53 protein-coding genes (2 of these 53 running past the window's edge) are annotated in these 56,601 nt (G+C 72.0%); 34 read left to right on the top strand and 19 right to left on the bottom strand.

What is annotated here, in order from left to right; all coding sequences use genetic code 11:
* A protein-coding gene (locus ACFVYA_RS03190) for a substrate-binding domain-containing protein (RefSeq protein ID WP_387041794.1) crosses the window boundary here: on the top strand, positions 1-8 show its final stretch. 1,636 nt of this gene lie to the left of the window's left edge; only the last 8 of its 1,644 coding nucleotides appear in the window; the start codon falls outside the window, past its left edge; its stop codon occupies positions 6-8.
* Positions 9-109: 101 nt separating this feature from the next.
* Positions 110-1,834 carry a hypothetical protein gene (locus ACFVYA_RS03185; RefSeq protein WP_387041791.1) on the top strand — a complete coding sequence of 575 codons (1,725 nt, stop codon included), beginning with the start codon at positions 110-112 and terminating at the stop codon, positions 1,832-1,834.
* A gap of 9 nt (positions 1,835-1,843) precedes the next feature.
* Here ACFVYA_RS03185 and ACFVYA_RS03180 read toward each other — a convergent pair whose 3' ends face one another.
* Both ACFVYA_RS03180 and ACFVYA_RS03175 read right to left on the bottom strand, forming a co-directional pair.
* Positions 1,844-3,220 (bottom strand): amino acid permease, encoded by a 1,377-nt coding sequence (locus ACFVYA_RS03180; protein ID WP_387041789.1) that lies wholly within the window; start codon positions 3,218-3,220, stop codon positions 1,844-1,846.
* Positions 3,221-3,320: 100 nt separating this feature from the next.
* The gene (locus ACFVYA_RS03175) at positions 3,321-4,268 is read right to left on the bottom strand and encodes a DMT family transporter (RefSeq protein WP_387041786.1); all 948 of its coding nucleotides are present in this window, start codon (positions 4,266-4,268) and stop codon (positions 3,321-3,323) included.
* Between the two features lie 253 nt (positions 4,269-4,521).
* On the opposite strand from ACFVYA_RS03175, the gene ACFVYA_RS03170 reads away from it, so the two are divergent.
* Entirely contained in the window at positions 4,522-5,067 is a 546-nt protein-coding gene (locus ACFVYA_RS03170) for a hypothetical protein (RefSeq protein ID WP_387041783.1), read from the top strand.
* 40 nt (positions 5,068-5,107) lie between these two features.
* Here the strand turns inward: ACFVYA_RS03170 and wrbA are convergent, their stop codons facing one another.
* Positions 5,108-5,722, bottom strand: a complete 615-nt coding sequence (gene wrbA, locus ACFVYA_RS03165) for an NAD(P)H:quinone oxidoreductase (RefSeq protein ID WP_387041780.1) — start codon at positions 5,720-5,722, stop codon at positions 5,108-5,110.
* A 33-nt stretch (positions 5,723-5,755) separates the two neighbouring features.
* On the bottom strand, positions 5,756-6,571 hold the full coding sequence (locus ACFVYA_RS03160) for a lysophospholipid acyltransferase family protein (protein WP_387041777.1): 816 nt from the start codon (positions 6,569-6,571) through the stop codon (positions 5,756-5,758).
* A 155-nt stretch (positions 6,572-6,726) separates the two neighbouring features.
* On the opposite strand from ACFVYA_RS03160, the gene ACFVYA_RS03155 reads away from it, so the two are divergent.
* A complete protein-coding gene (locus ACFVYA_RS03155) occupies positions 6,727-9,219 on the top strand; it encodes a DNA translocase FtsK (RefSeq protein WP_387041775.1) in 2,493 nt (830 codons plus the stop codon).
* Positions 9,220-9,258: 39 nt separating this feature from the next.
* Positions 9,259-9,690, top strand: a complete 432-nt coding sequence (locus tag ACFVYA_RS03150; protein ID WP_387041772.1) for a hypothetical protein — start codon at positions 9,259-9,261, stop codon at positions 9,688-9,690.
* Here ACFVYA_RS03150 and ACFVYA_RS03145 read toward each other — a convergent pair.
* The 3 genes from ACFVYA_RS03145 to ACFVYA_RS03135 all read right to left on the bottom strand — a co-directional run bounded on the left by ACFVYA_RS03145 (position 9,683) and on the right by ACFVYA_RS03135 (position 11,377).
* On the bottom strand, positions 9,683-10,294 hold the full coding sequence (locus tag ACFVYA_RS03145) for a nitroreductase family protein (RefSeq protein WP_285993511.1): 612 nt from the start codon (positions 10,292-10,294) through the stop codon (positions 9,683-9,685). The genes ACFVYA_RS03150 and ACFVYA_RS03145 overlap by 8 nt on opposite strands.
* A gap of 51 nt (positions 10,295-10,345) precedes the next feature.
* Positions 10,346-10,780: a phospholipase gene (locus ACFVYA_RS03140; RefSeq protein WP_387041769.1), complete on the bottom strand. Its 435-nt coding sequence runs from the start codon at positions 10,778-10,780 to the stop codon at positions 10,346-10,348.
* 87 nt (positions 10,781-10,867) lie between these two features.
* Positions 10,868-11,377: an amino-acid N-acetyltransferase gene (locus ACFVYA_RS03135; protein ID WP_387041765.1), complete on the bottom strand. Its 510-nt coding sequence runs from the start codon at positions 11,375-11,377 to the stop codon at positions 10,868-10,870.
* 157 nt (positions 11,378-11,534) lie between these two features.
* Here ACFVYA_RS03135 and rimO point away from each other — a divergent pair, with 157 nt between their 5' ends.
* The 7 genes from rimO to ACFVYA_RS03100 all read left to right on the top strand — a co-directional run bounded on the left by rimO (position 11,535) and on the right by ACFVYA_RS03100 (position 18,850).
* Positions 11,535-12,971 carry a 30S ribosomal protein S12 methylthiotransferase RimO gene (gene rimO, locus ACFVYA_RS03130; RefSeq protein WP_387041762.1) on the top strand — a complete coding sequence of 479 codons (1,437 nt, stop codon included), beginning with the start codon at positions 11,535-11,537 and terminating at the stop codon, positions 12,969-12,971.
* Positions 12,968-13,609, top strand: a complete 642-nt coding sequence (gene pgsA, locus ACFVYA_RS03125) for a CDP-diacylglycerol--glycerol-3-phosphate 3-phosphatidyltransferase (protein ID WP_285993507.1) — start codon at positions 12,968-12,970, stop codon at positions 13,607-13,609. Before rimO ends, pgsA begins: the two co-directional genes overlap by 4 nt.
* Positions 13,610-13,718: 109 nt before the next feature.
* Positions 13,719-14,258: a CinA family protein gene (locus tag ACFVYA_RS03120; RefSeq protein ID WP_387041760.1), complete on the top strand. Its 540-nt coding sequence runs from the start codon at positions 13,719-13,721 to the stop codon at positions 14,256-14,258.
* Between the two features lie 99 nt (positions 14,259-14,357).
* A complete protein-coding gene (locus ACFVYA_RS03115) occupies positions 14,358-14,816 on the top strand; it encodes a helix-turn-helix domain-containing protein (protein WP_285993505.1) in 459 nt (152 codons plus the stop codon).
* Positions 14,817-15,102: 286 nt separating this feature from the next.
* Entirely contained in the window at positions 15,103-15,942 is an 840-nt protein-coding gene (locus ACFVYA_RS03110) for a PspA/IM30 family protein (RefSeq protein WP_285993504.1), read from the top strand.
* A gap of 23 nt (positions 15,943-15,965) precedes the next feature.
* Complete coding sequence (locus ACFVYA_RS03105) at positions 15,966-16,952, top strand: hypothetical protein (RefSeq protein WP_387041756.1); 987 nt, start codon at positions 15,966-15,968, stop codon at positions 16,950-16,952.
* A 488-nt stretch (positions 16,953-17,440) separates the two neighbouring features.
* Entirely contained in the window at positions 17,441-18,850 is a 1,410-nt protein-coding gene (locus tag ACFVYA_RS03100) for an amidase family protein (protein ID WP_387041754.1), read from the top strand.
* Here ACFVYA_RS03100 and ACFVYA_RS03095 read toward each other — a convergent pair.
* The 5 genes from ACFVYA_RS03095 to ACFVYA_RS03075 form a co-directional block, all read right to left on the bottom strand.
* Entirely contained in the window at positions 18,822-19,859 is a 1,038-nt protein-coding gene (locus ACFVYA_RS03095; protein WP_387041751.1) for a quinone-dependent dihydroorotate dehydrogenase, read from the bottom strand. The two genes, ACFVYA_RS03100 and ACFVYA_RS03095, sit on opposite strands and share 29 nt — an antisense overlap.
* A gap of 65 nt (positions 19,860-19,924) precedes the next feature.
* Positions 19,925-20,485: a GNAT family N-acetyltransferase gene (locus ACFVYA_RS03090; RefSeq protein ID WP_387041748.1), complete on the bottom strand. Its 561-nt coding sequence runs from the start codon at positions 20,483-20,485 to the stop codon at positions 19,925-19,927.
* 366 nt (positions 20,486-20,851) lie between these two features.
* Positions 20,852-21,898 (bottom strand): adenosine deaminase, encoded by a 1,047-nt coding sequence (add, locus tag ACFVYA_RS03085; protein ID WP_387041745.1) that lies wholly within the window; start codon positions 21,896-21,898, stop codon positions 20,852-20,854.
* A gap of 126 nt (positions 21,899-22,024) precedes the next feature.
* Complete coding sequence (locus ACFVYA_RS03080; RefSeq protein WP_387041742.1) at positions 22,025-22,834, bottom strand: DNA-formamidopyrimidine glycosylase family protein; 810 nt, start codon at positions 22,832-22,834, stop codon at positions 22,025-22,027.
* Between the two features lie 3 nt (positions 22,835-22,837).
* The gene (locus ACFVYA_RS03075) at positions 22,838-23,731 is read right to left on the bottom strand and encodes a ParA family protein (protein ID WP_387041740.1); all 894 of its coding nucleotides are present in this window, start codon (positions 23,729-23,731) and stop codon (positions 22,838-22,840) included.
* 106 nt (positions 23,732-23,837) lie between these two features.
* Here ACFVYA_RS03075 and ACFVYA_RS03070 point away from each other — a divergent pair, with 106 nt between their 5' ends.
* From ACFVYA_RS03070 to ACFVYA_RS03060, 3 genes are all read left to right on the top strand, one after another.
* Positions 23,838-24,563, top strand: a complete 726-nt coding sequence (locus ACFVYA_RS03070; protein WP_387041737.1) for a methyltransferase domain-containing protein — start codon at positions 23,838-23,840, stop codon at positions 24,561-24,563.
* A 213-nt stretch (positions 24,564-24,776) separates the two neighbouring features.
* On the top strand, positions 24,777-25,991 hold the full coding sequence (dinB, locus tag ACFVYA_RS03065) for a DNA polymerase IV (protein ID WP_387041934.1): 1,215 nt from the start codon (positions 24,777-24,779) through the stop codon (positions 25,989-25,991).
* 265 nt (positions 25,992-26,256) lie between these two features.
* On the top strand, positions 26,257-26,661 hold the full coding sequence (locus ACFVYA_RS03060) for a DUF3040 domain-containing protein (RefSeq protein WP_103335157.1): 405 nt from the start codon (positions 26,257-26,259) through the stop codon (positions 26,659-26,661).
* Between the two features lie 251 nt (positions 26,662-26,912).
* On the opposite strand, the gene ACFVYA_RS03055 is transcribed toward ACFVYA_RS03060, so the two are convergent.
* From ACFVYA_RS03055 to ACFVYA_RS03045, 3 genes are all read right to left on the bottom strand, one after another.
* Positions 26,913-29,477, bottom strand: coding sequence for a transglutaminaseTgpA domain-containing protein (locus ACFVYA_RS03055; RefSeq protein ID WP_387041734.1), 2,565 nt, complete (start codon positions 29,475-29,477; stop codon positions 26,913-26,915).
* 109 nt (positions 29,478-29,586) lie between these two features.
* Complete coding sequence (locus ACFVYA_RS03050) at positions 29,587-30,861, bottom strand: DUF58 domain-containing protein (RefSeq protein WP_285993494.1); 1,275 nt, start codon at positions 30,859-30,861, stop codon at positions 29,587-29,589.
* 30 nt (positions 30,862-30,891) lie between these two features.
* Positions 30,892-31,959 carry a MoxR family ATPase gene (locus tag ACFVYA_RS03045; protein ID WP_285993493.1) on the bottom strand — a complete coding sequence of 356 codons (1,068 nt, stop codon included), beginning with the start codon at positions 31,957-31,959 and terminating at the stop codon, positions 30,892-30,894.
* 272 nt (positions 31,960-32,231) lie between these two features.
* Between ACFVYA_RS03045 and ACFVYA_RS03040 the strand changes: the two genes are divergently transcribed.
* The 18 genes from ACFVYA_RS03040 (at position 32,232) to ACFVYA_RS02955 (ending at position 52,516) form a co-directional block, all read left to right on the top strand.
* Positions 32,232-32,582 (top strand): hypothetical protein, encoded by a 351-nt coding sequence (locus ACFVYA_RS03040; RefSeq protein ID WP_103335164.1) that lies wholly within the window; start codon positions 32,232-32,234, stop codon positions 32,580-32,582.
* Entirely contained in the window at positions 32,575-33,147 is a 573-nt protein-coding gene (locus ACFVYA_RS03035) for a DUF3558 family protein (protein WP_387041729.1), read from the top strand. Before ACFVYA_RS03040 ends, ACFVYA_RS03035 begins: the two co-directional genes overlap by 8 nt.
* Positions 33,148-33,161: 14 nt before the next feature.
* Positions 33,162-33,719, top strand: a complete 558-nt coding sequence (locus ACFVYA_RS03030; RefSeq protein ID WP_285993491.1) for a PPE domain-containing protein — start codon at positions 33,162-33,164, stop codon at positions 33,717-33,719.
* On the top strand, positions 33,716-34,447 hold the full coding sequence (locus tag ACFVYA_RS03025) for an ESX secretion-associated protein EspG (RefSeq protein ID WP_387041726.1): 732 nt from the start codon (positions 33,716-33,718) through the stop codon (positions 34,445-34,447). Before ACFVYA_RS03030 ends, ACFVYA_RS03025 begins: the two co-directional genes overlap by 4 nt.
* 575 nt (positions 34,448-35,022) lie before the next feature.
* Positions 35,023-35,454: a division/cell wall cluster transcriptional repressor MraZ gene (mraZ, locus tag ACFVYA_RS03020; protein WP_014467434.1), complete on the top strand. Its 432-nt coding sequence runs from the start codon at positions 35,023-35,025 to the stop codon at positions 35,452-35,454.
* Positions 35,455-35,670: 216 nt separating this feature from the next.
* The gene (gene rsmH / locus ACFVYA_RS03015; RefSeq protein WP_285993489.1) at positions 35,671-36,624 is read left to right on the top strand and encodes a 16S rRNA (cytosine(1402)-N(4))-methyltransferase RsmH; all 954 of its coding nucleotides are present in this window, start codon (positions 35,671-35,673) and stop codon (positions 36,622-36,624) included.
* Positions 36,621-37,379, top strand: coding sequence for a hypothetical protein (locus ACFVYA_RS03010; RefSeq protein ID WP_285993488.1), 759 nt, complete (start codon positions 36,621-36,623; stop codon positions 37,377-37,379). Before rsmH ends, ACFVYA_RS03010 begins: the two co-directional genes overlap by 4 nt.
* A complete protein-coding gene (locus ACFVYA_RS03005) occupies positions 37,379-39,304 on the top strand; it encodes a peptidoglycan D,D-transpeptidase FtsI family protein (RefSeq protein ID WP_387041721.1) in 1,926 nt (641 codons plus the stop codon). Before ACFVYA_RS03010 ends, ACFVYA_RS03005 begins: the two co-directional genes overlap by 1 nt.
* A 242-nt stretch (positions 39,305-39,546) precedes the next feature.
* Positions 39,547-41,091, top strand: a complete 1,545-nt coding sequence (locus tag ACFVYA_RS03000) for a UDP-N-acetylmuramoyl-L-alanyl-D-glutamate--2,6-diaminopimelate ligase (RefSeq protein WP_387041931.1) — start codon at positions 39,547-39,549, stop codon at positions 41,089-41,091.
* Positions 41,088-42,590, top strand: a complete 1,503-nt coding sequence (gene murF, locus ACFVYA_RS02995) for a UDP-N-acetylmuramoyl-tripeptide--D-alanyl-D-alanine ligase (protein ID WP_387041718.1) — start codon at positions 41,088-41,090, stop codon at positions 42,588-42,590. Before ACFVYA_RS03000 ends, murF begins: the two co-directional genes overlap by 4 nt.
* A complete protein-coding gene (mraY, locus tag ACFVYA_RS02990) occupies positions 42,587-43,669 on the top strand; it encodes a phospho-N-acetylmuramoyl-pentapeptide-transferase (protein WP_013228040.1) in 1,083 nt (360 codons plus the stop codon). The genes murF and mraY overlap by 4 nt, the downstream gene beginning before the upstream one ends.
* 1 nt (position 43,670) lies before the next feature.
* On the top strand, positions 43,671-45,080 hold the full coding sequence (murD, locus tag ACFVYA_RS02985) for a UDP-N-acetylmuramoyl-L-alanine--D-glutamate ligase (RefSeq protein WP_387041714.1): 1,410 nt from the start codon (positions 43,671-43,673) through the stop codon (positions 45,078-45,080).
* A complete protein-coding gene (gene ftsW, locus ACFVYA_RS02980) occupies positions 45,067-46,569 on the top strand; it encodes a putative lipid II flippase FtsW (RefSeq protein ID WP_285993484.1) in 1,503 nt (500 codons plus the stop codon). The genes murD and ftsW overlap by 14 nt, the downstream gene beginning before the upstream one ends.
* Positions 46,566-47,690: an undecaprenyldiphospho-muramoylpentapeptide beta-N-acetylglucosaminyltransferase gene (gene murG, locus ACFVYA_RS02975; protein WP_387041711.1), complete on the top strand. Its 1,125-nt coding sequence runs from the start codon at positions 46,566-46,568 to the stop codon at positions 47,688-47,690. The genes ftsW and murG overlap by 4 nt, the downstream gene beginning before the upstream one ends.
* Complete coding sequence (gene murC, locus ACFVYA_RS02970) at positions 47,683-49,080, top strand: UDP-N-acetylmuramate--L-alanine ligase (protein WP_387041708.1); 1,398 nt, start codon at positions 47,683-47,685, stop codon at positions 49,078-49,080. The genes murG and murC overlap by 8 nt, the downstream gene beginning before the upstream one ends.
* 4 nt (positions 49,081-49,084) lie before the next feature.
* A complete protein-coding gene (locus tag ACFVYA_RS02965; protein WP_387041706.1) occupies positions 49,085-49,921 on the top strand; it encodes a cell division protein FtsQ/DivIB in 837 nt (278 codons plus the stop codon).
* 80 nt (positions 49,922-50,001) lie between these two features.
* Entirely contained in the window at positions 50,002-50,832 is an 831-nt protein-coding gene (locus ACFVYA_RS02960) for an NAD(P)H-binding protein (RefSeq protein ID WP_387041703.1), read from the top strand.
* 322 nt (positions 50,833-51,154) lie between these two features.
* Positions 51,155-52,516 (top strand): beta-1,3-glucanase family protein, encoded by a 1,362-nt coding sequence (locus ACFVYA_RS02955; protein WP_387041700.1) that lies wholly within the window; start codon positions 51,155-51,157, stop codon positions 52,514-52,516.
* A gap of 56 nt (positions 52,517-52,572) precedes the next feature.
* On the opposite strand, the gene ACFVYA_RS02950 is transcribed toward ACFVYA_RS02955, so the two are convergent.
* On the bottom strand, positions 52,573-53,742 hold the full coding sequence (locus ACFVYA_RS02950) for an MFS transporter (RefSeq protein ID WP_387041697.1): 1,170 nt from the start codon (positions 53,740-53,742) through the stop codon (positions 52,573-52,575).
* A gap of 77 nt (positions 53,743-53,819) precedes the next feature.
* On the opposite strand from ACFVYA_RS02950, the gene ACFVYA_RS02945 reads away from it, so the two are divergent.
* Entirely contained in the window at positions 53,820-54,380 is a 561-nt protein-coding gene (locus ACFVYA_RS02945; protein WP_387041695.1) for a CGNR zinc finger domain-containing protein, read from the top strand.
* Between the two features lie 20 nt (positions 54,381-54,400).
* Here the strand turns inward: ACFVYA_RS02945 and ACFVYA_RS02940 are convergent, their stop codons facing one another.
* The 3 genes from ACFVYA_RS02940 to ACFVYA_RS02930 form a co-directional block, all read right to left on the bottom strand.
* Positions 54,401-54,742: a VOC family protein gene (locus tag ACFVYA_RS02940; protein WP_387041692.1), complete on the bottom strand. Its 342-nt coding sequence runs from the start codon at positions 54,740-54,742 to the stop codon at positions 54,401-54,403.
* A 71-nt stretch (positions 54,743-54,813) separates the two neighbouring features.
* Positions 54,814-55,620 (bottom strand): hypothetical protein, encoded by an 807-nt coding sequence (locus ACFVYA_RS02935; protein ID WP_387041690.1) that lies wholly within the window; start codon positions 55,618-55,620, stop codon positions 54,814-54,816.
* A protein-coding gene (locus ACFVYA_RS02930) for an RNA polymerase sigma factor (protein ID WP_387041687.1) crosses the window boundary here: on the bottom strand, positions 55,617-56,601 show its 3' portion. 251 nt of this gene lie beyond the right edge of the window; the window shows 985 of its 1,236 coding nt (coding positions 252-1,236); its start codon lies beyond the right edge, outside the window; the stop codon is at positions 55,617-55,619. The genes ACFVYA_RS02935 and ACFVYA_RS02930 overlap by 4 nt, the downstream gene beginning before the upstream one ends.

Raw genomic sequence — 56,601 nt, 5'->3', positions numbered from 1 at the left:
GCGGATGAGGGCGGTGAAAATGCACAGTCGGCCGTCGGCGACCTCCGAGCTATCTTCGCTGAAGGACGACACGTGTAGCGCAATGCCATCCTGTGCCGACTTGGTACAGGTGACCGACTTCTCGCCGCTGCCTGTGTTGAATGATCTTACGGATTGCGAAAAAAAGGTCGTGGATGCGGCCCGGTGCGGCGCCGAGTTGAGACTCAGTGCGCTTGCTCTCGGCCAATTGGCTGCCGGCGAAGACACAGCGCACGAGGTGCGTGCGGAGCTGTTGCGGGAACTGCTGCTCGGAAGGCGAGGTCCGCTCGATCCGCAAGGTATTCGACTGATCGGTCTGAGAATCATCGGTAGGCTACGGCTCGACCAGATCACGGCGAGCGCTGGTATCTCTCTGAGAAGATGTGTTGTCGCCGAATCGATCGCCCTCACGGGAAGCCATTTCCCTTGGGTCAGCCTGCAGAGCAGCCGGCTCCGGCGTTTGCTTGCCGACGGCCTACAAGTCGACGGAGATCTGAAGCTGCAACGAACTCGGATCTCCGGTGTCGGCGAGGCCGGCGCAGTTCGACTTCGCGGCGCCTGTGTTGGTGGGTACGTCGACCTGGACGGCGCGGAGGTGGTCAACGACAGTGGTCCAGCCGTTTATGCAGACCGTCTGACGGTCGGTGGTGGACTCTACCTTCGGGAGTTTCAGGCTTCGGGTGCCGGCGAAACTGGCGCGCTTCGGTTGATCAGTGCTCAGCTCGGCAGTCAAATTGCGCTCACCAACGCGAAGATTACCAATCAGAGCGGCCCCGGAGTGTATGCCGATCGGTTGCACGTCGGGGGAACGATGTACCTCCGAGGCCTCCGTGTTTCGGGCGCAGGTGAGGCCGGTGCCGTCCGCCTTCTCAGTGCTCAGGCTGGCGCCCATGTCGACCTCGGTGCCGCCGAGATCGTCAACGACAGTGGACCTGCGTTGCAAGCCGACCGCTTACAGGCCGGGGGCGATGTGCAGCTGCGAGGTGTGCGACTCCTCGGCTCCGGTAAGTCCGGTGTGGTCCGTCTCATCAACGCGCAAGTCAAAGGCCATATCGATCTTGATTTCGCGGAAGCGGCGAACGCCGATGGCGATCTGCTGGTGGATATCAGGGATGCGGACGTCGCGACTGTCGCAATGCCGGTCTCTTCGGTGTGCGCGGTACGGCAGCCCGGCGTTCTTTGCGCGGGCGGCAATCATGTCGACCTCGACCGGTTCACGTTCGGCGGACTCGACGCGCCAGGCTGGCGGGAGTGGCTGCACCTGATCCGCTTCCACACGAAAGCCTACCGCCCTGGGCCGTACCAACAGTTGGCAGCAGTGGAGCGCGCTGCCGGCCACGACGGCAATGCCCGCCGGATTCTGATCCGCCAGCAACAGGATCTCTATCAACGCGCGCCTGAGGCGATCGGCAACTGGTGGGCCAGGCGGTTTCACCGCCTGTGGGGGGTTCTGGCTGGATACGGCTACCTTGCGCGCCGCACAGCGGGAGCACTTTTGATGGCACTGCTGGTAGCCGGAGGGCTCGGTTTGTGGGCTGGTCATGTCAGTGACGGGAAGCACCATGCCGTGGAACGCACGACCTCGTTCGCGAACGGCGTAGGAGTGCCTTGCTCGACGATCGAGCTCATCGGTGTCGGCCTCGACAGGGGTTTGCCACTTTCCTCGACGGGCGTTCGCGGTCGCTGTGATTTCAACGCCGATGCTCACTGGGGAGCAGCGTTCACTGCCGCCGCGTGGCTGGTGCAGGCCACGGTCTGGGCGTTGGCGACACTTGCCCTTGCCGGTTACACCGGACTCGTTCGCAAGACCGGTTGAAGGGCGGGTTCAGTCGGCCCCGACGCCGTCCCGAGCCCGGCCGGCTCGCCGGCGGATGAGGGCGTAAACGCCCAGGATCACCGCCAAGCTGATCAAGCTCAAGTACAGCTGCGCCCGCGCGTCGGAGTCCACGAAGAGCATCGATGCCACCACCACGAGCGTCAGCGCCAGCGTCACCCAGCTCAGCCACGGGTATCCCCACATCCGCAGCTTCAACGTCTCCGGTGCCGTTTCCTCCAGCCGCCGCCGCATGCGGATCTGTGAGCCGCAGATGATCGCGTACACGAACAGGGCCACCGCGCCCGCCGAATTGATGATGAAGTAGAAGATCTTGTCCGGGGACACGTAGCTCATCACCACCGCCACGTACCCGACCGACGTCGAGGCCAGGATCGCCTTCCACGGCACACCCCGCCGGTTCGTGTCCGACACCCACGCCGGGGCCCAGCCGTGGCGCCGCAGCGCGAACAGCATCCGGGATGCCGTGTACAGCCCCGAATTCAGCACCGACAACGCCGCCGTCAGCACCACCGCCGACACGATCGTCGTCGCCGCCGGGACGCCGAAGCGGCCGAACGCCGCCGCGAACGGGCTCGTTTCGCTCGGGATCTCGCGCCACGGCGTGATCATCACCAGCAACGCCACCGAACCCACGTAGAACACGATCACCCGCCAGACGATCGTCGAGGTCGCCTTGCGGACCGCCGTCTCCGGCTGGTCGGACTCCGCCGCCGCGATCGTGACGATCTCCGCCCCGAAGTACGAGAAGATCACGATGACCACGCCGTGCACGACCGAAAACGGCCCGTTCGCGATGAAGCCGTCGAGGCCGATGTTGCCTGCCGAGAAGTGCGCGTCCGGCCAGAGCCCGAGCACGAACAGCGTTCCGAGCAGCAGGAAGACGACGATGGTGGCGACCTTGATCGACGCCAGCCAGAACTCCGTCTCGCCGAAGGACCGCGCCGACGCCAGGTTCGTCGCCGTCAGCAGCAGCATCAGCGCCAGCGAAAACACCCACTGCGGCACGCCGGGGATCCAGCCCTGGAGGATCTTCGCGCCCGCGACGGCTTCGAACGCGACCACGCCGACCCAGAAGTACCAGTACAGCCAGCCGATCGTGAAGCCCGCCCAGCCGCCGAGCGAGTCGCGCGCGTACTCCATGAACGAGCCCAGCGCCGGCGACGCGGTCGCCATCTCGCCGAGCATCCGCATCACGAGCACGACGAGCAGGCCGCCGATGGCGTAGGACAGCACGGCGGCCGGGCCCACGGTGTGGATCACCGCGCCGCTGCCGATGAACAGGCTCGCGCCGATGATGCCGCCGAGGGCGATCATCCGGACGTGCCGCTGCCGCAGGTCGGGCCGCAGCCCGGACTCGGTCGTCAAGGTGCTTCCTCCCCGGGGGAACGTGGATCGCGGAATTTTCGCACCCACGGCCCGCCCGGTGCAGAATTTGCGCAAGCGGTGACGACCCCCGGCAGGCGGCTCAGCGGGCGAGGATTTCCGAGTTCCGCTGCACGACGTACGCCCCGCCCAGCAGGATCGCCGACCCGAGCAGCTGCGGCCAGGCGAGCTGCTCACCGAGCAGCACCCACGCCGCGACCGTCGTGATCACCGGTTCGACCAGCCCGAGCACGCTCGCCACCGACGCGGGCAGGTGCCGCAGCGCCGAAATGCCGCAGACGTAGGCGAGGACCGTCGCGACCAGCACCAGCAGGGTCAGCAGCAGCCACACCGGGGGGTGCCAGGCCCCGAACTCGACTGCCGAGCCGAGCAGCCCGGCCGGCCACGTCCACGGCGGCGCGACGAAGCTGATCGCGACCGCGCCGATCACCATGCCCCAGGTGACCAGGCCCAGCGGGTCGATGTCGGCCACCGCGCGTTCGCCGAGCAGGAAGTACCCGGCCGAGCACAGCGCCGCGCCGAAGCCGGCCAGCAGGCCGAGCCCGTCGAGGGTGACGCCTTCCCAGACCTGGGCGACCAGGGCGAGCCCGGCCATGGCCAGCGCGATGCCGCCCCAGACCGCCCGCGGCAGCCGGTGCCGCCGCACGAACCGCACCCACAAGGCGATGAGCACCGGCGAGACGAACTCCAGCAGGATGGCGATCCCGACCGGGATCCGGCCCGCGGCGACGAAGTAGAGCAGCTGCACGCCGGCCACGCCGAGCAGGCCGTACCCGGCCAGGACGGGCAGCTCCGCCCGGCGCACCCGCAGCTTCCGCGGCGCCACCAGCGCCACCCCGGCGAGCAGCACGACGCCGGCCAGCGCGATCCGCGCCGCGGCCACCTGCTCCGGGGCGATCCCGGCGGACATCACGGACTTGCCGAGGGTGCCGGACGTGCTGAAGAACAGGGCGGCGAGGAGGACGTAGGTGGTCCCGCGGCCCCGGTGGGCGACCCGGGGTGGCGCGAGGACGGGGAGTTCGGTGGTCACCACCGCGACTGTAGGTGGCCCGGTGTCACCGTCGAAACGATTATCCCGGTTACCCGGGTCAGGGGTCGCCGAGTCCGTTTCGTTACGCCCGGGTCGCAACCGGGCGTCGGGGCAGACGTCTTCCGGATGTCGCAAGAAACAGGGGACCCCGCGATTGATCTGGCGGGGAGTGAGTTTCTTTTTTTGATTCGCACACGTATTCGTCGTGCGAAGAATCCTGGAGGGGAAAATGATGGGGAGAATTTCTGCTGCCGTGGGTGTGGCCGCCGGTTTCGTGCTGTTGTCGCCGGTCGTGGCGTCGGCCGCGGAAGCGCCGACGGGCAACCCGACCTCCATGAAGGTCGAGGTGGACGAGGCGGACAACGTGACCATCGAGGGGACGTGCGTCAACAGTGCCGTCGAGGCCGAAGCTGGTTACCGTGTGCCCGGCGGGCACCAGCCGATCTTGTACAGCGACCTGATCACGGGCGGGAAAACGGGTTACGTCGTGTTCAAACACGTGCCGCCGGGAAAGTACGAAGCCTACATTTACTGCCACGAGGGCGGACCCGGCGATCACCGAGGCCCCGTGCGGACCTTCACCGTCGGGAAGCCCGCCAAGCCGGCTCCGTCGGCCAAGCCGGCGGCCAAGCCCGCACCGCAGGTCGGGGTGAAGCCGCAGGGTGCGCCGCAGACCGGTGGTGGCCCGGCCGATGACGAATCCGCCGCCACGCCGCTGCTCGCGGGCGGCGCGATCGCCCTCGTGGGTGCGGCCGGCGCCGGTGCCCTGGTGCTGCGCCGCCGCGCGGCCCGGCGCTGACCCGACGTCCGGGTGCCGCCGCTGCGGTGGCACCCGGACGTCACTCCGCGCGCTTCAGCCCGGTCGCGACGTGCGTGGTGATGGTGGCCAGCCGCCGGCCCTGCAGGCGCAGGGCGTCGAGCGCGACGTCGTCCGGCGCCGCGGACTTCCGGGACACGAACGAGCCGCCGTACGGGTTGCCGGATTCCTTCAGGTGCGGGTCGGTGTAGCCGAGCGGGACGACGATCGCGCCCCAGTGGTAGAAGACGTTGTTGATTGCCAGCAGCGTCGACTCGAGGCCGCCGTGCGCCGTGGACGCCGTCGTGAACGACGTCGCCACCTTGTCCGCCAGCTTTCCCTGCGCCCACAGGCCACCCGTGCTGTCCAAATAGGACTTGAGCTGGGCGGCCGGGCCGCCGAAGCGGGTCGGGCTGCCGACGGCCAGCCCGTCGGCCCACTCGAGGTCCCCGAGGGTGACGAGCTCGTGGTGCGGGCCGGCGTCGACCCAGGCCTGCCAGCGCGGGTTCCGCGCGATGGCCTCGGCGGGCACGGTTTCCGGCACGGTCCGCACCCGCACGTCGGCCCCGGTCTCGCGCGCGCCCGTGGCGAGGGATTCGGCCAGGGCGGCGGTGTTCCCGGTCGAGCTGTAGTAGACGACGAGTATCCGTGTGCTCACGTCGCCGACTCTAAGGGCGCCGCCCGGGGTGTCTCACAGTACGGACGGCGGCTTCCAGGGGCTGACCGTGTCGGTCGGCCGGGTGGGGTCGTGGAACTTCGGCCGGTCGAGCTCGTCGCGGCGCAGCGGGACGAGGCCGTCGGTGATGGCCTGCATGATCTTCGCGTGCGCGCGCACCCCGGCGCCCGGCCGCTGCGTGTCGATGTCCGAGAGGTCGACGGGGTCGCCGAAGTGCACCCGGAACCGCGGGCGGCGCAGCGGCGCGCTGAGCCCCGAGCGGGCCAGCGGGACCAGGTCCGCCGGGCCGTTGACGGTCTCGGTGCCCCAGTAGACGGCCTCGTGCGCGCCCCACTGGCTGATCGGGATCACCGGCACACCCGCCGCCAGCGCCAGCCGCGCCGCGCCGGTCTTGCCGCGCTCCGGCCACAGGCCGGGGTCGTGGCTGATCCGGCCCTCCGGGTAGACGACGATCGGCTCGCGCGTGGTCTTCATCGCCTCGACGGCCTCGGCGAACTGCCCGACGGCGGTCCCGGCGTGCTTGCGGTCGACCCGGAGGTGCCCGCTGACCCGCAGCGCCGGCCCGATCACGGGCGCGTCGAGGATGCCGCCGGCCAGCATGAACCGCGGGTTGATGCCGATCCGCTTGCACGCCGCCATCAGCACGAAGGCGTCGAACACGCCGATGTGGTTCGCGACCATGAGCAGCGGCTTGCCCCGCAGCTGCGCGGGCACCCGGCCGCTGACGGTCAGCCGCCCGACGAGGTTCACCAGCCCGCGGTCGATGTTCAGCATGGTCCGCCAGATGGCGGGAGCACGGCGGGGCGGTTCGTCGGTGCGCAGCGCGAGCATGGGGCAGAGCATGGCAGACGCCGATTTCACCCGTTTGCGCACTGGCCGGATCGGTTCACCCGGATGGCCGCTCGACCTCCGGTGTGAGGCAGAAGTTCACCCTGGGCCGAGAGTGGCGCACGAGGCGATCGGCGACGGCCGGTTACCGTTGAGGCATGGCTGGGTCGGCGACGAGGAAGAGAAGCACCGGAAGCGGCGCGAAGGGGGCAGCGGCGCGTAAGCCGCGTACACCCGCGAAGCCTCGTACGTCGTCCGCTCGCAAACCCCCGCCACGCAGCCGCCGCAAGACGCCCGGGCTCTTCGGCAAGGGCGTCCGCGGCACCTGGAACCTGCTGGCCAAGGGCCTCGGCACGCTGGCCCGCACGGTCGGGCGCACCCGTGAGCTCGAGCCGGAACACCGCCGCGACGGGCTCGCGCTGGGCCTGATCGGCCTGGGCATCGTCGCGGCCGTCGGCGTCTGGTGGCGGGCGGCCGGGCCGATCGGCACCGGGGTGGAGATCGCCACCCGGACCGTCCTCGGCGCCGGGGCGGTCACGCTGCCGCTGGTGCTGGTCGTCGTCGCCGTCGCGCTGATGCGGTCCGAGCCGCACCCGGAGACGCGGCCGCGGATGGTGGTCGGCACGATCATGGTCGTCCTGTCCGTGCTCGGGATGCTGCACATCTTCACCGCGCTGCCCGACACCAACGACGGCCGGATGTACGCCGGCGGCATCGTCGGCGCCTTCTCCGGCGGCCTGCTCACCATGGGCGTCACCACCTGGGTCGCCGTGCCGCTGCTGATCCTCGCGCTGTTCTTCGGCGTGCTCGTGTTCACCGGCACGCCGGTCCGCGAGATCCCGCACCGGCTGCGCCACTGGGGCCTCGACGAAGAGGAGATCGCCGAAGCCGAGGCCCAGCGCTCGGGCTTCGCGACCGACGAGGACGCCGTCACCGAAGCCGATCCGAAGTCCGCGCGGCTGCGCAAGCCGTCGCGGCGCCGCCAGGCGGCCGACGCCGGAGAGCAACTCGACCTCGAAGCCGCCCTCGCCGAGGCGCCGACGCCGATCAAGCCGCCGAAGGCCCTGCCCAAACCGCCCGCCGAGGTCCCGGAGAAGAAGCCGAAGAAGACCCCGGAACCGCCGCTCGCGGTCACCCGCACGGTCGAGGGCGACTACCAGCTCCCGCCGCCCGACCTGCTGAAGCTCGGCGACGTGCCGAAGTCCCGCAGCAAGGCCAACGACGCCATGATCGAGGCGATCACCGGCGTGCTGGAGCAGTTCAACGTCGACGCGCAGGTCACCGGCTTCACCCGGGGTCCGACGGTCACCCGATACGAGGTCGAACTCGGCCCGGGCGTGAAGGTCGAAAAGATCACCGCGCTGACCAAGAACATCGCCTACGCGGTGGCCACCGACAACGTCCGGCTGCTGGCGCCGATCCCGGGCAAGTCCGCGGTCGGCATCGAGGTGCCCAACTCCGACCGCGAGATGGTCCGCCTGGGTGACGTCCTGCGCGCGCCGACCACGGTCAAGGACAACCACCCGATGGTGATCGGCCTCGGCAAGGACATCGAGGGCCACTTCGTCACCGCGAACCTGACGAAGATGCCGCACCTGCTGGTGGCGGGGTCCACCGGTTCCGGTAAGTCGAGCTTCGTCAACTCGATGCTGGTCTCGCTGCTCGCGCGGGCGACGCCGGACGAGTGCCGGATGATCCTGATCGACCCGAAGATGGTCGAGCTGACGCCGTACGAGGGCATCCCGCACCTGATCACGCCCATCATCACCCAGCCGAAGAAGGCCGCCGCCGCGCTGGCCTGGCTGGTGGAGGAGATGGAGCAGCGCTACCAGGACATGCAGGTCAACAAGGTCCGGCACATCGACGACTACAACAAGAAGGTCAAGTCGGGCGAGATCACCGCGCCGCCGGGCTCGGAGCGCGAGTACCGGCCGTACCCGTACATCATGGCGATCGTCGACGAGCTCGCCGACCTGATGATGACCGCCCCGCGCGACGTCGAGGACGCGATCGTCCGGATCACCCAGAAGGCCCGGGCCGCGGGTATCCATTTGGTCTTGGCCACGCAGCGGCCGTCGGTCGACGTCGTCACCGGCCTGATCAAGACCAACGTGCCGTCACGGCTGGCGTTCGCGACGTCGTCGCTGACCGACTCCCGGGTCATCCTCGACCAGCCGGGCGCGGAGAAGCTGATCGGCATGGGCGACGCGCTCTACCTGCCGATGGGCGCCGGCAAACCGGTCCGCATCCAGGGCGCGTTCGTCGGCGACGAAGAGATCTCGGCGGTCGTCAACTACGCCAAGGAACAGGCCCAGCCGGACTACCAGGACGGCGTCACGGCGCAGAAGGCGGGCGAGAACAAGGAGATCGACTCCGACATCGGCGACGACCTCGACGTCCTGCTGCAGGCGGCGGAGCTGATCGTGACGTCCCAGTTCGGCTCGACGTCGATGCTGCAGCGCAAGCTGCGAGTCGGGTTCGCCAAGGCGGGCCGCCTGATGGACCTGCTGGAAAGCCGCGGCGTGGTCGGCCCGTCGGAGGGCTCGAAGGCCCGCGACGTGCTGATCAAGCCGGAGGAACTGGAGTCGGTCCTGTTCATGATCCGCGGCGGCGGCCCGGTGGACGCCGACGCGAGCGACGACGACGAGTAGCACGTGCAACCCCGGCTCGGTCCGTTCCGTCCTGGCTTCGTGGACCTACAGCGATTCGTAGCCGGACTGTTCGCCTTCGCCGTCGTCACGGTGGGCGCCGGGAGCTCGGTCGCCGCCGGGCAGCCCGCTGCTCCCCGGCCCGCCTCGGCGCCGTCGACCGTGAGTGCCCCGGCCGGGCACGACGTCACCCTGCGGCTCGGGCAGGAGGTCGCCGTGCAGGGGAAGGACCTCACCGTGCGCTACACGCGGGTCGTCGCCGACTCGCGGTGCCGGGCCGGCATGCAGTGCATCTGGCAGGGGGAGGCGACCCTGGCGTTCCTGCTGAAGGAGCCCGGCCGCGGCGAAAGCACCACGGCCGAGCTGCACAGCGGCCTGCGCACCGGCCCGCAGGAGACGTCGTTCGCCGCCAGCCGGATCGAACTGGTCTCGGTCAGCGAGGACGCGGGGGAAGCCACCGTCCGGATCAGCTGAGCGGCGTACCCCAGTGGTCGAGGTAGGCCACTTCGGCCAGCGGGGTGCGCGCGGCGGGCTTGAAGTCCGGCACCGTCGTGTACGCCACCGGCAGCAGCCCGGCCTGCGTGTGGCCCTCCGGGATGCCGAGGATCTCGGCGGCTTCGGCCTCCCGCGCCAGGTGGTACGTCGTGAGCGTCGACCCGAGCCCGCGGGAGCGCAGCGCCAGCTGGAAGTTCCACACCGCCGGGAAGATGCCGCCGTAGAAGGCCGCGTCGGCCGCGTTGTCCCCGGCCGGGCGGCCGGCCAGGACCGGGATCACGAACACCGGGACGCGCTCGATCACGTCGATCAGGTGCCGCCCGGAAGCCAGCGCCCGCGACGGCGCCGCGTCGGCCCGTTCCGCGAGGTAGGCCTCGCCGACCTCGCGGAAGATCGTGCCGAGCCGGTTCTTCACGTCCTGGTCGCGCACCACGAGCCAGCGCCAGGCCTGGACGTTGCCGGGCGTCGGCGCCTGCAGCGCCAGGTTCAGGCACTCGTCGAGAACTTCGGGTTCCACCGGCCGGTCGAGGTCGAGTTTCCGCCGGACCGCGCGGGTCGTGCTGAGGAGATGATCAATGTCCATGAGCCCCATCCTGACGGGCCCGGGCCGACGGCGCGGCCCGGGCCGCCGGGCTCAGCCGCCGAACTTGCGGACCGCCTGGTAGTACGTCCAGGCCGCGCCCTTGCAGGCGATGTTGGACCCGCAGACGCTCTTGAGGTCGGAATACAGGTTGTCGTCGATCTTCAGCCGGTTCGCCGCGGTGAACCGGCCCTGCTTCTTGTAGTTGCGGTAGCCGAAGTCGTGCCGGTGGCAGCCCGGCAGGAACTGCCAGCCGAACGGGGTGTCCGGCGACCAGGAACAGCCGTCGGACGACCAGTCGAGCTGGCCCGGGTACGGCGCCTGGTTCCGGATCGTTTCGAAGCCGGACAGGGACGTCGAGAAGAGGTACTGGTCGGTGACCGCCGGAATGTCGGTGGCGGCCGCGGTGCCGGTGCCCAGCAGGGCGCCCGCGCCGACAGAAACGGCCACCGTCACGGTGGCCCCCAGGTTCCGCAGTGTCGTGCGCATCGGTTTCCCTTGCCGATCGGTGGACAAGTGCCCGATCAGCTTCCGGCAGCGCAGTGGCGCACGTCACCGCCCGAACGGAGGTTTCACTCAGAGTTCGAGCAGCATCCGCGAATTGCCCAGGGTGTTCGGCTTGACGTAGGGGAGGTCGAGGAATTCGGCGACGCCGGTGTCGTGCGACCGCCGCATCTCCTCGTACACCTCGTGCGACACCGGGGTGCCGTCGATCTCGACGAACCCGTGCCCGGTGAAGAAGCTCGTCTCGAAGGTGAGCACGAACAGCCGCTTGAGACCCAGCTCACGTGCTTCGTCGACCAGCCGGGCCACGAGCACCCGCCCGACCCCCTGGCCGCGGACGGCCTTGTCGACCACGACGGTGCGCAGCTCGGCGATGTCCTCCCAGAGCACGTGCAGCGCGGCCGCGCCGACCACCTCGTCACCCACTTCGGCGACCCAGAACTCCTGGACCGCCTCGTACAGCGTGACCAGTTCCTTCTCCAGCAGGACGCGGCCCGCGTCCTGATCGACCAGGGCCTTGATCTTGCGAACGTCGGCGATCCGGGCGCGGCGGACGGTCGGGCGGGGCGAATCGAACGGCACGATCGTCCACCCTGCCACACCGCCCGGGCGGTGTGGCGACACAGCACGCTTTGGGGGGCCGGGTGGCGAAGCCCCCGGCTCGGGGCGAAGCCCCGGTTGTCACGACCGGGCTACGCCGTCGTCGGGCCGCCCGGGACCGGCGGCTACGCTGAACGTCGTGCCTTCCCCTGCCACGGACCCAGCCGCCACCCGACGCGTCTCCCTGCTGACCCTGGGCTGCGCCCGCAACGAGGTCGACTCGGAGGAGCTGGCGGGCCGGCTCGCGGCCGGCGGCTGGGAGCTGGCGGCCGATCCGGACGACTCCGACGTCGTGGTGGTCAACACCTGCGGCTTCGTCGAGTCGGCCAAGAAGGACTCCGTCGACACGCTGCTCGCCGCGTCCGACACGGGCAAGAAGGTCGTCGCCGTCGGCTGCATGGCCGAGCGCTACGGGCACGAGCTCGCCGACAGCCTCCCGGAGGCCGACGCGGTGCTCGGCTTCGACCACTACGCCGACCTCTCGGCCCGGCTCGACGACGTCGTCGCCGGCCGCAAGATCGCCTCGCACACGCCGGGCGACCGCCGCAAGCTGCTCCCGATCAGCCCGGTCCAGCGGCCTGCCGCCGCGGAGACGGTCGAGGTCCCGGGGCACGCGCAGCACGGCTGGGGCCCGCGGGTGCTGCGCACGCGCCTCGACGACTCGCCGGTGGCCGCGCTGAAGATCGCTTCCGGCTGCGACCGGCGCTGCTCGTTCTGCGCGATCCCGTCGTTCCGCGGCTCGTTCGTCTCGCGGCAGCCGGACGAGATCGTCGCCGAGGCGATGTGGCTGGCCGAGAACGGCGTCAAGGAGCTGTTCCTGGTCAGCGAGAACTCGACGTCCTACGGCAAGGACTTCGGCCGCGACGGCGCCACCGCGCTGGAGCGGCTGCTGCCGCGCCTGGCGGAGATCGACGGCATCGAGCGCGTCCGCGTCTCCTACCTGCAGCCGGCCGAGACGCGCCCGCAGCTGGTCAAGGCCATCGCCACCACGCCGGGCGTCGCCGAGTACTTCGACCTGTCGTTCCAGCACTCCAGCGAGCAGGTGCTGCGCCGGATGCGCCGGTTCGGCTCGACGGACTCGTTCCTGGCGCTGTGCGAGCAGATCCGCGAGTACGCGCCCGAGGCGGGCATCCGGACGAACGTGATCGTCGGGTTCCCCGGCGAGACCGAGCACGACCTGGCCGAGCTCGAGCGGTTCCTGACCGGCGCGCGCCTCGACGCCGTGGGCGTCTTCGGCTACTCCGACGAGGACGGCACCGAAGCCGAGACGTTCGACGGCAAGCTCGATCCCCAAGAGGTCGCCGAGCGCGTCACCCGGATCTCCGCGCTGGTCGAGGAGCTGACCACGCAGCGCGCCGAGGACCGGATCGGCACCTTCGTCGACGTCCTGGTGGAGCTGGACGACGACGGCGAGCTCACCGGCCGCGCGGCGCACCAGGCCCCCGAGGTCGACGGCGAGTGCATCATCCTCGACGCGCCGGAGAAGGTGCAGGTCGGTGACTTCCTGCACTGCGAGGTCGTCGACTCGGCGGGCGTCGACCTGATCGTCCGCGCGGTACCGGACGCCGACCGGTGAGTGCGCTCCCCAGCGACGCCGCCGACGAGGGCCTGGCGCACGACGCCCCGGCCCAGGTCCCGGAGCCGACCCCGGTTCCGACGCTCAACGTCGCGAACCTCCTGACGTTGTCGCGGCTGGTCCTGGTGCCGCTGTTCGTCGTCGCGCTGTTCGTCGGCGACGGCCACGACACGACCTGGCGCGCGCTCGCGACCGGGCTGTTCGCGATCGCTTCGGCCACCGACCAGCTGGACGGCTGGGTGGCCCGCAAGTACGGCCTGATCACCGACTTCGGCAAGATCGCCGACCCGATCGCGGACAAGGCGCTGACCGGCGCGGCGCTGGTCGGGCTGAGCGTGCTGGGCGAGCTCGGCTGGTGGGTCACGATCGTCATCGCGGTCCGCGAAATCGGCGTGACGCTGCTGCGGTTCTGGGTGATCCGGCACGGCGTGATCCCGGCCAGCCGGGGCGGGAAGGCCAAGACGATGGCGCAGATCGCCGCGATCGTGGCGTACCTGCTACCGCTGCCGGCGGGGGCGGACCCGGTGCGGTGGGCGTTGATGGGGCTGGCGGTGGTGCTGACCGTGGTGACCGGCGTCGACTACCTGCTGCGGGCGGTGCGGCTGCGGGCGGCCGGGCGCCGGGTCACCGGGAGCTGACGGTGGACCGTGGCGGCCGGCCCGGCGGCGTGCACGAGTCATTCACTACGTCGCCGCCCAGGCGGTCCGTACGAGGCCGGGGTGCCCGACGAGCCATCCGCGAGCCGCGGTGACCCCCGGCGACGAGCAGGCCGCCGCGCTCATCGCGGCCCTGGCCGCGCGGGGCGAGACCGTCGCGGCGGCCGAGTCGCTGACGGCCGGGCTCGTCTGCGCCACCCTCGCGCGGGTACCGGGGGCGAGCGCCGTCCTGCGTGGCGGACTGGTCGTCTACGCGACCGAGCTGAAGGCCGCACTGGCCGGTGTCGACCCCGGGCTGCTGGCCGAGCACGGCGCCGTCCACCCCGAGGTGGCCGCCCAGCTGGCCGAGGGCGCCCGCGACCGGTGCGGCGCCACGTGGGGCCTCGGGCTCACCGGCGTGGCCGGACCGTCGGCGCAAGACGGCGTCGAACCGGGCACCGTGCACATCGGGCTCGCCGGGCCAGGAACACCTGCACCGCGTCTTTCGGGGGCTGGGGTGGCGGAGCCCCCGACCCGAGGCGAAGCCTCGGATGTCACAGTCCGTACGCTGGCCTTGACCGGCGATCGCGACTTGATCAGGACCGAGTCGGTCTTGGCCGCGTTTGCCCTGCTCGGGGAACATCTGGCGTGAAACACGCGTTCGCCCTTGGCGTACGTGCACACCAACTCCTGCGCCCGGGGCGCCGCTCTGGGTAACGTAGGGGGTACTTGTTCGGAAGGGAGGCGCGTGATGACCGTGCTGTTGCGTGAGGCGATCGGTGATCGGCTCCGTCATGCCCGCACCAACCAGCGTCGTACGCTGCGCGACATCTCCCGCGCCGCCAGGGTCAGCCTCGGCTACCTCTCGGAGGTGGAACGGGGCCAGAAGGAGGCGTCGAGCGAACTGCTCGCGTCCATCTGCCAGGCCCTGGACCTTCCGCTCGGCGAGCTGCTGCACAACGTGGCGGCGGACGTTTCGGCTCTCGACAACGTCGAGGTCCCACCGGTCGACGAGCGGATCGTGGAAGGCACGCCCCGGGAGAAGCGGGGCGCCGAGGCCTCGGCGGCCGGCATCGAAGGCGGCCGCCTGATGTCGGAGCTGATCGGGAACGACCTCGCCGACCTGCGGGTTTCGCCCGCACCGAGGATGAACACGACGTTGCGGACGACGATCGGGCAGCCCAAGCTGGCTTCCACGATCGCCGCCTGAGGGCGTGGACGGGGCCGAGGTGTGCTCGCCCCGATCGGTCGCCTAGAGCACCGTTTCACCCCTGATTTCGGCCGACGGCCCCGGGCAACCCGCCCGGGGCCGTCGGCGTTACCTCCAGGGGTGATCAGGGGCGAACCCTGAAATCCCCCGGGGTCGCCTGGAACGGACGTGGCCGACCTGACACGATGGAACCCGACGCCGGGGTCGGTGCGTTGCAGATGCAGGGGAGTGACGCCCCACCCCGAGTTACCAAGGCCCGTGGGACGCAAGAAGGCAGGCGGAGGAGATGGCCAACCCGTTCGTGAAGTTCTGGAAGTACATGATGGCGGCGTTCTCGTCGAAGATCGACGAGCACGCCGACCCGAAGGTACAGATCCAGCAGGCCATCGAGGAGGCGCAGCGCAACCACCAGGCGCTGACGCAGCAGGCCGCCTCCGTGATCGGCAACCAGCGGCAGCTGGAGATGAAGCTCAACCGGCAGCTCGGCGAGGTCGAGAAGCTCCAGGCCTCGACCCGGCAGGCACTGGTCCTCGCCGACGAAGCCCGCTCCAAGGGCGACGAGCAGAAGGCCACCGAGTTCGAGAACGCCGCGGAGAGCTTCGCGACGCAGCTCGTCACGGCCGAGCAGAGCATCGAGGACCTGAAGACGCTGCACGACCAGTCGCTGCAGGCCGCGGCCCAGGCCAAGAAGGCCGTGGAGCGCAACTCGCAGATGCTGCAGCAGAAGCTGGCCGAGCGCACCAAGCTGCTCTCGCAGCTGGAGCAGGCGAAGATGCAGGAGCAGGTCTCCGCCTCGCTGAACCAGATGAGCCAGCTGGCGGCACCGGGCAACACGCCGTCGCTGGAAGAGGTCCGCGACAAGATCGAGAAGCGCTACACCACGGCGCTGGGCTCGGCGGAGCTGGCGCAGAACTCGGTCCAGGGGCGCATGATGGAGGTCCAGGCCTCCACCACGCAGATGGCCGGCCAGTCGCGGCTGCAGCAGATCCGCGCGTCGATGCACGGTGACTCGGTCGCCCAGGTGACCGATGGCGGCAAGGCGGCTCCGGCGGCGAGCAGCCAGGCCGACATCCAGCGTGAGATCCAGGCGCGCGTCCAGGCCGAGCAGGGCAAGAACCCGGCCTGACCACATCGAAGGGGGCGTGCACCATGGGGCAGCAGGGCAGACGGCGTGACTTCAGTGAGCTGAGCGCGAAGCTGGAGAAGCACATCGAGAAGCTGCCCGACTACGCCGTGCGCGCCCAGGAAAAGCTCCAAAAGGTGCAGAAGTACTTCCCGCCGGCCGACCAGGCCGGCGGGAAGCCCGCACCGCCGCGTCCGAACCCGCTGCAGCGGCCGCCGGTCCGGCGGCCGGACATGACGGCCTCGCTGTCGTCCATGGCGAGCCAGGTCCCGGCGTTCGCCGAGGCCCGGGCCAAGTGGGACCGCTGGAACCACCCGGCCGCGAAGCTCGAACGCCGCAAGCGCCGGACGTCCCGCGCGCTGACGCTGTGGATCCTGCTGACGATCCTGTGCGGCGTCCTCACCGTCGCGGCCGGGATGGGCTGGATGAGCGCCGCGGCGACGCCGATGATGCCGCAGGCGATCGCGGGGTTCGCCGCGGCCGTCGTGTTCGGCACGTTCAGCGTCCGCTCCGGCCTCAAGCTGCGCGAACTGAAGCGCACCCCGATCCCGGCGGCACCGGCCGGCCCGCCGCCGCTGCCTCCCGCCCGCTCGGCGGCCCGCGAGCCGATGGAACGCCTCGCCGAGTGCGAGGCGTCGCTGACGGAGCTGCTGCGCCAGCTCTCGGTACCGTCTTCGCTGGGGACGCCCCCGGTCTCGGAAGTGTCCGTCGCCGACGCCCGTCAGACGGCGACCGAGGCGGCAGCCGCGCTGCGCGGCCTGGCGGCCCGCATCCACGCGATCGAGCGCGGCCGCGACTCGGCACCCGCCCGCGAGAAGCCCGCCCTCGACGCAGCGGTGGCCAAGCTCCGCGAGCAACTCGACGACGGCCTCGAGGGCTACCGCGGCCTGGTCGCCGCGGCCGGCCACACGGTCGCCGCCGCCGGCGACGGCCTGGTGACGTCCAAGCAGGCCCTCACCGACGCCACGGACCACCTGGCCGGCCTCGCCATGGCCCTCCGCGAACTCTCCTGACCCGCACCTCCCGTGATCCCGAGGTCGACACACGTGATTGAAGGGTCGACACACGTGATTGAAGGGTCGACACGGCAAGCCGGCCCGCTGTCCGGCGTGTCGACCCGAGAATCACGCGTGTCGGCTCCCGAATCACGCGTGTCGACCCTCCAGTCACGCGAGTTACGGCCTCCATCACGCGGATCGGGCCGGTATTGGGCCGTTGGGATCTGAAACTCGGCCGTTCGGGTGCCGCCAACCGGTCGATCCGGCTGGTCGTCACGGCGCGTGCGTGATCGTGCGTTTCACCCCGGCGTCGCCCCCTGTTCACCTTCCGGGGCCGAAACCCGCGCGTAATCGGAAACTGGTGGCTACGGAAACGTCCGCAGCCTAACGTTTCTGTCATGCATGCAGAGGTGTCACTCGCCGGGAGGCCCGCCGTGCACTGAGGATCGCCGGCACCGACCGTACACAGTGGACTTTCTCGACCGCCGAGGAAAGGACGCCCCGTGAACACGCTCCCGCCGGACCCGGACCCCGTGCCGATCACTCCACCCACCGCCTCCCAGCGCGTCATCGCGGCTTTCGAACGCCTCACCGAGGCCGGCCGCCCCGAACTCTGGACCACCCTCCGCGCCGTCGAAGACGTCCTCGTCGACGCCAAGGCCGTCGACGAACGCGTCAAGGCCGGGGAAGTCCTCCCGCTGGCCGGCACGGTCATCGCCGTCCAGGACCTGATCGACGTCGCCGCCCAGCCGTCCGGCCACGGCGTGCCGGAGACCAGCGCCGCGGTCGTCACCCGGCTCACCGCCGCCGGTGCCGTCGTTCTCGGCAAGACCGGTGCCGCCCTGATCTCCGGCGCCTGGGACCGCACCAAGGCCGGCGGCAACGGCGCTGCCGTCGCCGTCGCGCTCGGCGTCGTCGACCTGGCGCTGAGCACCGGGGGCGCCGTCCCGGCGGCGCTGAACGCCGTCGTCGCGGTGAAGCCGACGCGCGGCCTGCTGCCCGCCGCCGACAACGTCTCCGTGTACGCGAACGGCCTGGTCGCGGCCCACCGCGCGCTCACCCTGCTGACCGGCGGCGACCGCTCCTGGCCCGCCGACGTGCGGCTCGGCGCCGGCGAGCACCCGCGGATCGCCTACCCCGCCGACCTCCCCCTCGGCGAGGCGGCGAGCCTGGCGCTCGGGTCCGTCGTCGCCCGGCTGACCGCGGCGGGCGCCGTGCTCACCCCGGTCTCCGTGTCCGAGCAGGGGTTCGACGGCTTCGACGCCCTCCTCGTGCCGACCGTGCCGGAGCACCCCGGGATCGCCGAAGCGCTGGCCGACCCGGCCGGCGTGGGCCACCGCCTGGCCTCCTGCACGGCCTTCGCGAACCTCCTCGACGTGGCCTCGGTGACGGTTCCGGTGCTCCCGGGCGACCGCCGTCCCTTCGGCGTCACCTTCCTGACGCGCGCGTTCGAAGACCAGATCGCCCTCGATCTGGCGACTGTCTGCACGGACGAGCCGATGACGCCCTACCCCGAGCCGGGGGAGGACGTCGTGGTGTTCGGCGCGCACCTGCGTGGCCAGCCGCTCAACGCCGACCTCACCGCGCTCGGCGCCCGGTTCACCGGACCGGTCCGGACCACCGAGGGCTACCGGATGGTGCTCCTCGACACCGAACCACCACAGCCGGGGGTCCTCGACGGCGACACGGGCCTCGACGGCGAGAGCTGGCGGCTGTCCCCGGCCGCGTTCGAGCGCTTCGCGGCGGCGCTGAAGCCGCCGTTCGTCCTGGAGCGCGTCGAATTGGCCGACGGCACCACCCCGCTGGCGGTGCGCTGTGACCCGGACGCCGAGGGCCCCGGCCTGGAGCGCTACGAGTCCTGGCGCGGCTACGTGCGCTTCGCGTCTACCGCCGGGCTGCGAGACCCTGGCTGACGCGGCGCACCAAACCCGGCCCGTGCAGCGCGAAGCCCGTGTACAGCTGCACGAGCGACGCGCCGGCGTCGACGAGCCGGATCGCGTCGTCCGGGCCCAGAATCCCGCCGACGCCGATGATCGGCAGGCTCCCGCCGGTGTGGTCGTGCACGAACCGCACGACCTCGGCCGCGCGGGTGGTCAGCGGCCGGCCGGACAGTCCTCCCGCCTGTCCGGCCAGGCCGCTTTCCGCGGGGGCGATGCCGTCGCGCGCCAACGTCGTGTTCGTGGCGATGATCCCGGCGACGCCGTGTTCGAGCGCGACCTCCAGCAGCTCGGCCAGCGCGTCGTCGGTCAGGTCGGGCGCGACCTTCACCAGCACCGGCGTCGGCGAACCGCCGCCGGCGAGCTCCAGCGACGTCGAACGCAGCTCGCCGAGCAGTTCGGCGAGCGCGGTGCGGTCCTGCAGCTGCCGCAGCCCCGGCGTGTTCGGCGAGCTGACGTTGATCGCGAAGTAGTCCGCGTACGGGTGCAACGCCCGCAACGAGAACCGGTAGTCCTCGACGGCGTCCTCGAGCGGCGTCACCTTCGACTTGCCGATGCTGATCCCCAGCGGGACGCCCGGCTTGCCGTCGCGGCCGAGCTTGGCCGCGAGGGCTTCGGCGCCGTCGTTGTTGAAGCCCATGCGGTTGATCACCGCGTCGCTCGCCGGCAGGCTGAACAGCCGCGGCTTCGGGTTGCCCGGCTGCGCCAGCCGCGTCACCGTGCCGACTTCGACGAACCCGAAGCCCAGCGCGGCCCACGCGGGCAGCGCGCGGCCGTTCTTGTCCATCCCGGCGGCCAGGCCGACGCGGTTGGGGAACCGGAGGCCCAGCACGGTCACCGGGTCGTCGACGCGGAGCGCGCCACCCAGCGCGGGCGCGGCCTTGCCGAGCCGGGCCAGGAGACTGATCGTGCGCTCGTGCACCAGTTCGGGGTCGTGGTAGGACAGCCGGTACAGCGCCGGGCGGACGATCTTGTCGAAGAACACGCCCCCATGCTGCCAAACCGCCCGGGAGCCGCTACCCGAGCGTCACGCCGGAGTGAAGGCGACCACTAATCGCGGTCCTTCCACTCGTCCTCGAGCATCGCGTAGATCAGCTCGTCGGTCCACTCGCCCTTGACGATCTCGTTCTCCCTGAGGTGCGCCTCGCGGCGCATGCCGAGGCGTTCCATCAGCGCGGTGGACGCGGTGTTCCGGCCGTCGCAGCGGCCGATGATGCGGTGCAGCCCCAGGTCTTCGAAGCCCAGCCGCAGCAGCTCGGTGGCCGCCTCCGCGGCCAGGCCCTTGCCGTGGTGGTCCGGGTGGAAGACGAAGCCGACCTCGCCCTGGCGGTGTTCGCTGCTCAGCCACTCCAGGTTCAGGTCGCCGATGAGCTGCCCCGTCGCGGCCAGCTCGACCGCCACGGCCAGCAGCTGCCCTTCCTTCGTCAACGTCGAGCTGTGCACCCGTTTGGCGAGCGCGGCGGCCGACTCGGCGCGGCTGCGCGGGCCCCAGTACAGGTAGCGGGCGACGTCGGCGCGGGATTGGAAGGAGTTCAGCGCGTCGAGGTCCCCGGACGTGAACGGGCGCAGGATCAGCCGCGCCGTGGTGATGGGGTAGTCGGGCCTGAGCATGCGTCCAGGCTAGCGAGCTTCAGCCGTCCGGGGGACGGAACGGCAAATCGCTGATCGCCGGACGGTCGTCTTGCTACGCCGGGTGGCATGACCTGCACAAATGAGCGCATGAAGGAACCCCCGGGGTTCCTCTCAAGCGCCGTCAAACGCTTGAGTCCGAGCCGGACTGGTGCTCGGAAACCCCGGGGGCACGGTGACTGCCTGGTATTCGCTATCAGGCATCACGTGGAGCAGGCGATGAGCCGAAGGTGGCTCAGCTGTAGCGCTGCTCAAAGTCCTCCACGTGCCATCCGCTAGCGGACAGCCACCTCACGAGTCCTGTCGATATACAACTTTGGACCACCTCCTCTCTCGTGTACTTCCAAGCTAGGCGAAGTCGGTGGTGCGCGGCAACGTCATTTCTGTGATCTCGTTCCGCAGGACGGCTTTGCGCTGCTCATCGAGGAAGGAAGCCTCGACGGCGTTCTCCGCGAGCCGGGCCAGTTCGGCCGCGGTCAGCCCGAGCGTCCCGGCGACGGCGACGTACTCGCCGGTGAGTGTGGCGCCGAACATCGGCGGGTCGTCGGTGTTGAGCGTCACGACGACGCCGTGGTCCAGCATCCGCCGGACCGGGTGCGCGGCGAGGTCCGGGACCTGGCCGGTCCGCACGTTCGACGTCGGGCACACTTCGAGCGGGATCCGGTGTGCCGCAAGGTGTTCGAGCAGTGCGGGGTCGCTCGCGCAGCTGGTGCCGTGGCCGATGCGCTCGGCGCCGAGGTCGTGCAGCGCGGACCAGATCGTGGCCGGCCCGGTGGTCTCCCCGGCGTGCGGGACGCTGTGCAGCCCGGCTTCCCGCGCCCGCGTGAAGTACGGCTCGAACCGCGCCCGCCCGACGCCCAGCTCCGGGCCGCCGAGCCCGAACGACACCAGGCCCTCGGGCCGTTCGCGCAGCGCGAACACGAGTGTCTCCTGCCCGGCCCGGATGCCCTTTTCGCCCGGGATGTCGAAGCACCAGGCCAGTTCCACGCCCAGTTCGGCGGCGCGGGCCCGGCCGGTCGCGAGCCCGGCCAGCAGGTCGTCGCCCGGCATGCCGTCGAGCAGGTGGTTGTACGGCGTCACGGTGACTTCGGCGTAGCGGCAGTTCTGCGCGGCGAGGTCCGCCGCCAGACCCGTCACGAGCGTGTGGACGTCGTGGCGGTCGCGCACGAGCGAGGTGACCGCGAGGTACACGGTGAGGAAGTGGGCGAAGTCGCGGAAGGTGAAGAACTCCGCGAGCTCGCGCTCATCGGTGGGGACACCGGCGGCGGGGCGGCGCCGGGCGAGCTCCAGGACGGTCGGCAGGCTCGCCGAGCCGACCAAGTGGACGTGCAGTTCGACCTTGGGCAGGGCGTGCGCGAACGCGCGCAGCGCCTGCCCGGTGCGGATTCCGGGCATGACCGAGCTCCCTGGGAGGGGTGGAAGAGGTGACGGGAAGGAGCGCGAACGGCTCAGGGAGCGAGGTCGCCGCGTTCGGTGTCGGCCCCGTAGAGCGGGAGCTTGAACGTCGTCACGTGATCCAGCCTACTGCGCCGGGTACGGACCCGTCTGGTCCTTCGGGCAGAACCACGTCGGCCGTCGCTGGACGTCGTGGCCCTGCGTGCGGACCAGGAGCTTGCCGCCGCAGCGGAAGCAACCCTGGCGGGTCCGCTCGTACACCCAGTTCTTGCGGTTGCGGTCGAGGTGGCCGGTGGTGCTCTGGTCGAAGCGCCCGGCGAGGGCGTTGGCCAGCAGCAGCTTGCGGGCCAGCGCGACCGTGCGCTCGGTGTCCACTTCGGACACCGGCGTCCACGGCGTCACCCCGAGCAGGAAGGCGATTTCGCACTTGTAGAGGTTCCCGACGCCGGCCAGCACGCGCTGGTCGAGCAGGGCGAGCCCGAGCTCACGCGCGGGGTCCGCCGCCAGCGCCGCGCTCGCGCGGGCCGCGTGCTCGTCCGTCCACTCCGGATCCAGCAGGTCCGGGCCGAGGTGGGCGACGAGGTCGCGTTCCTTGCTCGTGGCCACGAGTTTCAGGTCGTGGACGCGGAAGCCGATCACCTGGACGTCGGCCGCGGTGAAGATCACCCGGGCGTGGTGGCCGGGCCGTCGCCACTTCGCCCCGGCCGGGTAGACGTCCCACATCCCGTCCATCATCAGGTGCGAGTGCAGGGTCAGGTCGCCGGAGAAGCGGGTGAACAGGTGCTTGCCCACCGTCCCGACGCCGAGCACCTCGCGGCCGGACAGGTCCACAGTGGCCAGTTGCGGCACGCGGAATTCGCCGCGCAGCAACGTCTTCCCGGTCATCGCGTTCGCGAAACGCTTGGCGACCAGGAAGACGGTGTCACCTTCGGGCACGGCTCACCCCGCGGATTCGGACACCTCGGTGTCCGCCTCGGGGGTCTCCGGGGCCGGACCTTCGGGCCAGTCCGGGCCTTCGGGTTCTTCGCCGGCGACGCGGTGCCGGCCCGCGCGGTTCGAGCGGAGGATCTTCGCCAGCACCATGTTGAACGTCAGCGCGATCTCCTGGGCGCCCGGCGAGTGCCACTCGTGGATCGGGCTGCACGCACCCTGGGCCTGCTGCACCGCGAGCCGGTCGGTGATCGCCGTCGGCATCACCAGCGAGCCGAAGTTCTCGCGCAGCTCGGCGATCCGGAACTGGTGCTCGTAGGAGCGCACGCGCAGCTTGTTCACCAGGACGCCGATCGGGCGCAGCTCCGGGTTGAGCTCCTTGCGGATCTTCTCGATCGCTTCCAGGGCGCGAGACGCTCCGGCGACGGCGTACATCGTCGGCTCGGTCACGATGAGCGCGCTGTCCGCGGCGACCAGCGCCGACTTCGTCAGGCGGCCCAGCGACGGCGGGCAGTCCAGGATCACCAGCTCGTACGGCGTTTCGCGCAGCGGCGTGCGGTGCAGCTCGTCCAGTGCGCGGGAGAAGTTCGCCAGGCGCTCGCTGTCGGCGTCCGGGTCGTTGAGCAGCTCGAGCTCTTCGGTGCCGACGAGGACGTCGACGTCTTCGCTCCAGACGCTCGGGGCGATCGCGCGTTCCAGCGTTTCCCGGGTCGGGGTCTCGAGCACGTCCGCGAGGGTGGCGTCGGTGAAGGGCGGGTCGAGCGAGGTGGTGGCGTTGCCCTGCGGGTCGAGGTCGACCACCAGCGTCCGCGTGCCTCTACGCAAGGCGGCGGACGCGATACCGAGAGCGACCGTCGTCTTGCCGACGCCTCCCTTGAGGCTGAGTACGGCGACCGTGTGCACGAAGTCCAGCCTACGGGTGCGGGCCGGAGGTGCCGCCGGGCAAGGGCCGTTCACTCGAAGGGAGGAGCTCGGGAGGCGGGCGGGGGCGGGCACTACCCTGTGCGACATGAAGACGGAGACCGTGGCCGCCCGGGGTTCGGGCGCCGTCCGCCGGGTGCTCGAGGCCGAGATCGAGGCCGCCCGCGCCCGGGGTGCCGAGCATCCCCGCGTCGTCGACGTGGGTGGCGGCAGCGGCGGCTGGGCGGTGCCGTTCGCGGCGGCGGGCTGCCGGGTGACCGTCGTCGAGCCGAGCCCGAACGCCCTGGCCACGCTGCAGCGCCGGGCCGAGGAGGAGGGCGTCTCCGAGCTGATCACCGTGGTCGCGGACGACTCGGACGCACTGGGCCGGTACGTCGAGGCCGGCTCGGCCGACCTGGTGCTGGCGCACGGGCTGCTGGAGATCGTCGACGACCCGGCGGCGGTGCTCACGGCGCTGGCGACGGCGGTGGCGCCGGGTGGCGCGGTGTCGGTGCTGGTGGCGAACCGCCACGCGGCCGTGCTCCACCGCGCGCTGGCGGGCCGGGTCGGCGAAGCCCGGCAGCTGCTCGAGAGCGGCGACGGCGTCGCCCCGGGCGACACCGTGCTGCGGCGCTTCTCCGCCTCCGGGCTGCGCGCCGACCTGGAGGCCGCGGGCCTCGAAGTGACGCTGCTGCAGGGCGACCGGGTGATCTCCGACCTGGTCACCGGCGACGTCCGGGACGACGAGCTGGCGGAGTTCGAGCGGGTGGCGGCGGCCACGCCGGCGCTGCGGGAGATCGCCGGCCGGCTGCACGCGGTGGCGCGCCCGGCCTGAGCCGGTTCCGCGGGTTTCCGCCGTCGCGCTCCCCGGTGATCCGAAACCGGCGATGACTTCTGGGGCTTCGCCACCCGAACCCCCCGAAAACTGGCAGTGACCTCTGGGGCTTTGCCCCAGGTCGGGGGCTTCGCCACCCGAGCCCCCCGAAAACTGTCGGTGGTGGCCGGTAGCGTCCCCGGTGTGGGGCGAAACGCTGAGCTGCCGGGCGGGATGGGCCGGTTCCGCGTCCGGCCGGGGGAACCGGCGCCGGACGACACCGGGTGCGGGCTGCTGCACGTCGACATGGACGCGTTCTTCGTGTCGGTCGAGCTGCGGACCCGGCCCGAGCTCGCGGACCAGCCGGTCGTGGTGTCCGGGGGCGGCCCGCGGGCCGTCGTGGCCGCGGCGAACTACCCGGCGCGGAAGTTCGGCGTGCGCTCGGCCATGCCGTTCTCGACGGCGAAGCGGCTGTGCCCGCACCTGATCAACATCCCGCCGACGTCGGGGCTCTACGGCGAGGTCTCCCGCGGCGTCATGGGCATCTTCCGCGAGCTGACGCCGCTGGTCGAACCGCTCAGCCTGGACGAGGCGTTCCTGGACGTCAGCGGGGCGCTGCGGCGGTTGGGTGCCACCCCGGCTTCGCTGGGCGCGCAGATCCGCGCGCGGGTCGCGGCCGAGCACGGGATCACCTGCTCGGTGGGGGTGGCGAAGGTCAAGTTCGTCGCGAAGCTGGCGTCGGGGATGGCGAAGCCGGACGGCATGGTCGTGGTGCCCGCGGCGGAGACCCTGGCGTTCCTGCACCCGCTGCCGGTGTCGGCGCTGTGGGGCGTCGGCGCGCGGACCGAGGAGCACCTGCGGCGCCTGGGCCTGGCCACGATCGCCGACGTCGCCGCCTTCCCGCCGGAGCGGCTGAAGAAGTCGCTGGGCACCGCGGCCGGCGAGCACCTGTACCGGCTGGCGCACGGGGTGGACGAGCGGTCGGTCGAGGTCGAGTCGCCGGAGAAGTCGATCGGCGCGGAGCACACCTTCGACGTCGACCGGCACGACCGGGCCTCGCTGGGGCTGGAGCTGCTGCGTCTTTCGGAGCGGGTCGGCGCGACGCTGCGGGGGCGCGGGTTGCGCGGCCGGACGGTCTCGATCAAGGTGCGCTTCGCGGACTTCCGGACGATCACCCGGGCCCGCACGCTGGTCTCGGCGACGGACGTGGCGCGCGAGATCCACGCGGTCGCCGTGGCGCTGCTGGCCGAACACGCGCCGACCGGGGCCGTGCGGCTGATCGGCGTCCGCGTCGAAGGGCTGGACACGGGGGAGGCGGGGGAGCAGCTGGTGTTCGACTCGCCGGCGCCGCGCTGGCGCGACGCGGAGGTGGCGGCGGACGTCGCGCGGTCGAAGTTCGGTTCGGCGGCGGTGCGCCCCGCGTCGTTACTGGGGCCTCGGGAGGGGTGACGGCACGGACGGTGATCTTCGACTCGGCGGCGTTCCCCCACAACGGCGGTCGGGCGGCAAAACGGTCACGATCGGCGGCGGTGACGGTCCGCAACGCCCTCCGGGCGGGATTTAGCCCAATTCGATCCCTTCTGGATGCGGGATCGGGTAGTCGTGCGGGCGCGGGCCTCGTATCCTGGACAGTGCCACCCCGCCTGGGGTTGGCTGTTGGGTCCAGGACGTTGCGCGGCCCGGCGCCCGCGACAGCTGTGCCGGAGGAGGAAAGATGCCACTCTCCGAGCATGAGCAGCGGCTGCTCGATCAGATCGAGCGCGAGCTCTATGCCGAGGACCCCAAGTTCGCATCCACGGTGCGTGGCACCCGGTTGCGTCGCCCCGCTCGCCGACGGCGTATTCAGGGCATCGCCCTGTTCGTAGTGGGCGTGGCCCTGCTGGTGCTGGGCGTGGTGGTGCCGCAGTTCCGGGTGGCCGACATCCCGCTGATCAGCGTGCTCGGGTTCCTCGTGATGTTCTTCGGAGTCATGATGGCCGTCACATCGATTCGGCACGGTGCCGACGGAGACGGGAAGGCCGGTGGACCAGCCACCCGCGGCGGCAAGCCATCGGGTCGCCGGAGTTCCTTCACCCAGAGGATGGAGGAGCGCTTCCGCCAGCGCTTCGAGGAGCAGTAGCGCCGCAAGACCACGAGATCCGCGTCCCGCCGAACGGAGGGACGCGGATCTTCTTGTGTGCTCAACCAGCCCGCGTGGGCTGTCCAGCTGCGGTGACAGTGGGTGACCCCCACGCGGGTGACCTGCTCTGGCCTGCGGATCGGCCCCGGAACTCGCGTGTTCAGAACCGGATCTCGCGTGATCGAGCCCGGAACTCGCGTGTTCAGAACCGGAACTCGCGTGATTGAAGGCGGAACTCGCGTGCTCGGGGGTCAGTCGCGGTTGCGGAAGACCGAACGGGGGAACAACTTCCCCTTCCAGGACAGCGGCGCGTTGCGGCGAAGGCTCCGCCGCAGGCCCTCGAAGGCCGGCGGGAGATCGGGCTGAGGTGCGTCGTCCTCGCCGTACCACGATCTCTCCAGGACGCCGATGACCGTCCGGAGGTCTTCGCGGCCCTCGTCGTCCAGGTGGTGCTTGGCCGCCAGCTTCTGGCCCGCCACGCGGACCGTGTCGCTGCTCGGGATCGGCAGGCCGCGGTCCGCGCACTCCGCGCGCAGCTCCGCCCAGGCCGCGTCGGCCGCGCCCGGCTGTTGCTGGACGATGCGCTGCAAGCGCCGTCGGCGGACGACCTCGCGGATCAGCGCCGGGCCGGCCGCCGCGAGCTGCAGGACCACCACCAGCACGCCGAGCCACCAGACCACCGTCGCCGCGAGAAGACCCAGCGCGGTGATCCACAAGCCCACCGCCAGCAGCGGCAGCCAGCCGAGCAGCGCCTGGAGGCGGGACGGTGCCGCCACCGGCGCCGGTGCCCGCACCAGCAGTGCACCCTCGCTCCGGTCACCGTCCGCCGGCCCTGGTGGCGGCGCGCCGTCCCCCGGCCGCGTGCGCCCGCGGCCCAGCGACCGCCGCAGCAGCGCCGCGACGATCAGGGCGCCCGCTCCCAGCGCGGCGAGCACCAGGGCGAGGTCGAACAGCCAGTCGTCGCTGCCCGAAGCGTCCTTGGCCGTCTGCGCCGGGACGTTCGGCTCGTTGTCGCGCGGAACGCCGGTCGGTGCCGCGCTCGACTGGACCGTGCTCGGCGCCACCTGGGTGTCGTCCGGCTGGTTGCCGTTCTGCGGGCCGGCCTGCAGGTACGACGGGGTGATGCCGCGGCCGTCGGACAGCGGCGTCGGGTCGAACGTCACCCAGCCCTTGTCGCCGAAGTACGCCTCGACCCACGCGTGCGCGTCCTGGGTGGTGATCGACAGGTAGTCGTTGACCTGCACGCCCGGCGTGAAACCGATCGCCACGCGCGACGGGATGCCCGCCACCCGCAGCATGACGCCCATCGCCGACGCGAACTGCTCGCAGAAGCCGCGCTTGCCGTTGAGGATGAAGTCGGTGAGCGCGTCGGTGTCGGTCACCGGCGCGGTCTTCGTGTCGTAGACGAACCCGTTCTGCGCCGTGAAGTAGCGCCAGATCGCCGAGGCCCGGTCGAAGTCGTTGGCCGCGCCGGTGATCAGCTGCTCGGTCTTCGCGCGGACGCGGTCGTCGACCCGGTCGATCTGGGTGTAGCGCGGCGGCAGGTCGTCGACCCGCGAGGTCACGCGCAGCTCGGCGGCCGTCGGCTCCCTCAGCGACGCGTACTCGGTGTACCCCGGCGGGGCTTCGCTGCGGGTGGTGAACACCGTGCCGCTGATCTGGTCGTAGAGGTAGCCGCTGCCCGCGCCGTCGATGACGCGCGGCGCGCCGTACACCGGCAGCCAGTTGTCCCGCCAGCTGGTCGGCTCGACGTCGATCCGGCGCGCGGTGCCCGTGCCGTCGTCGCCCGGGGCGGGCGGCAGCTGCGGCCCGACCGGGACGCCCTGCTGCGAACGGCCTTCGTCGTGCAGGCCCCAGCCCTTGTTCGGGTAGTAGGTGTCCAGCGTCATCGCGCGCATCAGCCGCCGGTCGGTGCCGAGGCCGCGGACCTTGAACAGCTCGCGGTTCGACCCCTGGTCGAGCATGCCGCGCAGCTCGGTGAACGGCTGGATGCCGAAGCCGCCGGAGCCCGCCCCCGGGCCGCTGCCGCTCTCGCCGAACGGCATCCGCCCGATCGTGCCGACCCACGTGATCGCCCCGCCCAGCAGGCCGAGCACGATCGCCGCGCAGACGACCGCAACCGGCGCGGACAGCACCCCCGGCTTGCCGCTGCGCCCGGGGGCCTCCCGGGTGCGCCAGCGCTGGTGCCGGTGCTGGCCGTCGACGGCCAGCAGGCCGGCGAAGGCCGCCCCGCCGAGCAGGAACGTCCACCACGGCAGCATTTCCTCGCTCAGCGCGGCCGGCACGGCGTAGACGCAGAGCAGCACGAGCCCGGTCGCCGCGGGCGCCGCGGCGGCGACGGTCAGGGTGTCGACGAGGACGGCGACCAGGCCGATCAGGATGGTGACGAGGCACAGGATCGGCTGGCTGCCCTCGACCGGCGGCAAGCCGACGCGGATCTGCTCGGCGGCGCTCGACAGCGTGGTCCCGATTTCGGCGAACGCCTCCGGGCCGGGGATGACCTGCAGGATGCCGTGCGTGGTGAAGGCGCCGGTGATGAGGAAGAGCAGGACGAGCAGCTGCCCCAAGCCGACCAGGACGGTCGGCACCTGCAGCGAGCGGAGGGCCAGCCCGGAAGCCCCGATGAGCAGGACGGCGACGAACAGGTACCCGAACCAGGCCAGGCCAGTGACGACGCTGGTGACCGAGGTCGCGGCGCAGAGGGTGGCGACCCCGGCGGCGACGGGCGCGAGAACGCTGCTGCGCCAGGCGGACAGCGGTCGTTCCGGCCGGGGTGCGGGCCGCTCGAACTTCCGCGGCGGTGCGGCGGTGCTCATCGCGGCCCTCCGGTCGAGGTGCTGCGGTGGGTGGCGGTGTGCTGGGGTGCGGTGCCCATCGCGGCCCCTCCGGGTCGAGGTGCTGCGGTGCGTCGTGGTGCGGTGCTGCTCATCGCGGCCCTCCGATCAGGGTGCCGCGACGTGCGCCGCTGCGGCACAGCTCGGCCCAGACCTGCGGCATCGGCGAACCCGGGCCCGCCACGATCACGCCCCAGCCGGCCGCGCGCAGCAGTGCCGCCGAGTCCTCCGTGGCCGCCGCCCGCTGCTCCGGGGCGCTCACCCCCGCCGACCACGTCGGCGTGTCCAGCAGGACCGCCAGGCTCCTGATGCCGCGCGGGCGGTACTGGGTCAGCTCGTGCACCGCCTCCGTGCTCACCGTGCCGAGCACCGCGATCAGCTCCTGGCCCTCGGCCGGGTCCCCGGCCAGCGTGATGTCGCGCTGGTGCGCCGGCTGCAGGGCCGCCAGCGCGTCGAGCACGACGTGGTCGTAGTGGTCGCCGCCCTCGCCCGGGGTGTCCGCCAGCGTGACGCCGTGCTCGCTCACCAGCCGGACGCGGTGGCCGGACCGGCGCAGGTGCAGGGCCGCCGACGCCGCGAACGCCACCGCCCACTCCAGGCTCGCCGCCGGGCCGGCGCCGTGGTGCGCGGCCGCGCGGTGGTCCAGCAGCACCGTCGTGCCGCCGCGCCACGGGCGTTCCTCGACGCGGACCATGATCTCGTCGCGGCGGGCCGTCGAGCGCCAGTGCACCTTCCGCAGGTCGTCGCCCTGGCGGTACTGGCGGACGATCACGTCGGGCTCGCCCTGCCCGGCGTGCAGCCGGACCGTGCCGTCGTCGCCGACGCCGATGCCCGCGCCGCTCGGCAGGCCCCACAGCGGGACCACGCGGGGCACGACGACCAGCCGTGAGTGCCCGATCAGCTCGCGCTCGAACTCGCACAGCCCGAACGGGTCGGTGATCGTCGCGCGCAGGGGCCCGACCTGCTGGATCCCGCGCAGCACCGGCTGCAGCGGGTAGCGCAGCGCGACGCGCCGGTCGTGCGGGAGCCGCTCGACGACGAACCGCGGCCGCGAACCCAGCGCGTACGGCACGCCGTCTTCGAGGAGGATCTCGCCGGCGGGCAGCCGCCCGCTGCGCCACAGCTCCAGCTGCACCTCGCCGTTGCCGCCGACCGCGACCCGTTGCGGGCGCAGCGTGCGGGTGGCGCCGATGCGCAGCCGCGTCGCCGAGATGAACGCGGCGACCAGCAGCGGCAGCGCCACCACGAACACCGCCACCCGCAGCAGGTCGCGCTCGTTGAGCACGAACGAGCACACCGCGGCGGCGATCCCCGCGGCCAGGAGGCAGCGACCGCGGGTGGTCAGGCCGGACAGGGCACGCAGCATGCCGTTCTCTTCCCCTTCGGGCGGTGAAAGCTAGGGCCGGGTGCCCTGCGGCACCGGCACCCGGTGCAGCACCGCGCGCACGACGTCGGTCGCCGACCGGCGGGCCGCGTGGGCCTCCGTGGTCAGCATCAGGCGGTGCGCCAGTACCGGCACCGCCACCGTGTGCAGGTCGTCCGGCACGACGTAGTCGCGGCCCGACAGCGCGGCTTGTGCCCGCGCCGCGCGGACGAGGTGCAGCGTGGCCCGCGGGGACGCGCCGAGCCGGACCTCCGGGACGCCCCGGGTGGCCGCGACGACGTCGACGGCGTACCGGCGGACCTCGGGGGCCATGTGCACGCCGCGGACCGTCTCGATCAGCCGGTGCACGGTCTCGCCGTCGGACACCGGTTGCAGGTCCTCGATCGGGTTGTGCCCGGCGTGCTCGTCGACCATGGCCAGCTCGGCCTGCTGGTCGGGGTAGCCGATGGAAACCCGCGCGGTGAAGCGGTCGCGCTGGGCTTCGGGCAGCGCGTACGTGCCTTCCATCTCGATCGGGTTCTGCGTGGCGATCACCATGAACGGCTCTTCGAGCCGGTAGGTCGTGGTGTCGACGGTGACCTGGTGCTCTTCCATGCACTCCAGCAGTGCCGACTGCGTCTTCGGCGAGGCGCGGTTGATCTCGTCGCCCACCACGATGTTCGCGAACACCGGGCCGGGGCGGAAGTCGAACTCGCCGGACTGGCGGTTGTAGATGGAGACGCCGGTGACGTCGCTCGGCAGCAGGTCGGGGGTGAACTGGATGCGGCTGACCGTGCAGTCGATCGACCGGGCGAGCGCCTTGGCCAGCGACGTCTTCCCGACGCCGGGCACGTCCTCGACCAGGAGGTGGCCTTCGGCGAGCAGGGTGACCAGCGCGATCCGGATGACGTCGGGCTTGCCGACGAGCACGCGTTCCACGTTGGCGGCGATCCGCCGCGCGGTGTCGTGCAGTTCGTCCAGCGGCACTCTGCCGGGGTGACCGGGGACCCGGCCGTTGCCCGAGGGCTCCGCCGGGTAAGGCGGCCGCCCGGATGCCTGCTCACCCGATCCGGGCGCGGCAGACTGGATTCTCGACGTCACTCGACCTCCTGGTGGCGCATGGCCGCGCGCAGTGTGCGCACCGCCGGGCCGAACGGCCCCCTCGCTGCTGTCCGCGCGCAGCGACCAGCCTTCCACCCAGTGTGTCAAACCCGGGCGAACCGGGGGCTGGAACCCCGCGATGACACTGCGCAATCAGCGACGATACCCCGATCAGGGGGGTATTCACCCGATTCTGGGTGCTCCCGCTGACACCCTGCTCTGTCGTATGCTGCGGTTCGAGGTCGCCCGGCTACGGAGAGGCGTATCCGCTTATGAGCGAGCTGCGAACCCAGCCGCCCTTCGACGTCCGCGGCTTCGCGGTCGCGCCGGAGCTGGCCACGGACGCCTACGCGAAGCTCGGCCGGCTGCAGGACGTCGTCGGCGAGATGGTCCGCGAAGCCAAGGTGCTCGGCCGGAGCGTGCCGCTGGGCGGCGGGTACGCCGGCGAGATCGGCGAGTTCATGGCCGAGTACGGGATCGGCGGGCAGGGCTCGGCGGTGCAGCAGCTGACCGCGTTCGGCAAGGAGCTGGAGACGCTCAAGCGGCGGATCGGCGAGGCGCTGGCGAAGTACCAGCACGCCGACGAGCAGGCGGCCGAAGGCGTGGACTGCACGGGTGGCTGAGCCGGTGCGCGCGAAGGGGACCGACGGGCGGGGCCGTGGGCTTCTCCTCGCTTCCGCTCTCCTCCTCACCGCGTGCGGGCAGCAGAGCGCCCCGCCGGCCGCCGTCGGGCACACCTCCGCGGTGGCCTCCGCGCCCGCCGTACCTCCGCCGTCCGCTTCGCCGACCGGTCTCACCGCGCTCGATCCCTGCACCCTGCTCTCCCCGCAGGACCGGTCGGCCGCCGGCGTCACCGTGCTCGGGAAGCCCAAGACCATCGCCGGTGCCCGGGCGTGCGACTGGACCGTGCCCGCCACCTTCGGCGTCACCGTCACCTTCGACGAACAACACGGCCTGGCCGATCTCGACGTCACCAAGAAGAACGCCACGAAGACGACGGTCGGCCGCCACCCCGGGCTGAAGGTCGCCGACAAGAAGGCCGCCGACGGCACCTGTGCTGTGCTGCTCGGCGTCGGTGACCACGCCAGCGTGCAGATCGACGTCAGCAACACCGGCTTCTCGGACACCCCGCTCGCGTGCCGTCGCGCGGGCACGGTGGCCGGGCTGGTCGAACCCAAGCTGCCCTGACCAGGAGGTGCGCCGTGCCCGAACCACCCGTCGCGACCGCGCGGTACGAGGCCTACAGCCACGAGGCGATGGCCGCGGAGGTCGTGCGCGGCAACGACCCGGTCGCCGCCGGCGAAACCGGCGCGCGCTGGGACGGGCTGGCGAAACGGCTGCAGGAGTCCACAGCCGACGTCGCCGCGCTCGTCGCTTCCTCCGACGAGCACTGGCGCGGCCCGGCGGGCGACGCGGCGCGCGCGGCGCTGGGCCGGGCCGCGCAGTGGCTTTCGCACTCCGCCGCCGTCTCGGCGTCGGTGGGGCAGGCGGTCGGTGCCCAGGCCGAGGCGGCCGCGCGGGCCCGGGCCGACATGCCGCCGCCGGTGACCTACGACCCGGCGTCGATGATCCGCGACGCGGCGTCCAGCGGGAACGTGCTCGTCCTGGCCGGGCTGGCCGGGGAGATGGCCGCCCGCCGGGCCGAAGCGGAGGCCGCGCGGCAGAAGGCCATCGACGTCCTCCGGACGCGGGACACCGCGCTGCGCGGCCACGTGCCCGCCGAGACGTTCCCCGCCCCGCCGGCGCTGGGGCGGGCTTGATCCGGGTCTCGGCGTCGGCGTTCGACATCCTCTGGACCGACCTCGGCCACGACCGCCCGCCGGAACCGCTGAGCGTCCGCAGCGTCGGCGCGACCGACGCCGAACGGGCCGAGGTGCGGAAGGCCGTCTACGACAACCTCGCCGAGCGCGGGCTCCACGACGGGTCCCGGCTGGAGCCGGCCCTGACCGCGCGGTTGAACCTGCTCGCGGACGCGGACGTGTTCGTCGCGTGCGAGGCACTGGCGGACATGACGGCGGCGACGCCGTTCCGCGCCGTGACCGCGGCCCGCGGCCGCCGCGGCGTCCTGGCGACCCAGCCGGAGCAGACGATCGGGCTGGACTCGATCCGCGACGGCGAGCTCGCCACGGCGATCGTCGACGTCCTGCCGGAGCTGTCGGCGGGCCCCGGCTACGGCATCAGCCTCCCGGCGTCGACGCTCTCGGGTGCTTCGGAGGCCGGTTCGGGGCCGGCGTCGGCCCAGCTCGAGGAGGTCCGGGCGATCCAGGCGCGGCCGGTGTACGCGGCGGGGCAGTTCAGCGTGAGCCGTCGCTCGGGATCGGGCCGGGTGACCCGGGTCGGCGGCTTGACCTGGTTCGACACCGACGTCGGCGCGTATTGCGCGACGAAGACCCCGGGCCGGGGTGGGCAGGAGTGGGTGACGGTCAGCCCGGTCGACAGCACCCGCCTCGCGGCCCGCGTCACGGCCCTCCTCACCCCGCAGGACTGACCCGCCGAGGTGTGACCCGGGCCGGAACCGACGTGATCGGGGACGTAACTCGCGTGATCAGGGACGTAACTCGCGTGATCAGGGACGTAACTCGCGAGTTCCGGCTTCGATCACGCGAGTTCCGGGTCTGATCACGCGAGTTCCGGGTCTGATCACGCGGGATACGGGTCTGATCACGCGGGATACGGGTCTGATCACGCGGGATCCGGGTTTCGGGACGGGTGCCCCCCACTCGGCCCCACCGGTTTCCCCCACCTTGACCCACTGCGGGCCCCACTGCGCCCCACTCGAGGGGCGGGAGGGTTCTTTCGCGGCCGTTATGCGGACGCATGGGGAACAGCTGAGGTTGCTCCGGCCCCCGGTGCGGGGGATCTTGGCCACCGTGCCCCACCACACCCCCCACCAGGCCCCACCCTGCTGACCTGCGCAAACGGGACACCCGACGGAGTGGTCTGCCCGTTTGTCGCGTTGACTGTGGTGAAAAGTGGGGTACGGTGGTGGCCAGTGGGGCGGAAGGGAAGCCCCGTAGCCGCAGGCGGTGGTTCGCCACCGGGTGCGGTAGGGAGGTGGAGGCCGTGTTCCTCGGCACCCACACCCCGAAGCTGGACGACAAAGGGCGGCTCGCGCTGCCCGCGAAGTTCCGTGACGCCTTGGCGGGTGGGCTGATGCTTACCAAGGGGCAGGACCACTGCCTCTTCGTCTTCCCCCGCGCCGAGTTCGAGCAGATGGCGCGCAAGGTCGCCGAGGCCCCGTTCACGAACGAGGCGGTTCGGGCCTACCAGCGCTACCTGTTCGCCGGCACGGACGAGCAGCGTCCGGACGGCCAGGGGCGCATCACCATCGCGCCCGAGCTCCGCCGCTACGCGGGGCTCAGCAAGGAGTGCGTGGTGATCGGGGCGATCACCAGGCTGGAGATCTGGGACGCCCAAGCGTGGCAGGGCTACCTGGAGGAGCACGAAGACAGCTACGCGAAGGCTCGAGAGGAAGTACTGCCGGGCGTCTTCTAGGCGTGTGGTCGCGGTGCACCTTCGTCGTCGGGGGACGAGAGGTTCGCCGTCCGCACGATGAGGGGAAGCCCACCCGGATGCCGTGAGGCCTCTGTCCGCTCAATGGCCCTGGTGCACCTTCCCCGGTACCAGGTCAGCAGCGGGCGGACAGGGACCTGACGGCATCCGCCATATTTCCCCCCGGGCCGCCCAGGCGAGAGAGGGGGAGGGAACACCATGACGGCACCCGAGCACGTCCCGGTACTGCTGAGCCGCATCGTCGAGCTGTTCACTCCCGTGTTCGCCGACCGCGACGGCGTCCTCGTGGACGCGACGGTCGGCCTCGGCGGGCATTCCGACGCCCTCCTGGAGGCCTTCCCGCGGCTGCGGCTCGTCGCGCTGGACCGCGACCCCGCCGCGCTCGAAAAGTCCGCGGAACGCCTGGCCCGCCACGGCGACCGCGTCGACTTCGTCCACACGGTCTACGACGGGCTCCCGGAGGCCCTGGAAAGCGTGGGCCTCGAAAAAGCCGACGGCATCCTGTTCGACCTCGGCGTCTCCTCGATGCAGCTGGACCGCGCCGAGCGCGGGTTCGCCTACTCCAAGGACTCGCCGCTGGACATGCGGATGGACCCGACCACCGGGTTCACCGCCGCCGACGTGCTCAACACCTACGCACCCGGCGAGCTGATCCGGATCCTGCGGGACTACGGCGAGGAACGCTTCGCGCAGCGGATCGTCAAGGCCGTCGTGGCCGCGCGGGAAAAGGAGCCGTTCACCACCAGCGGACGCCTGGTCGCACTGCTCTACGACGCCGTCCCGGCCGCCACCCGCCGCACCGGCGGGCACCCGGCCAAGCGCACGTTCCAGGCGCTGCGGATCGAGGTCAACGGCGAACTGGAGGTGCTGCGCCGCGCCATGCCCGCCGCGCTGGGGGCGCTGCCGGTCGGCGGGCGGATCGTCGTCGAGTCGTACCAGTCCCTGGAGGATCGGCTGGTCAAGCAAGCACTGGCCGAGCTCGCGAAGTCCCGCACCCCGGAAGGGCTCCCGGTGGAGCTGCCGGGTCACGGACCGGAGCTGAAGCTCCTCACGCGCGGCGCCGAGAAGGCCGGCGAAGAGGAGATCGAACGGAACCCGCGCGCCGCCTCGGTGCGGCTGCGGGCCGCAGAGAGGATCGGAGAGCCGCGATGACCGCTCCCGCGAAGTCCTCCCGCCGCCGGGCCGCGCCGGCGACGGGGGGTCGCACCGAGGCCGCCCGCACCTCGACGGGCACCGTCGAGCCGGACCGGCAGGCGCCGCAGCCGGCCAAGGCCGCGCCCCGGCGCGGGTCGCGCGGCCGCACGTCCGCGGCCGAGCGCGCCTACGCGCGCCGCGCCCAGCGCGCCGACCTGCTGAAGGAACGCGAAGCGCGGCCGGAGCCGAAGGCCCGGGCCGCCGAGCCGCCGGAGAAGCCGAAGCTCCAGCTGAAGCTGCTGCTGCCGAAGTCGCGCGCGTCGTTCGTGCTGATGATGATGGCGCTGCTGGCCGCCGGCGTGGCGACCACGCTGTGGCTGACCACGCAGGCGATCGCCGACTCCTACCGGCTCGAGCAGCTGCGCACCACCAACGCGAACCTGGCCGAGCAGAAGGAGCAGCTGCAGCGCGACGTCGCCAAGGCCGAGTCACCCGCTTCACTGGCCCCCGCCGCCCAGCAGCAGGGCATGGTGCCCGGCGGTGACCCGGCGCGGATCGTCGTCGGCCCGGACGGGAAGACCTCGCTCGTCGGCGAACCCAAGAAGGCCAAGGCGGACACCCCGGTGGTGCCGGCCGCGCCGCCCGCCGCGCCCGCCGCGGGCACGCAGTCGCAGCAGGGCGCGCCGATCGAGGGCGACCAGCCCGCTGTGCCCGCCGAAGAGCAGCCGCCGGCGCAGCAGCAGCCGCCGGCCCAGCCGGGAGGCGGCCAGTGATGGCTTCGAGCCGCAGCCAGGCCCGCGCGCGCGCCGCGGGCAGCGCGCGGCGGACGTACGCCGCCGGAACCCGCAGCGCGGCCGCGCGGCGGGGCAACGGCGGGCACCGCAGCCGGTTCTCCGCCGTGCGCCTGCTGCTGGTCGCCGTGCTGCTGGTCGCGGGCGTGAAACTGGTGCAGGTGCAGTGGTTCGACGCCGAGGCGCTCTCGGCCGCGGCCGAACGGCAGCGCGCCCAGACCATCGACATCCCCGCCCAGCGCGGGTCCATTGTGGACCGCAACGGCGCGAAGCTGGCGTTCAGCGTCGAGGTGCGCACGCTCTCGGTGAACCTCAAGGCGCTGCACAAGAGCATGGACGACTTCGCCACGAAGAACCCCGGCACGACGAAGACGTTCGACGCCGAGACCGCCGCGGCCGCCAAGTACATCTCGGGCAAGCTCCCGAACGTGATCGGCGAGCAGCAGCTGCTCGACCTGTTCCACAAGCAGGCGTCCTTCACCTACCTGGTGAACAACGTCGAGCCGTCCATCGCCGCCGACATCGTCAAGCACTTCGCGTGGATCGGCGTCGAGAAGCGCGCGCTGCGGGAGTACCCGGGCGGCGGCCTGGCGGCCAACATCGTCGGTGCCGCGAACTGGCGTTCCGAAGACAAGGACGTGTCGAAGCACAACCTCCACGGCCTGGTCGGGCTCGAGCTGCTGCGCGACAACGACCTGGCGGGCACGCCGGGCCGGATGATGGTCAACACCAAGAACGGCAGCGACAACGTCGTCATCCCGGGCACCGAGCGCGACCTGCAGGCCGCCGTCCCCGGCTCCGACCTCGAGCTGACCATCGACTCCGACCTGCAGTACGAGGTGCAGCGGCAGCTGGCGGACTACGTCCAGCAGTCGCACGCCAAGGGCGGGCAGGCCGTCGTCATGGACGCCAAGACCGGCGAGGTCTACGCGCTGGCCAACGACAAGACCTTCGACCCCAACGACCAGAGCACCTGGAAGACCGACGACCTGGCCAACCCCGCGGTCACCACGCCGTTCGAACCCGGTTCGGTGAACAAGCTCGTCACCGCCACCGGGGCGATCGACTTCGGTGTCGCGACGCCGGAGTCCACGGTCGAGGTGCCCGGTGCGCTGCAGGTGGCCGACAAGACGGTGCACGACGCCTGGACCCACGGGACCCAGACCTTCACCACCACCGGGATCTTCGCCAAGTCGTCCAACATCGGCACCTTGCTGCTGGCGCAGAAGATCGGCGAGGAGCGCTACGCCAACCTGCTCAAGTCGTTCGGCCTCGGCCAGCGCACCGGCGTCGGCCTGCCCGGCGAGAGCGCGGGCGTGGTGCCCGCGCGCAGCCAGTGGTCGGCGACCACCTTCGGCAACCTGCCGATCGGGCAGGGCCTGATGATGACCATCCTGCAGATGGCCGGGATGTACCAGGCGATCGCCAACGACGGCCTGCGCGTCGAACCCCGGATCGTCAAGGCCAAGGTGAACCCGGACGGCACGACCGTGCCGGAGCCGGCGCCGAAGTCGGTCCGGGTGGTCAGCCCGCAGACCGCGAAGACGGTGCGCGACATGATGCGCGCGGTCGCCCAGAACGGCAAGGGCCTCCAGAAGGGCACCGCGCCGACGGCGGCGGTCGAGGGCTACCAGATCTCCGGGAAAACCGGCACCGGCCAGCAGGTCGACCCGCGGACGAAGGCCTACAGCGACCACCTGTACAACATCACCTTCGCCGGCATCCTGCCCGCCGACCACCCGCGGTTCGTCGTCGGGATCCGGCTGGACGCGCCGGACACGACGCTGCCGGTCGGGCACTCCGCCGCGCCGCTGTTCCACACCATCGCGTCGTACGTGACGCAGCGGTACCAGATTCCGTTGTCCGACGGCCCCTCGCCGGAGGTCCCGCTCATCATCGCGCCGTAGTCAGGCACTGTCCGTTAAAGCCCCCTCACGCGGCAACGCGCGAGGGGGCTTCGACGCGTGAGCGTCCACATCGGCCGGCGCCGGGGAAACCCTTGCGGCGCAACGGGGTCCACGGCGCCGTTTAGCACATGTGCCCGGCCCGCACGCAATCGCCGTACCGCGTGCGGGTGCCCGAACCGCCCGCCGGTAGCCTCTTGGCCGTGTCCGTGTCCTCGTCCAGTTCCCAGGTGCCGGAAAGCCCGGTGAAAGCGGTCCCCGCGCCGCCCCGCCCGGCGCGCATCGACCCGGTCCCGCTGGCGACGCTGCTCGCCAGGGCGGACGCCCGCCTGATCGCCGGGTCGCCCGACGCGGCCGAGCTCACCGTCACCGGCACCACCCTGCGTGCCCAGCACGTCCTGCCCGGCGACCTCTTCGCCGCCCTCCCGGGTGCCCGCGCCCACGGCGCCGACTTCAGCGACCAGGCGGTTGCGGCCGGAGCCGTCGCCGTCCTCACCGACGCCGCGGGCGCCGAGCGGCCCGCCCTGCGCGACGCCGGTGTCCCGGTCCTGGTCCACGCCGACCCGCGCGCCGCCCTCGGCGAGATCGCCGCCTGGATCTACGGCGAGCCCTCCCTGAAGCTGTCCGTGCTCGGCGTCACCGGCACCTCCGGCAAGACGACGACGTCCTACCTGGTCGACGCCGGCCTGCAGGCCGCCGGGCTGACCACCGGCCTGATCGGCACGGTGGAGACCCGGATCGCGGGCGAACGGCTGGTCAGCGGCTTCACCACGCCGGAGGCGCCCGACCTGCAGGCGCTGCTCGCGGTGATGCTCGAGCGCGGCGTCACGCACGTGCCGATGGAGGTCTCCAGCCACGCGCTCGCCCTGGGCCGCGTCAACGGCACCCGGTTCGCGGTCGGCGCGTTCACCAACCTCTCCCAGGACCACCTGGACTTCCACAAGGACATGCAGGAGTACTTCGCCGCGAAGTCCCTGCTGTTCGACGGCCGGTCCACGACCGAGGTCGTCGTGGTCGACAGCGCGTGGGGGCAGGCCCTGCTCACGCCGCAGACGCTTACCGTCACCACCGATCCGGGCACCGAGGCCGCGTGGAAGGCCACCGACCTCGAGGCCACCCCGCAGGGCGAGCAGACGTTCACCCTGCACGGCCCGGACGGCGTCCGCGCGGCCGCCCGGATCCCGCTGCCCGGCGAGTTCAACGTCGCCAACGCCGTGCTGGCGGCCGCGATCCTGAGCACCGCCGGAGTGGCACTGGAGCACATCGTCGCCGGCCTCGCCCAGGTGCAGGTCCCGGGCCGGATGGAGCGCGTCTACGTCGGCCAGGAGTTCACCGCCGTCGTCGACTACGCCCACAAGCCGGCCGCGGTCGCCCAGGGGCTGGACGCGCTGCGGGCCCGCACCGAGGGCCGGATCATCACCGTCCTCGGCTGCGGCGGCGACCGGGACACCGCCAAGCGCCCGATGATGGGCGAGGCCGCGGCCCGACGCAGTGATGTCCTGATCGTCACCGACGACAACCCGCGCTCCGAGGACCCGGCGGCGATCCGCGCCGCCATGCTCGCCGGCGCCCGCGCGGTCGGGCCCGCCGAGGGCGGCGAAGTCATCGAGGTCGGTGACCGCCGCGAGGCCATCGCGCACGCCGTTTCGCTCGCCGGACCGGGCGACATCGTCTTCCTCGCCGGCAAGGGGCACGAGTCCGGCCAGGAGGCCGGCGGCGTCGTGCACCCGTTCTCCGACCGCGACGAGCTGGCCGCGGCCATCCGCAACAAACTCGAGGTGAGTGTGTGATCGTGCTCAGCCTGGCCGAGATCGCCGACGTCGTCGGCGGCCGGCTGCACCGCGCCGAACCGGGCGCGCAGGTGACCGGCACCGTGGAGTTCGACACCCGGGAGCTCACGCCCGGCGGCCTGTTCGTCGCGCTGCCGGGGGAGAAGGTCGACGGCCACGACTTCGCCGCGCAGGCCGTCGAGGCCGGCGCCGTGGCCGTGCTGGCCGCCCGCGAGGTCGACGCGCCCGCGATCGTCGTCCCGCCGCTCGCCGCGGGCGAGGCCCACGAGCGGTCGGTCGCGCTGACCGGCGACAAGGACGGCTCCGGTGCCGCGGTGCTGGCCGCGCTGGCCAAGCTCGCCCGGTACGTCGTGCAGCGCCTGGCCGAGGGCGAGCTGACCGTCGTCGGTGTCACCGGCTCCTCCGGCAAGACCTCGACCAAGGACGTCATCGCGCAGCTGCTCGAGCCGCTCGGCCCGACGATCGCGCCGCCCGGGTCGTTCAACAACGAGCTCGGCCACCCCTGGACGGCGCTGCGGGCCGGGGCGGAGACCAGGCACCTCGTGCTGGAGCTGTCGGCGCGGGGCCCCGGGCACATCGCCCACCTCGCGGAGATCGCCCCGCCGAAGATCGGCGTCGTGCTCAACGTCGGCAGCGCGCACGTCGGCGAGTTCGGCTCGCGCGAAGGCATCGCGAAGACCAAGGGCGAGCTCGTCGAGGCCCTGCCCGAGGACGGCGTCGCGGTGCTCAACCTCGACGACCCGCTGGTCGCGGCCATGGCGAGCCGCACGAAAGCACGGGTGGTGTTCGTCGGCGAGAGTCCCTCGGCGCAGATCCGCGCGGAGCACATCACCCTCGACGACGAGGCCCGCGCGTCCTTCCGGCTGATCACCCCGGCCGGCGAGGCCGACGTCAAGCTGCCGCTGCACGGCGAGCACCACGTCGGCAACGCGCTGTCCGCCGCGGCGGTCGCGCTGGAGCTGGGCGCGACGCCGGCGGAGATCGCGGCCCGGCTCTCGGCCCTCGAACGGCGCTCCGCGCGCCGCATGGAGGTCGTCACCCGGCCCGACGGCGTGACGATCCTCAACGACTCGTTCAACGCCAACCCCGAGTCGATGCGGGCCGGCCTGAAGGCCCTCGCGGCGATGACGCGGGAAACCGGCCGCCGGTCCTGGGCCGTGCTCGGCGTGATGGGCGAGCTCGGCGCGGACTCGGTCACCGCCCACGACGAGATCGGCAGGCTCGTCGTCCGGCTCAACATCGCCAAGCTCGTCGTCATCGGGCCCGAGGCGGCGGCCATGCACCAGGGCGCGCACCAGGAAGGCTCCTGGGGCGAGGAATCCACTTTGGTACCCGACGTCGAGGCCGCCGCCGCCCTGCTGCATGATCAGCTCCGCCCCGGGGACGTGGTGCTGGTCAAGGCCTCCAAGGCCGCCGGCCTCTGGCGGGTCGCCGAGGCCCTGCTCGAACCCCGGGAAACCGACAACTCCGAGAATCGCTCGAACGGTGGTGACGCGTGATCAGCATCCTGATCGCGGCCGCGGCGGGCCTGCTGGTCTCCATCATGCTGACGCCCTACCTGATCCGGGTCTTCTCCCGGCAGGGCTTCGGCCAGGAGATCCGCGAGGAAGGCCCCCAGGGACACAAGTCCAAGCGCGGTACCCCGACCATGGGCGGTGTCGCGATCATCATCGCGATGGTCGTCGGGTACTTCGCCGCGCACCTGATCAACTGGATGTTCAACTCCCGCAGCGGCGCGCCGACGGCCTCCGGGCTGCTCGTGCTGATGCTCGCGGTGGGCCTGGGGATCGTCGGGTTCCTCGACGACTTCATCAAGATCCGCAAGCAGCGCAACCTCGGGCTGAACAAGACCGCGAAGCTGGTCGGGCAGCTGGTCGTCACCATCGCGTTCGCGGTGCTGGCGCTGAACTTCCCGAACCAGCACGGCATCACGCCGGCGTCGGAGAGCCTCTCCTACGTCCGCGACCTCGCGCTGATCACCTTCCCGTCGGTGATCTTCGTGATCTTCTGCTACGTCGTGATCTCCGGCTGGTCGAACGCGGTCAACTTCACCGACGGCCTCGACGGCCTGGCCGGTGGCGCGGCGGCGATGGTGCTGGCCACCTACGTGGTGATCTCGTTCTGGCAGGAGCGGCTGTCCTGCGCCAACGCGCCGGCCGCCGCCTGCTACGACGTCCGCGACCCGCTGGACCTGGCCGTGGTCGCCGCCGCGGCGACCGGTGCCTGCGTGGGCTTCCTCTGGTGGAACGCGGCCCCGGCGAAGATCTTCATGGGCGACACCGGCTCGCTGGCCCTCGGCGGCCTGGTCGCCGGCCTGTCCATGACGACCCGCACCGAGCTGCTCGCCATCGTCATCGGGGGCCTGTTCATGGTCGAGATGATCTCGGTGGTCGCGCAGATCGCGGTGTTCCGGACGACCCGGCGAAGGTTGTTCCGGATGGCGCCGTTCCACCACCACTTCGAGCTCGCCGGGTGGGCCGAAACCACGGTGATCATCCGGTTCTGGCTGCTCTCGGCGATCTGCTGCATGTTCGGGCTCGGCCTGTTCTACAGCGAGCAGCTGGGCCTCGGCGGCTGACATGGAAGACATCGCCGGTCGTCACGTTCTCGTCGCCGGGGCCGGGGTCACCGGCAAGTCGGTCGTCCCCGTGCTGGTCGAGTTGGGTGCGCGCGTCACCGTCACCGACGGCAACGCCGAGCGCCTGGCCGAGCTGGAGGGCCTCGGCGCCGAGCTGGTGCCGGGCCTGACCGAGCCACCGTCCGACGTCGTCCTGGTCGTCACCAGCCCGGGCTGGCGGCCGACGTCGCCGCTGCTGGTGGCCGCCGCCGAAGCCGGAGTCGAGGTCATCGGCGACGTCGAGCTGGCCTGGCGGGTCGGGCAGCTGCGCGAGCACCCGCCGTCGTGGCTGGTGGTGACCGGCACCAACGGCAAGACGACCACCGCGGGCATGCTCGAGTCGATCCTCAAGGCCGCCGGCAGCAACGCCGTAGCCTGCGGGAACATCGGTTACGCGGCGCTCGACGCGGTCCGCGCGGGGTACGACGTGCTGGCCGTGGAGCTGTCGAGCTTCCAGCTGCACTGGTCCTCGACCCTCGCCCCGGACGCCGCCGTGGTGCTGAACCTGGCCGAGGACCACATCGACTGGCACGGCTCGATGGCCGAGTACGCGGCCGCGAAGGGCCGCGTCTACACCCGCGCCAAGGTCGCCGTGCACAACGCCGACGACGACTGGTCCACCCGGATCGCCGCCGAGCACGCGCCCGACAGCGCCCGCCGCGTCGGTTTCCAGCTCGACACCCCGCGCGCCGGTGAGCTGGGCGTGGTCGAGGACCTGCTGGTCGACCGCGCCTTCGTCGCCGACCCGGCGAACAGCGCCGAGGAACTCGCCACGCTCTCCGACGTCCGCCCGGCCGGCCCGCACAACGTCGCGAACGCCCTCGCCGCGGCCGCGCTCGCCCGCGCCCACGGCGTCTCGCCGGAGGCCGTGCTGAAGGGCCTGCGCGAGTACCAGCCGGCCCCGCACCGGGCCGTCGAGGTCGCCGAGGTGGCCGGGGTGCGGTACGTCAACGACTCGAAGGCGACCAACCCGCACGCGGCCGCCGGGTCCCTGCGGGCGCACGCGAGCATCGTGTGGATCGCCGGGGGCCAGCTCAAGGGCGCGTCGGTCGACGAACTGGTGAGCAGCATCGCAGGCCGTCTCCGCGGTGTCGTGCTCCTCGGAGTCGATTCACCCGTGATCGCCGCCGCGGTTGCGCGACACGCGCCGGATGTCCCGGTGAACAGCCTCCGTCCGGGTGACGATGAACCCATGACTGCGGCGGTGAGTGCGGCCAGCGCGATGGCCCGACCCGGTGACGTGGTGCTGCTGGCACCCGCCGCGGCGTCGTTGGACATGTTCTCGAGCTACGGCGAGCGCGGCGACGCGTTCGCCGCGGCCGTGCGTGTCCTCCGCGACGACGCAGCGGGGGAGCCGAGTGACGACAGCTGAAACCAAGCCGGCACCGCCGCCGAAGCGGCCGCGCCGCGAGCGCAAGGAGAGCGGCTTCGTCGCCGTCCGGACCGCGCTGACGGCGTGGCTCTCGCGGCCGCTGGCGTCGTTCCACCTCGTGCTCGCCCTCACCGGCGTGCTCACCGTCATCGGCATCGTCATGGTGCTCTCGGCGTCTTCGGTCGCCTCCTACAACCCCAAGACCGGCAGCGGGGTGTACTCGCTGTTCGTCAAGCACCTGGTGTTCGTCGCGCTCGGCTCGGTCGTCTTCTGGCTGGGCCTGCGGGTCAAGCTGGAGCGGATCCGGCGGATGTCGGCCACCGCGACGGTGATCTGCCTCGGCCTGCTGGTGCTCGTGCTCACCCCGCTCGGCTCGACGGTCAACGGCTCGCAGGGCTGGTTCAAGCTCGGCGAGTTCACCTTCCAGCCGGTCGAAGCCGCGAAGGTGGCGCTGGCCTTCTGGGGCGCCCACATCCTGGTGATCAAGTACAACGTGATCCACCAGTGGCGGCACCTGCTGGTGCCGGTGGTGCCGATCGCGCTGCTGATGTTCGCCCTGGTCATGTTCCAGCCGGACCTCGGCGGCACGGTCACCCTCGCGGTGGTGCTGCTGGCGCTGCTGTGGTTCGCCGGCGCGCCGAAACGGCTGTTCGGCGTCATCCTCGCCGGCGGCCTGGCCGGGGTGCTCGTGCTCGCGATCATCGCGCCCTACCGGCTCGACCGGGTCATGTCGTTCCTTTCGCCGGACGCCGACACCAGCGACGGGGGCTTCCAAGCCAACCAGGCCAAGCTGGCCCTGGCCGACGGCGGGCTCCTCGGCAAGGGCCTCGGCCAGGGCACCTCCAACTGGGGCTACCTGCCGAACGTGCAGAACGACTTCATCTTCGCCCTGATCGGCGAGGAGCTCGGGCTGATCGGCTGCGTCGTCGTGCTCGTCCTCTTCGGCGGGGTCGCCGTCGTGGGCCTGCGGATCGCCACCCGCAACATCGACCCGTGGATCCGGATCGTCTCCGGCACGCTGACGGTGTTCCTCGTGGCCCAGGCCGGCATCAACATCGGCTACGTCGTCGGCCTGCTGCCGGTCACCGGCGTCACGCTGCCGCTCATCTCCTACGGCGGCACCTCGCTGGTGATCACCATGCTCATCATGGGCGTGCTCGCGAACGCCGCCCGGCACGAACCGGAGGCGGTGGCCGCGCTGCGCACACAGGGGCCGGGTAAATTCGGGCGTCTGCTGCGGCTGCCCGCGCCCGACCCGTACCGCCCGCCCGCCACGCGCAAGGCGGCGGGGCGGAGTGGGGCGAAGGCGGCCAGGCCGGCGCCCCGTGCGGCCCGGCCCGCCCCGGCTCAGGAACGACGCAGGTCGGTCCGCGAGCCGGTGCGCCGCAGCGCGGCACGGACGAGCGCGGCCACGTCTCGCGGCGGGGCCGCGCGGACAACAGCGAGCCGTGGTACCCGGAGTACCGCGAACCGGAGAGGTCATAGGTGAGTAAGCCCGTCAAGGGAACCGAGCGAGCCGCCGCGGGCAAGGGGCCGGTGGTCGTGGTCGCCGGAGGTGGCACCGCAGGACACATCGAACCCGCCCTCGCGCTGGCCGACGCCGTCATGCGGCTGCGCCCGGACGCGACGGTCGTCGCGCTCGGCACCGAGCGCGGCCTGGAGAACAAGCTGGTCCCGGCCCGCGGTTACCCCCTCGAGCTGATCCCGCCGGTGCCGCTGCCGCGCAAGCCGACGCCGGAGCTGGTCAAGCTGCCGCTGAAGGTCCGCGACTCGGTCCGCAAGACCCGCGAGGTGCTGGAGCGCGTCGGCGCGGACGTCGTCGTCGGCTTCGGCGGGTACGTCGCCCTGCCCGCCTACCTGGCCGCGCGCGGGCGCGTCCCGATCGTCGTGCACGAGGCCAACCAGTCGCCGGGCCTGGCGAACAAGGTCGGCGCGCGGTTCGCCCGCCGCGTCGCGGTCGCCGTCGCGGGCACCCCGCTGCCGAAGGCCGAGGTCGTCGGGATCCCGCTGCGGCGGTCGATCACCACGCTGGACCGGCCCGCGCTGCGGGCCGAGGCGCGGGCGCACTTCGGCCTGGACCCGAACGCGCCGACGCTGCTGGTCTTCGGCGGTTCGCAGGGCGCGCAGTCGATCAACGCCGCCGTGTCCGGAGCGGCGAAGGACCTCGCGGACGCCGGTGTCGGCGTCCTGCACGCGCACGGGCCGAAGAACACGCTGGTCGTGCAGGAGTTCCGGGGCAAGCCGGCGTACGTGCCGGTGCCGTACCTGGAGCGGATGGACCTGGCCTACGCCGCGGCCGACGTCGCGATCTGCCGCTCGGGCGCGATGACCGTCGCCGAGGTGACCTCGGTCGGGCTGCCCGCGGTGTTCGTCCCGCTGCCGATCGGCAACGGCGAGCAGGCCAGCAACGCCCGGCCCGCCGTCGACGCCGGCGCCGCGCTGATGGTCTTCGACGGCGACCTCAGCCCGGCCAAGGTCGCCGACCTGGTCGTCCCGCTGGTCACCGACGCCGACCGCGTCGCGAAGATGGGCGCGGCGGCCGTCGGCATGGGCCACCGAGAGGCCGACGAAACCCTCGCCCGCATCGTTCTGGAGGCCGCTGGTGCCTGAGTTGCCCGAAGAACTGCGCCGGGCCCACCTGATCGGGATCGGCGGGGCCGGCATGTCCGGCGTCGCGCGGATCCTGCTGGCCCGGGGCGCTTTCGTGTCGGGCTCGGACGCCAAGGAGTCGCGCGCGCTGCTGTCGCTGCGCGCCCAGGGGGCCGAGCTGTTCGTCGGCCAGAGCGCTTCGAACATCTCGTCGCTCTCGGAACCGCCGTCCGCCGTGGTCGTCTCGACGGCGATCAAGGAGACCAACCCCGAGCTGGCCGCGGCGCGGGCGGCGGGCATCCCGGTGCTGCACCGGGCGCAGGCGCTGGCCGGTCTGATGGCAGGCCACCGCGTCGCCTGCATCGCGGGCACGCACGGCAAGACGTCGACGACGTCGATGCTGACCGTCGCGCTGCAGCACTGCCGGCTCGACCCGTCGTTCGCCATCGGCGGCGACCTCAACGAGTCGGGCGCCAACGCCCACCACGGCGAGGGTGGCGTGTTCGTCGCCGAGGCCGACGAGAGCGACGGCTCGTTCCTGACCTACTCGCCGTCGGTCGCGGTCGTGACGAACGTCGAGCCGGACCATCTGGACCACCACGGCACGGCCGAGGCCTACACGAAGGTGTTCACCGAGTTCGTGAGCCGGATCGCGCCGGGCGGGCTGCTGATCGTCTGCGCCGACGATCTCGCGGCCGACGAGCTGGGCAAGCAGGCCTCCGACCTGGGGGTCCGGGTGCGCCGCTACGGGCGCACGGCCACCGGGCCGGGCGACGCGCGAGTCCTGGACTACGTCCCGGCGCCGGACGGCGGTGTCGTGCGGCTCGCGCTGGACGAAGCCGAGGTTTCGGTGCGCGTCGCGGTGCCGGGCGAGCACATGGCGCTCAACGCGGTCGCCGCCCTGCTGGCCGGGATCGAGCTGGGTGCGCCGGTCGACGGCCTGGTGGACGGGCTCGCGGCGTTCGGCGGGGTTCGGCGGCGGTTCGAGTTCAAGGGCCGGGCCGGCGACGTCCGCGTCTACGACGACTACGCCCACCACCCGACCGAGGTGGCCGCGCAGCTGCGCGCGGTGCGGACGGCGGCCGGGTCCGGGCGGGTGATCGTGGTGTTCCAGCCGCACCTGTACTCGCGGACCAAGACGTTCTCGGTGGAGTTCGCCGAGGCGCTGTCGCTGGCCGACGAGGTCGTCGTGCTGGACGTCTACGGCGCACGGGAGGAGCCCGAGCCGGGCGTCACCGGCGCGCTGATCGCCGACCGGGTGACCGCGGCGGTGCACTACGAGCCGGCGTTCGACGTCGCCGCGCCGCTGGCGGCCGGGCTGGCCAGGCCCGGTGACCTGGTGGTGACCATGGGCGCCGGGGACGTGACCCAGCTGGGCCCGGAGATCCTCGCCGAGCTGGACAAGCGCTGAAGCCATGAGTCCGACCAGGGAACGCCGCCGTCCGTCCTCCGAAGAGGAGCTCCCGGATCGCGCTGCCCTGGCCCGGCAACGACGGGGGCGGCGCTCCGAGGAGGAGCGCCGCCGGACCCGCGCCGCGCGGCCCAAGACCGGGGGCCGCACCCGGCCCAACCGGCAGGTGGAGATCCGCCGCCGGTGGGTCGCGCTGCTGTCCGTGCTCACCGGGGTCGCCCTGGTCTACCTGCTGTTCTTCAGCTCCATGCTCGGCGTGCAGGACGTCTCGGTCGGCGGCTCCCGCACGGTGCCTGCCGACCAGATCCGCACGGCGGCCGCGGTCCCGGCCGGCAAGCCGATGCTGCGGCTGAGCACCGACGAGATCCGCGACCGGGTGGCGGGGATGCCCGGTATCGCGACGGTCGAGGTGTCCCGCTCGTGGCCGAACACGGTCGAGATCACGGTGACCGAGCGAACGGCGATCGCGTTCTTCGACAGCGGCCCGGGCGGCGACGGCGTCCACCTCGTCGACGGCGGTGGCGTGGTGTTCAAGACGGTCGCGGCACGGCCGCCGGGCCTGCCGGAGCTCAAGCTGCCGAAGGTGTCGGCGGACGACCCGGTGACGCGCGCGGTGACGGCGGTGCTCGGGGTGATCCCGGAGCAGCTCCTCAAGCAGGTCACGACGGCAACGGCGAAGACGCCGGCGAGCGTGGAGTTCACGCTGGCCAACGGGAAGATCGTCCGCTGGGGCACCGCGGAGCAGACCGACCGCAAGGCCAAGGTCCTGGCGGCCCTGCTCACCCAGGACGGCAAGATCTACGACGTCGCGGCGCCGGAACTGCCGACCATCACCTCCTGACCCGGGCACGGAGCCACGTGCACCCGGTTCTCGTATGCCGTACGATCTCGTACGGCATACGAGAATGAGGAGGACGGCTCATGACGATCCTGGTGACGGGGGCGACCGGCAGTGTCGGCCGGCTGGTGGTCGACGAACTGGTTGCGGCGGGTGTGCCCGTGCGGGCCCTGACCGTCGACCCGGACCGCGCCCGGCTGCCCGCCGCGGCCGAGGTGGTCGTCGGGTCGCTGGCGAGACCGTCGACGCTGCCGGTCGCGCTCAAGGGCGTCTCGGCGGTGTACCTGGCGCCGATGGCGCGGACCGTCGGGCGGTTCTGCGAGCTGGCTTCCGGCGCCGGTGTCGAGCGGGTGGTGGCCTTGTCGGGCAGCAGCGTCGGGGACGAGCACGAGGGCTCCAGCGGGCACGAGTACGCCGCCGTCGAGGCCGCCGTCCGGGCCGCCGGGTTTGACTGGACCTTCCTGCGGCCCGGCGCGTTCATGAACAACACGCTCGACTGGGCGCCGATGGTCCGGGTGGGCGAGGTCGCGATGGCCTACGGCGACGCGACGCAGACGCCCATCGACCTCGGCGACATCGCGGCGGTGGCCGCCCGGGTGCTGGCCTCGGCCGGGCACACCGGCCGGACGTATGTCCTCAGTGGACCGGAGGCGATCAGCCTGCGCGGGCAGGTCGAGACACTGGCATCGGTACTGGGCCGGGAGATCCGCTTCCGCGAGCTGACCCCGGCGGAGCAGCGCGCGCAGTGGATCGGTTACGGCATCCCGGAAACGGCCGTCGGCTGGCTGCTCGAAGGCTTCGAGGAAACCCTGCGGCACCCGCAGGCGCCGACCGGCGTCGTCGAGGAGCTGCTGGGGCGGCCGGGCACGACGTTCGCGGAGTGGGTGGCCGCCCGGCGCGAGGTGTTCGCCTAGGGCGCGGCGGACGGCCGTGACCGGCGCGCGGTGGGACGGTCCGGGGGTGACGGGCGCCGCTGGGCATGGCTGACTCCTGGTGAGCCGGCCCCTGAGCGGGTGGCGGCGCCACGCAGAGGTTCGAGGTGAATCGGTTCCGAATATCGGTCCTCGGCGGGGAACTGTCAAGGGTTGACATGTCCGGGCACTGGTATGAACCTCTTTATCGAGCGTCCCCGGCCGGCCTTCCGAGGCATCCGCCCGGCGTTGAAGGGGATGAGCCGGACGACGCCGTCCCCTGACCGGCGGCGGGTCCGTCCCCGTTCCCGGCCAGGGAGGAACCATGCCCACGAACACCCCGCCGCGGCGCCGTCGCCGCGGACCCGGTACCCGCTTGGCGACGCTGGCGGCGGCCCTCGCGGTCGCCGCGCTCGGCTTCGCCGTGCCTGCGGCTCACGCCGCCGATACCTTGATTTCGCAAGGGAAATCCGTCACGGCTTCGTCGGTGGAGAACGCCGGAACCCCGGCGAGTGCCGCGGTGGACGGCAACACCGGCACCCGCTGGTCGTCGCAGTTCAGTGATCCACAATGGATCCAGATCGACCTCGGCGGTGCCGCGACGGTCAGCCAGGTCGTGCTCCGCTGGGAAGCGGCCTACGCCACGGCGTACCAGATCCAGTTGTCCGGCAACGGATCCAACTGGTCCACCGTGTACCAGACGACCACCGGAACCGGCGGCGCGCAGACGCTGGCCGTGGCCGGCTCCGGGCGGTACGTGCGGCTGTCCACGACCGCACGGGCCACCCCCTACGGCGTCTCGTTGTGGGAGTTCCAGGTCTTCGGCACCGGCGGCGGGACCACGCAGCCCGGCGCCGGCGTTCCCCCCGATTCCTTCTGGGGTGACACCGGCACCATCCCGGCCGCGCAGAACGTGCTCACCGTCAAGGTGCTCAACCGGACCAACGGCAAGTACCCGGACAGCCAGGTGTACTGGAACTTCGGCGGCCAGACCCACTCGATCGCCGAGCAGCCCTACCTCGACATGCCGGCCAACTCGGCCGGGCGGATGTACTTCTACCTCGGCACGCCGAACGGCCAGTACGCAGACTTCATCGAGTTCACCGTCGGCCCGGACGTGTTCAACGGCAACACCACCCGGGTGGACGCGTTCGCGCTCAAGCTGGCCATGCGGCTGCACGCCCACGACGGCTACGACGTGCAGGTCGGCGACGACTACCAGACGTTCCAGGAAGATCGTTCGGTCACGTTCGCGAAGTTCCAGTCGGAGGTGCCGACCGAGTTCAAGGGCCTGGCGACGGTGAACGCGCCGTACCGGATCCCGGCACCGGGGAGTGCTCCGGACTTCCGCGCGGGCGGGCGGTACGCGAACTACTTCACGTCCTACGCGCAGTCGGTGGGGGTCAACGAGCCCACGTCGAACATCACCGGGTGCGCCGGTTCGCTGGCCGGCAGCCCGGACATGTGCGCGGCGCTGAACCGGCACACGGCGCACCTGCCGCAGTCGCAGTGGCAGGACCCGGCGCGGTACTACCAGGCGGCGCCGGCGAACTACTACGCGAAGTTCTGGCACGACCACGGCATCAACCACCTGGCGTACGGCTTCCCGTACGACGACGTGGCCGCGCAGTCCTCGTTCGTTTCGCACGGGGACCCGCAGTGGCTGGTGGTGGCCGTCGGCTGGTGACCGGCGGGGTGGCGCGGTCCGCGGACCGCGCCACCCAGGCCGTCGATCGTGGCAGTTCAGGCGCGCGTGCGGGCCATTCCGGCCAGGCCGAGCAGCGGGAGCACGCCGGCGAACACGACGACCGCCGTCCAGCCGCCCAGGTGGTAGGCGATCGAGCCGGCCTGGGAGCCGATCGCGCCGCCGATGAAGAACGTGCCCAGGTAGACGCTGTTGATGCGGGCGCGGGCGGACGGGTCGAGCTGGTAGATCGTGTGCTGGCCGACCACCAGCGTGGTCTGCACGGCCGTGTCGACGGCGATCGCCGCGATCGCCAGCAGGATGACGCTGTGCGCGCCGAAACCGGCGAGCGCGAAGGCGGCCGCGCAGAGCACGAAGGCGCCCGCGGTGAGCTGCCGGCCGTGGCCGTGGTCCGACCACCGCCCGGCCAGCGGCGCCACCGCGGCGCCGGCCGCACCCGCCAGCGCGAACAGGCCCACGCCCAGCTGGGAGTAGTTGAAGGGCGGCGCGGTCAGGACGAACGCGATGGTCGTCCAGAACGCGCTGAAGGCGCCGAACATCGCCGACTGGTAGAGCGCCCGGTGGCGCAGCGGAGGGTGTTTCCGCGCCATGGCGAACGTGGAGCGCAGCAGCTCGCCGTAGCGGACGTCGGTCTTGGGCGCGCGGGGCGGCAGGATGAAACGCAGCACGAGGGCGAGCGCGGCCATCGCCCCGGCCGAGATCAGGAACACGACGCGCCAGCTGGTCACCTCGGCGAGCAGGCTGGCGACGACGCGCGAGAGCAGGATCCCGAAGAGAAGCCCGCTGACGACCCGCCCGACGATCCGGCCGCGGATGGCGTCCGGGGAGAGGTCGGCGGCGAACGGGATGAGGATCTGCACCACGACCGACGCCGCCCCGACGACCAGCGAGGCGAAGAGCAGCACGGCGAACCCGGGCGCGATCCCGGTGCCGACCAGCCCGGCGCAGGCGACCGCGAGCAGCGTCGCGACCAGACCGCGGTTCTCGAGCCGGTCGCCCAGCGGGACGAGCAGCAGCATTCCGGCGGCGTACCCGAGCTGGGTGGCGGTGACCACCCCGCCGGCGGCGGCCTCGCCGACCCCGAAGGCCTGCCGCAGCTCGGCGAGCAACGGCTGGGCGTAGTAGAGGTTCGCGACGGTCAGTCCACAGGAGACGGCCAGGAGCAGCACCAGCCAGCCGGGTGGGGCTTTCTGCTCGGTCTCGGTCATGTGCGCCCCCTCGTGGAACCGGTTTGATCGGTTCCCGACGGTACCAGTCAAACCGGTTCCGGCGTACTGTGACCCGTATGACGGACAGATTCCGCGCGGGAGCGGGCCGCCCGTGCCTCGACTTCATCCGGACGCTCCGGTACCGGGGGACCCCAGCGGAGACGGAGGAGCTGCCGGACGCGGCGGCGTGGGGAGCCTGGATCGACCGGTTCGGCCCGTTCGCCACCCCGGTCCGGCCGGCGTCGGCCGCCGACGCGCGGGCGGTCCGCGAGGCGATCCACGAGCTGCTGGCGGCGTCGGCGCGCCCGTCGACCCGGCAGCGGCTGAACCGCGCCGCCGCGCTGCCGGTGCCCGCGCCGTCACTGACGCCGTCGGGCGAACTGCGGTGGCAGGCGGCGGATCCCGCGTCGGCGATGCTGGCGTCGCTGGCCCGGGACGCGCTGGAACTGGTGACGTCGCCGGAGTTCGCGAGGGTCCGGCGGTGCGAGGGGGCCCGCTGCGGGGCGTTGTTCCTGGACACGTCCCGGCCGGGAACGCGGCGGTGGTGCTCGATGGGGGTGTGCGGGAACCAGGCGAAGAAGTCGACTTATCGAGCCAAGGCCACCACGGGGCCGGCGGACGACTTCAGCTTGCGCTGAACACGGCCGCCGGCGCCGGGTCAGCTTCGGGAAGCCGGTTCGTGGAGGCTGAACGGCGTCCCCTGGTCGTCGTGGCAGTGGGCGATCCGGCCGACGCCCGGGACCGTCTGCACGTCTTCGCTGCGGCCGCCGAGTTCGTGCAGGCGCTTGACCGAGGCGTCGACGTCGTCGGTGGTGAAGTAGACCCTGGGGTGGGTGAAGCCGGCTTCGGTGGCCGTGATGGCGCCGGCCGGGCCGTCGGCGATGACGTGGTAGTCGCCGCCGAACTCGCTGGTGGTCCAGCCGAACAGGGCGCCGTAGAAGGTGCGGGCCTTGGCGGTGTCGGCGGCGGGGATCTCGATCCAGTCGATCTGTCCGGGCATGGTGGTCTCCTGCTGGTGGTGTGCCGGTTGACTCACCGGAGGACGAACGCCCGTCCCCGTTCTCGACAGGCTCACGCCCCGGTCGCCCGGCGTCCGGCCTCGAAGGCGGCCAAGGCCGCGTCGACCGCCGCGGCGATGGTCACCTCGAAGATCTCGTCCTCGCTGTGGCCGGCGGACCGGAGCGCCTGGACGTCGGCGTCCGTGATCCGATGGGACGCGTCGCGGACGGTCCGCGCGTAGGCCCGCAGGTCCTCCGGGAGGCCGTCGCCGAGCCGGGCGGCCGCGTCGGCGAGCTCGGTGCGGGGACCTTCGGCGATCAGGAACCGCGGGAAGCGGTAGCCGAACCGGTGCAGGGAGCGCGTTCCCGTCTCGAGCTGGCCTTCCCGGAGGACGAAACCGAACGCGTTCGCGAGGCGGTTGACGATGTTCCACACCAGGTTCACGCGCAGCGCGTCGAGGATCGCCCGCCGCGGCAGGCCGGCGACGACGGCGGCGTCGACGTGGGCGGGATCCCGGCTGACGCTTTCGAGGAAGGCCCGCGCGGCCGCCAGCTCGGGACGGGCCGAAGCGGGGTCGCCGGGATCGATCTCGCCGGTGCCGGCGATCCGGGTGAGCTCGGCGTGCGTGACCGCGCAGAACGGGCACTCGTGCACCTGGGCGGTGGACATGGCCAGGTATTCGCGTTCGCCGGCGGTCCAGTACGACGGCCCGCGCATCGCGGCCGCGGTGAGTTCGAGCAGCGGGCGGCTGAGGAACCCGGGCCGGTACAACAGCATCTTGACGATGTCCGGACTGTCCACTTTCGATCTTCGAGAGGTCAGGGCGAGGAACAGCTTGGCGCGGCGGCGGTGCCCGTTATCCAAAATGGACAGTCTCATGGGGACTCCTGGGGGTCGAGGGCCTGCAGCCGGCCGGTGAGGTAACGCCGGTCGGCGGGGTTGCCGGCGAGGTCGTGGGCGCGCCGGTACGCCCACGCGGCCTCGGTGGTCCGGCCGAGGCGGCGCAGGAGGTCGGCGCGGGCGGCGTGCAGCAGGTGGTAGCGGTCGAGGCCGCCGATGCGGTCGATGAGCGCGAGCCCGTCGGCCGGCGTGGTGGCCATGGCGACCGCGACGGCGTGGTTCAGCGCGACGACCGGGGAGGGGACCAGTTCCCGCAGCCGGTCGTAGAGACCGGCGATACCGGCCCAGTCCGTCCGGCCGGCGTCCGGGGCCTGGGCGTGCAGGACGGCGATGGCCGCCTGCAGCTGGTACGGCCCGGGCGCACCGAGCCGCAGGGCCCGGTCCAGCAGCCCGACGGCTTCGGCGATCTCGGCGCGGTCCCACCGCGTGCGGTCCTGGTCTTCGAGGAGGACGACCTCGCCGCCGGCCGTGTAGCGCGCCGCGGCGCGGGAGTCCTGCAGGAGGAGCAGGGCGGCCAGGCCGAGTGCCTCCGGTTCGTCGGGCATCAGGGTGGCGACGAGCTTGGCGAGCCGGATCGCTTCCTGCTGCAGCTCGCGGAACTCGGGCTGGCCCGGGCCCGCGGTGTAGCCGTGGGTGAAGATCAGGTAGAGCACCGCGAGGACGCCGGACAGCCGCTCCGGCAGGAGGTGGTCGGCCGGGACGGCGAAGCCGATGCCGGCGTCGCGGATCTTGCGCTTCGCGCGCACCAGCCGCTGGGCCGGCGCCGGTTCGCCGACGAGGAAGGTGCGGGCGATCTGCCCGGCCGTCAGCCCGGCGACGGCTTGCAGCGTCAGCGCGACGCGCGCTTCTTCGGCCAGCGCGGGGTGGCAGCAGGTGAAGATGAGGCTGAGCCGCTCGTCGCCCACGTCGAGCAGGCTCTCCGCGCCGGGGTCCACGGTCGTCGCCTCCGGAGGTGGCTCG

Source organism: Amycolatopsis sp. NPDC058278, from assembly GCF_042881395.1.
In the GTDB taxonomy this organism is placed as follows: Bacteria; Actinomycetota; Actinomycetes; order Mycobacteriales; family Pseudonocardiaceae; genus Amycolatopsis.
This window is presented reverse-complemented; position numbering and strand designations above follow the sequence as displayed.

What these genes read in the sequence shown, in the direction of transcription:
- ACFVYA_RS02955 (WP_387041700.1), top strand. Translation starts at nt 51,155, where the DNA reads ATGCCCACGAACACCCCGCCGCGGCGCCGTCGCCGCGGACCCGGTACC.
- ACFVYA_RS03060 (WP_103335157.1), top strand. Translation starts at nt 26,257, where the DNA reads ATGCCACTCTCCGAGCATGAGCAGCGGCTGCTCGATCAGATCGAGCGC.
- ACFVYA_RS02960 (WP_387041703.1), top strand. Translation starts at nt 50,002, where the DNA reads ATGACGATCCTGGTGACGGGGGCGACCGGCAGTGTCGGCCGGCTGGTG.
- ACFVYA_RS03040 (WP_103335164.1), top strand. Translation starts at nt 32,232, where the DNA reads ATGAGCGAGCTGCGAACCCAGCCGCCCTTCGACGTCCGCGGCTTCGCG.
- ACFVYA_RS03055 (WP_387041734.1), bottom strand. Translation starts at nt 29,477, where the DNA reads ATGAGCACCGCCGCACCGCCGCGGAAGTTCGAGCGGCCCGCACCCCGG.
- ACFVYA_RS03010 (WP_285993488.1), top strand. Translation starts at nt 36,621, where the DNA reads ATGACCGCTCCCGCGAAGTCCTCCCGCCGCCGGGCCGCGCCGGCGACG.
- ACFVYA_RS02965 (WP_387041706.1), top strand. Translation starts at nt 49,085, where the DNA reads ATGAGTCCGACCAGGGAACGCCGCCGTCCGTCCTCCGAAGAGGAGCTC.
- rsmH (WP_285993489.1), top strand. Translation starts at nt 35,671, where the DNA reads ATGACGGCACCCGAGCACGTCCCGGTACTGCTGAGCCGCATCGTCGAG.
- ACFVYA_RS03070 (WP_387041737.1), top strand. Translation starts at nt 23,838, where the DNA reads ATGAAGACGGAGACCGTGGCCGCCCGGGGTTCGGGCGCCGTCCGCCGG.
- ACFVYA_RS03050 (WP_285993494.1), bottom strand. Translation starts at nt 30,861, where the DNA reads ATGCTGCGTGCCCTGTCCGGCCTGACCACCCGCGGTCGCTGCCTCCTG.
- ACFVYA_RS03110 (WP_285993504.1), top strand. Translation starts at nt 15,103, where the DNA reads ATGGCCAACCCGTTCGTGAAGTTCTGGAAGTACATGATGGCGGCGTTC.
- ACFVYA_RS03005 (WP_387041721.1), top strand. Translation starts at nt 37,379, where the DNA reads ATGGCTTCGAGCCGCAGCCAGGCCCGCGCGCGCGCCGCGGGCAGCGCG.
- ACFVYA_RS02950 (WP_387041697.1), bottom strand. Translation starts at nt 53,742, where the DNA reads ATGACCGAGACCGAGCAGAAAGCCCCACCCGGCTGGCTGGTGCTGCTC.
- ACFVYA_RS03115 (WP_285993505.1), top strand. Translation starts at nt 14,358, where the DNA reads ATGACCGTGCTGTTGCGTGAGGCGATCGGTGATCGGCTCCGTCATGCC.
- ACFVYA_RS02945 (WP_387041695.1), top strand. Translation starts at nt 53,820, where the DNA reads ATGACGGACAGATTCCGCGCGGGAGCGGGCCGCCCGTGCCTCGACTTC.
- ACFVYA_RS03090 (WP_387041748.1), bottom strand. Translation starts at nt 20,485, where the DNA reads ATGCTCAGGCCCGACTACCCCATCACCACGGCGCGGCTGATCCTGCGC.
- ACFVYA_RS03145 (WP_285993511.1), bottom strand. Translation starts at nt 10,294, where the DNA reads ATGGACATTGATCATCTCCTCAGCACGACCCGCGCGGTCCGGCGGAAA.
- dinB (WP_387041934.1), top strand. Translation starts at nt 24,777, where the DNA reads ATGGGCCGGTTCCGCGTCCGGCCGGGGGAACCGGCGCCGGACGACACC.
- add (WP_387041745.1), bottom strand. Translation starts at nt 21,898, where the DNA reads ATGCCCGGAATCCGCACCGGGCAGGCGCTGCGCGCGTTCGCGCACGCC.
- ACFVYA_RS03160 (WP_387041777.1), bottom strand. Translation starts at nt 6,571, where the DNA reads ATGCTCGCGCTGCGCACCGACGAACCGCCCCGCCGTGCTCCCGCCATC.
- ACFVYA_RS03105 (WP_387041756.1), top strand. Translation starts at nt 15,966, where the DNA reads ATGGGGCAGCAGGGCAGACGGCGTGACTTCAGTGAGCTGAGCGCGAAG.
- ACFVYA_RS02935 (WP_387041690.1), bottom strand. Translation starts at nt 55,620, where the DNA reads ATGAGACTGTCCATTTTGGATAACGGGCACCGCCGCCGCGCCAAGCTG.
- murD (WP_387041714.1), top strand. Translation starts at nt 43,671, where the DNA reads ATGGAAGACATCGCCGGTCGTCACGTTCTCGTCGCCGGGGCCGGGGTC.
- ACFVYA_RS03140 (WP_387041769.1), bottom strand. Translation starts at nt 10,780, where the DNA reads ATGCGCACGACACTGCGGAACCTGGGGGCCACCGTGACGGTGGCCGTT.
- ACFVYA_RS02940 (WP_387041692.1), bottom strand. Translation starts at nt 54,742, where the DNA reads ATGCCCGGACAGATCGACTGGATCGAGATCCCCGCCGCCGACACCGCC.
- ACFVYA_RS03155 (WP_387041775.1), top strand. Translation starts at nt 6,727, where the DNA reads ATGGCTGGGTCGGCGACGAGGAAGAGAAGCACCGGAAGCGGCGCGAAG.